The organism is Solibacillus isronensis, assembly GCF_900168685.1.
Taxonomy (GTDB): domain Bacteria; phylum Bacillota; class Bacilli; order Bacillales_A; family Planococcaceae; genus Solibacillus; species Solibacillus isronensis_A.
The window spans coordinates 2,249,192-2,306,862 of record NZ_FVZN01000014.1 but is presented as its reverse complement, the minus strand read 5'-3'; the positions used below and the strand labels follow the sequence as shown (position 1 = coordinate 2,306,862).

The following is a 57,671-nucleotide window of genomic DNA, read 5'->3' as shown; positions in this document are numbered from 1 at the left end:
CATTTAGTATCAACATATGAAGGGGAGCTGGAAGTAGCTCCAGGCTTAAAAATGATCCATACGGGCGGCCATAGTGAAGGACATGCGATTGTTCGCCTTGAGCAAAATGGTGAAGTGGCGCTACATATGGCGGATATTATGCCGACACATGCTCACCAAAATCCGCTTTGGGTATTGGCATATGATGATTACCCGATGACAAGCGTATTTGCGAAGGAAAAGCTAATGAAAGAAGCGCTGTCAAATGGCTACCGCTTTATCTTCTACCATGATGCGTATTACCGCATGATTCAGTGGGATGCAACAGGCAAGGAAGTAAGAGACAGCCTGGAACGTTCGAAACCGGCATTAATTAAGTAAACACGAAAGCACCTGCATGATTTTCGATGCAGGTGCTTTTATTATCGGTTGAGTACTTTTAGCTTATAAAAAATACGATGACTAAAATTACGTCATCGCATCCTTTACATTATATTTGTTTAATATCTACAATGGCACCGGAACGGGCATCTGCTGCGAACTCGTAATTTTCAAGCTCGCCGTTGATTGTACGTGAAATACCTCCACGGTAGACCGGAGTTTCTGTAAAGCCATTACTGAAGTTTTCAGTTTTCATGTAAATCCAAGAACCATCAATTGGTGCATGTTTTTTAAATTCATCTTTGATGTTAGCTAAAATATGATCTGGATTCGCAAATGGTGCGACACGATTGCTCATTTCTTTAACAATGACAGCAGCTGCCATCCCTGTTACAACCCCTATTGTAAAGTCTTTTAAATTCATTTCAAAATACCTCCTCAAAATAGTGACTACATTTACTTTATCATATTCTGAAAATAGAGTAAAAATAATAGAAGGTTCGAAAGTCGAAATATTGCTTGCAATTTGTGGTATAATGAAGGCAAATCTACATTTAGAGGTGTTGCAGAATGAATCAAGATACACTTGCTCTTTTTAAAACATTAACAGAACTTCCTGGTGCACCAGGGAATGAGCGTGCAGTCCGCAATTTTATGCGCTCGGAATTAGCGAAATATTCTGATGAAGTGATCCAGGATAATTTAGGCGGCGTATTCGGTGTGCGTAAAGCAAAAGATGAACAAGCGCCAAAAATATTAGTCGCTGGCCATATGGATGAAGTCGCTTTTATGGTTACTTCCATTACTGAAAACGGCATGATCCGTTTCCAAACACTTGGCGGCTGGTGGAATCAGGTTATGCTGGCACAACGCGTTACGGTTTATACAAAAGACCGTGAAATTCCGGGTGTTATTGCATCAATTCCACCGCACTTATTAACAGATGCGGAACGTTCAAAACCGATGGAAATTAAAAATATGCTGATCGATATCGGAGCAGATTCCAAAGAAAATGCGATGAATTTAGGTGTACGTCCAGGGCAATCGATTATTCCTGTATGTCCATTCACACCGATGGCCAATCCGAAAAAAATTATGGCAAAAGCTTGGGATAACCGCTACGGATGTGGTTTAGCAATCGAACTATTAAAAGAGATTCACGGTCAAGAAGTGAAGAGCCATATTTATTCTGGAGCGAATGTTATGGAAGAAGTCGGTTTACGCGGTGCAGCGGTTTCATCAAATATGATTAAACCTGATCTGTTTTTTGCATTGGATGCATCACCGGCGAATGATACATCTGGCGATAAAAATGAATTCGGTCAACTAGGGAAAGGTACATTACTCCGAATTTTAGACCGTTCAATGGTTACACACCGTGGTATGCGTGAATTCGTGCTGGATACAGCAGAATCAAACAATATACCATACCAATATTTCGTCTCTCAAGGTGGTACAGACGCAGGACGTGTACACACTCAAAATGACGGCATTCCTTCAGCTGTAATCGGGGTTTGCTCACGTTATATTCACACATCTGCTTCGATTATTCATGTAGATGACTATGCAGCTGCTAAAGAACTTTTAGTAAAATTAATTCAAACTGCCGACCGTTCTACAATCGAATCTATTCGCGCAAACGTATAAAAAAATTCGAGATTATATTATAATACAAGGATGCGAATTTATCGCATTCTTGTTTTTTAGTTGCGGACAATAGGTCTAACGTGACTTACATAAAAATCGGTAAACCAATTTTTTAGGTATAGACCGTTTAAAAACGAATAGCTTGGAGATGAAATAATGAGAGTAGCAGTCGGATCGAAAAATAAGGCGAAATTAGGTGCTGTTGAAGCAATTGTCAACCAGTATTTCCCTAAAGCCACAATCGAAAATATGGAAGTACCTTCAGATGTATCGATTCAGCCCTTCTCAAATGAAGAAACGAGACAAGGTGCGATCAACCGTGCACGTCACACAATGATGCTTACAAACGCGGATATAACATTTGGACTTGAAGGTGGCGTCGATGAAATCGAAGGAACAATGTATTGCTGTAACTGGGGGGCAGCTGTTTTAAAAGATGGGACAGTCATTGCCAGCTCAGGAGCTCAATTTGCCTTACCGGAAGAAATTGCACAGGAGCTTCGTATGGGCAAGGAACTTGGACCGGTGATGGACGTCTATACAGATAGTGAAAATATTCGTCATCATCAAGGAGCAATTGGTATTTTCTCAAATAATTTAATCGACCGAAAAGAAATGTTTGAACATATTGTTAAGTTATTAGTCGGTCAAATCTTGTTTAAAATAAATAAAGAGCAATAGGACAGGATGTAGAGCACATTCGTTGCATTACGGCTCGGAAAATTATTATGATACTGATGGAACGTTTGAAAGAGAGGGAAAACAATGAGTCGTAAATGGATACATGCGTTTTTGCTTACTTCAATTGTTGTTATATTATCAGCATGCAGTCAAACAGTCGAAGAACAGGCACAAGCAGGGATGCAAAATGCTGAAACAATGTTTAGCAGCGAACCGAACGAAGCAAACAAAACGATTGGACATATAGAGCTGTACTTACCAAAAGGTTATAGTATTGAAAAAGGAATCGATGAACTGAATTATACGATTCTGAACGGTAAAGATTCCTATATATTATTCGTCAATCAAAATGAACCGGAAGACAGTCGGTTACAGTATGACTTGTTAAAGCAGGAAAACAAAAATGAAATTGTTGAAGAGAAAACATTCGAATCGGATGGCCAATTCGGATTTTCTGCTGTCACTAAATTTCCTGAAGAGAAATATGAGCTGATCGTTAATTTAGGCGGCGTTAAGCTGTCAACTATTTCCGAGGATAAAAAAATTGACGATAAAATCCAGGAAATGATGGAAATTGTGAAAACTGTGAAAGTGGTTAACTAGTTGAGGCGTTGAGTAAAGTAATCACATAGCTTTTTTGTTACAATAGATGAAGTAAATGGAACGGTTCACATTTGTGAGCCGTTTTTGATTAGATAAAGGAGTGGTTGAATGGAATCGAAACAGTTAGTAGCTGAACTGAAGACTAAATTAGGTGAGGCAAACTTTACATTCACATTCGATGAAAAGCATGATAAATTGCGTCTTGAACATAAAAAAATTGGACGAGGGATGGATATCTCTTTACCCGAAATTTTAACGAAGTACGAAAAGAAAAAACAGCAGGCAATTGATGAAGTGATTTATACGATTGAGCAAACATTTTTAGCGATGCAACGGGAAGAAGAACAGGGCTTTGCCGGTCTTGCTTCTGTTTATCCGATTATCCGCTCAACATCTTTCCCTAAAAAGTCGAATGATGGCCATGCATTTGTCATGACAGATCATACAGCAGAAACACGTATTTATTATGCACTCGATTTAGGTACAACTTATCGTTTAATTGATGAATCAATGTTGCCGAAATTAAATGTAACAGAGGAGCATATACGCGAAGCAGCCCGCTTTTCTGTAAAAAAATTGCCGACTTCTGTTAAACGTGATGAAGTTTCAGGCAATGTTTATTATTTTTTAAATCAGAATGACGGTTATGATGCAAGCCGTATTTTAAACGAAAGCTTTTTAAAGGAAATGGAAAGTCAAATTGAAGGCGAAATGACGGTATCTGTCCCACATCAGGATGTATTAATTATTGGTGATATTCGGAATGAAGTAGGGTATGATGTATTAGCGCAGATGACGATGCATTTCTTTACAGTTGGCGCGGTTCCGATTACGAGCTTGTCATTTGTATATGAAAACGGTCATTTAGAACCAATATTTATTTTAGCGAAAAACAAAGTAAAAAAGGAGCAAGAAGAAAAATGAAAGTAGCATACAACAAAGCACATGTAGGAGATGTCCTATTAGTTCAATTATCAATGGAGCCAATCGTAAAAACAGCGATGGATCGCGCTGGCGATGTAGCCATTTTAAAAGAAGAGACAACTGGTGAAGTAAAAGCATTTAACCTTTTTAATGCCAGCAAGTACGTAGAGCTGGATGTTGCAGGGAATGTGGAAGTAACACCGGAACTAGTAGAGAAAATAGAAACGGCTCTAAAAGCAAACGGGGCAGAAATTTCTCTAGATGTAGACTTCTCACCAAAATTTGTAGTTGGCTATGTTGAAACAAAAGAAAAGCATCCAAATGCAGATAAACTAAGTGTTTGTAAAGTAAACATCGGGGATGAAACATTACAGATTGTATGTGGAGCACCGAATGTAGACGCTGGCCAAAAAGTAGTTGTAGCTAAAGTTGGCGCTGTTATGCCTTCTGGTTTATTGATCAAAGAAGGAAACTTGCGTGGTGAAGATTCATTCGGTATGCTTTGCTCAGCTCGTGAACTAGCAATTCCAGGCGCACCTGAAGTGAAAGGTATTTTAGTACTGGATGATTCTGCAGAAGTAGGAAGCCCATTCGAGGTTACAACTCGTTAATAAGTACGAAAAGTTAGTATGTTGAGCTGAGTCTCTCATACTAACTTTTTTTTATCCTTAAAAATATCAGCGACAAAGCGCATTTACCCGGCAAATATGATATGCTTTTGAGGTGTATATTATTTATACACAGCAATTTAAATAAGAATAAAGACCGTTGCAAATAGTGGAATTTGTACGGCAATGTTTTTAAGGAAAGAAGTGGTATTTATGAGTTGGATTAAAAATAAATTTAATAAACTATTTAATATGGATTCAGAGGAAGAATATGATGAGTATGAAGAATCTCCAAAGTCAGATGAAATAGATCAAACAAAACAATCACAAGCGCAACAAAATTATTATGAAGAACCTGATGCGCCGAAAAAAGCATTCCGATTTCCTCTAATAGAAGATGATTATGAGGAAACAGCTAAGCAAGATAATGAGCAGCGACAAACGACGCGCTTTTATGATGATGAGAAGGAAAAACTGACATTACCAAATTATTTGCAAAAGCATACAGCCAAGGAAGTATATGATGTCGAAGTTTCCGGTATACGAGATTTACTGGAGCGTCGCCGTAAAGGGAAAGGCCACACTAATATCGTGCATACAAGAGATCCTGTTCGCCGCTTACCGAATTTAAAAGAAGAACGTGAAGCGATACGCCACAACAAGCCAGTACGCGGTGAAAGAACTGAAAATAAACAAATTTTAAAACCGATCGAAATTAGGAAGCGTTTTATTCCTACAGATGTTCCGTCGCCTGTGCATGGTTTTAAAAAGCCGTCATCAATTGAAAAATTAATTGAAAAGCAGCAGGATGAAAAGTTTAAAAAAGAAGAGCACGAACATACATCAATAATTGAACCACAACATAATGAAACGGCAGAACGGCCGACTGAACCGGTTGTTGTACAAACAAATGAGGAAGAAGAACAAGCTGTAACAAATTATGAACAAGAAATACATGAGCCTGAATTTTCAGTAGAAATTGCACAAACTGAACCACTGGATTCAGAAGTAGAAGTTGCACAAACTGAACCACTTGAAACAGAATTTGAACCTGTGCAAGAAGAATTGATTTCAGGCGAAAACAGCGAATCTGTTGAAGAAGACAAGCAGCCGATGGAAGAAGAGGTACTTGAACAACGGACAGAAGCAGTTATTGAAATAGAAGATGAAGAGGAAGCGGAAGAACCTGTAAAAGAAGAATCTTCCGTTGCAGAAACAATCAATGATGTACAAGTAAAGCATGTAACGATTGAAAATTCGACGATACACATCGGTCAATTAAATGTGGAGCAAATGCCTCCATCTGAAGAAGCTGTTGTAATTGAAGAGAAGAAGAAAGAAACGGATTCAGTACAGCCAATCAGTACGAGAAGCCGTGTTCCTTTTAATGTGGTGATGCTGAAGTCAGACAAGCAAAAACTGATGACGAAGCAATTTGTTGAACAGCAGTTAAGCATGCAAAGTAAAAAAAATAAACTAGACGAAGTAAAGCAAGAAGATATTATTAAACCGGTTGAAGAGTCTATTGAAATTCATACTGAACAAGAGGATTTAGTGCAACATGATAAGAATGATGATGTAGAAACTGTTAAACAAGAGATTCAGTTATCTCAGAATGAAGTACGACAAGTACAGGAAAATACTGAAATCATTACGTTTAACGAGCAAGTTGTGAAGCATGAGCCGACTAATCAGTATGAAGAGAAAACGATGAGGACAACGACTTCTACATCAGTTGGCTTGCTGGAACGTGATTCCGATATACCTGAAAAAGTAGAAGAGTTATTAGAAGTCGCCGCAACTACGGAAGCTGTAGTAGAAGAAGTACCGGAAACGTTGAACGTTCAAGAAGTACCGGAAATCCAAGAGGTGACAGAACTTCCGTCAGTTAAAGAAGTTGAAGAGCCAATTGTTGAAGAAACGGTAAACATAAAGGCACATTCTACTCAAGAAGTGATAGCAGAGGAAGCTGAGACCGTAATAGAAGCACCTCCAGTTAAAAGAATACCTTATGTAAAACCACCTCTTGAATACTTAGTACCGCCGGAGGAAATGGTGGAAGACCGTGACTGGATGGATGAACAAGGCGAAAATTTAGTGGAAGCACTATCGCATTTCCAAGTTCAGGCGCAAATTGAATCGATTGTTCAAGGACCGGCTGTTACACAATTTGAAATTACAGTTGGGCACGGGACGAAGGTAAGCAAAGTCCGCAATTTAACGGATGATATTAAATTGGCATTAGCTGCAAAGGATATTCGAATTGATGCGCCAATTCCGGGAAAACGATCTATCGGTATTGAGATTCCAAATCGGATTTCCCGTTCGGTTCGTCTTTCAGAAGTTACAGAATCAGCTTCGTTTAAAGATTCGGATTCACCATTGGAGGCAGCACTTGGTTTGGATTTAACAGGGAAGCCGGTCACAATCGACCTACGGAAAATGCCGCATGGTCTGATCGCCGGTGCGACAGGATCGGGTAAATCGGTATGTATTAACTCGATTTTAGTCAGCCTGCTGTATAAAGCAAATCCGAATGAATTAAAGCTTATGCTGATTGATCCAAAAATGGTAGAACTTGCGCCATTTAACCATATTCCGCATTTAGTCAGCCCTGTTATTACAGATGTTAAAGCGGCGACTGCAGCGTTAAAATGGGCAGTAGAGGAAATGGAAAGACGTTATGAGTTATTTATGCACAGCGGTGCACGTAAAATAGAAGCATATAATAAAATGTGTGATGCAAATGGTATGTATGCACAGAAGCTTCCATACTTATTAATTGTCATCGATGAGTTGGCTGATTTAATGATGATGTCCCCACAAGATGTGGAAGACAGCATTGTACGAATTACGCAAAAGGCCCGTGCTGCAGGAATACACTTAATTGTTGCTACACAGCGCCCATCCGTAGATGTTATCACTGGTCTGATAAAGTCCAATATTCCAACGCGTATCGCCTTTTCCGTATCTTCACAAATCGACTCACGCACAATTTTGGATTCACAGGGTGCAGAACGATTGCTGGGACGCGGAGATATGCTATATTTAGGAAATGGAATGTCGGCTCCAACCCGTATTCAAGGTACATTTGTAACGGATGATGAAATCGAAGAAATTATCGAGTATGTACGTGAACAAGGCGAGCCACAATATATTTTTAAACAGGAAGAATTATTAAAACGCTCAGAAACAATAGAGGAACAAGATGAGTTGTTTGAAGAGGTATGCCGATTTGTGTATGAACAAGGCTCAGCATCGACATCACTTTTACAACGCCGTTATCATATTGGCTATAATCGAGCAGCTAGATTAATCGATATGTTAGAGAGACATGGTTATGTTTCAGAACCAAAAGGAAGCAAACCGAGAGATGTATATATTACAGAGGAAGAGCTGTTTGAGCAATTCGGAGGCTAAAGCACAAGCAAGTTGAACAATTAAAAAAATTAGAATTGTCGTTCAATTATCGTAACGTGTATTTAGTGCTATAATGTAGGCATACTTTGAAACAATAAATTGATAATTCAATGGGGTCTTCGTATCCTAGGAGGGTTTTATAAATAATGACACGCTATCATTTTACAGGTATTAAAGGTTCAGGCATGAGTTCCCTGGCACAAATTCTATTTGATGCAGGAGAGCAAGTTCAAGGTTCTGACTATGAAACATACTATTTTACGGAGCAGCCATTACGTGACCGCGGAATAGAAATTTTAAATTTTGATGAAAACAATATTAAAGAAGGTTTAACAGTTATTGCAGGGAATGCATTTAATGATGATCATCCGGAATTAGTGCGTGCACGCGAATTAGGTGTTGAGGTCATTCGCTACCATAAGTTTTTAGGTGAATACAGCAACCGCTATACTTCTATTGCCATTACAGGTGCACATGGTAAAACGTCTACGACTGGTTTAATGAGCCATGTTGTAGGCGGTTATATGCCGACATCGTATTTAATCGGTGACGGTACTGGTTCAGGTAAAAAAGATGCTTCATATTTTGTTATGGAAGCATGTGAATACCGTCGTCACTTTTTAGCGTATCATCCGGATTATGCAATCATGACGAATATCGATTTTGATCATCCGGATTATTTCTCGAGCATTGACGATGTATACGATGCTTTCCAACAGCTGGCTTTACAAGTGAATAAAGCAATCATTGCTTGCGGAGATGATGAACAGCTTCAGAAGATTCAAGCAAATGTACCAGTTGTCTACTATGGTTTTGATCCTGCTAATGATTTTTCAGCGCGTAATATTGTAAAAACATCGGAAGGTACGGAATTTGATGTTTATGTACGTAATGAGTTTTACAGTAAATTCTTTATCCCGCTATTCGGTGACCATACGATTTTAAACTCGTTGGCGGTAATTTCACTGTGTCATTATGAAGGGGTTCCAGCAAAACTGATCCAAGAACGCCTTAATACTTATGGCGGTGTAAAACGTCGCTTTACTGAAACAAAAGTGGGCAATGCGATTTTAGTGGATGATTATGCACACCATCCAACAGAAATTGCGGCAACTTTGCAATCAGCGCGACAAAAATATCCTGATCGTGAAGTTGTAGCGGTATTCCAGCCGCATACCTTTACTCGAACTAAAGCATTTTTACAAAACTTTGCGGATAGTTTGAGCGGTGCCGACGCAACCTACTTATGTGATATTTTTGGTTCAGCACGCGAAAAAAAGGGAGAGCTTTCGATTCATGATTTAGCAAACTTAATCGATGGCTGTACTGTTTTAACAATCGAAACAGTTGATCAACTTAAAAAACATGAAAATGCCGTATTCCTGTTTATGGGAGCGGGAGATGTTCATAAATATCAAGATGCCTTTGAAGCAATTTTGAACTAATTGAAAAACAGCTTAACCTAGTAGTTAAAGGATAAGCTGTTTTTCCATACATAAAGTGAAACATCAATTAGAGGTTTCTTCATCCCTTACTGAATAGAAGATTAACAAACCCTAAAATTACCAACATCGTGTTGACTCAAACCAATCGGGCTTTCAGTTAATGCGGGATAAATATAGAACTTCTATTCATAAAGGGTTTTATTCATCAAGAGATTGGGGAATATGAAAGCATGGACAAAATGGCCATTCACCTTTAGTGAATAAATAAATAACAAATTTTCAATATTCACGTTGGAAAAGCTTCTATTTCGTAAGGGTTTTGCTGAAAAAATGCTTTTCTAGTAAAAGGATTGTCGCAATTTTTGTCGAATGTAATAAATGGAACTAGATAGAGGAGGTTTTATTTGATGGAAGTATTACTTTATATTGCGGCATTAGTGGCTGCAATCGGATTTTTAGTCTTATGTATAAGTATTGGTATGACTTTGTTTTCTGTTAAGAATACATTAAATTCAATTGCGGGAACGGTTGCTGGTATTGAAGGACAAATGGAAGGCATTACACGTGAGACGACAAGCCTGCTTACAAAAACAAATGCATTGGCAGATGATATTTCAGATAAATCGGAGAAGTTAAATTCAGTAATGCATGCTGTAAAAGGTGTTGGGGATTCTGTAAATAATTTGAATTCATCAGTTCAACGTATTACAACATCGATTTCAACAGAAGTGCATAAAAATGAAGACAAGATTGCGCAAGTCGTTCAATGGAGTAATGTAGCGATGGGGATTGCAGATCAATGGCGTCAGCGCAAGCCGATTAATGAAGAAGATATTATTTATACGAGTACTAAAACAAATGAAACACCACCAAATTTAGGCCAGAAGTCAAAGTTTGGTTTCTTAAAACGCAAGTAAAAGGGAAATGACATTCAATAACAAGGGGGAGTTTTTAAAATGGAAGAAAAACGCGTAAACTATGATTATAACCGATTAAATGATTCGATTTATGATGATGAAAAAATTCACGTTAAGGATTTTGTTATCGGCGCATTGGTAGGCGGTATTGTTGGTGTAGCGACAGCTTTATTACTTACACCGAAGACAGGCAGTGAAATGCGTAATGATGTTGCGGTACAAGCTGTCACATTAAAGGATAAGAGCATTGAGCTTTCTGGCACGGCAAAGGAGAAGACAGCACAGCTTTCAACTCAATTAAAAGAGCAATCTTCTTCAATTGTTGAAAAAGTAAAAGCGAAAACAGCGAAACAACCACCAGTTATGGATGATGGAACCGCTTCATCAGAAGGTGAGGAACCATTGCCATTAGATAAAATGGTAGATGAAGAAGTATTAGCTGCTGAAGATCCGGATCCGGATAGCGTAAATACAGACCCGGATATCGCACCAAACTCAACACGCCATACAGATGTACAATAATAAAAACGGCTCCCAAAAATTAATTGGGAGCCGTTTTTTATTATTCTAAAACCGGTTGGTCGGTAAGCTGAATTTCAAGTTGGTCGCCACCGAATATTTCAGCATCAAATGAAGAAGGCGCACCATTACGTAAAATCGTAAATGACCCTTTAAATGATGCAGGAAGCTGCCAGTTGGAAAATCGAAAGACATCCTGATAAATCCATTTGCTTGTATCTTTTTCGATAATATTAATTGCCGCTCCATTCGGAACTATTGCTTCACGTTGTACAACTTGACCGTTTACTGAAAACTCGCGGGCAATCTTTACAAGCTCGACTTGTTCATGCTGAAACGTTACAATCGCTTTTTCTTCCAACAGGAAATTTAAATGTGCCGCGATTTGTTCAGCTGTCGGTAATTGACGCTGTTCAAATGTAATGCTATCTCCATTTTGTATAGGGTAATGTAATTTTCCCGGCTTTCCGTTAATGGAAAGCTGTGATGAAAAATTAGGGAACGATACAGGTTTTCCCTCAATATGGACAAAATATGATTGGAACTGCTGTATATGCATTAATTGGTTTAATGATTTTAAGACATCTTCCACTGTTTCGATTGTTTCGACGACAATTACGTCCCGGTCCTGTAAAGGAGTATCCAGTTTAACAATTTTACCGTTTACAAATACTTTCGGTTCAACATTGTATTGCTTTTCTTGAATTGTCACAGTCTTTACGGAAGCATGATCAATAATGTCCCCTACAGTAACAGATGCGGCTGTCCCATCTTTTCCCGGTATCAGCTCTATTTGATCTCCATTTTTAATAAGGGATTTAATCGAGGCATTTTCACCATTCAATATGATTTGTGCCGGCTGTCCATGTTCACCTGGGACAAAAACATTTTGCCCGTTCACTGTAATCGACAAACCGTGTCCGGGTTTGCCGTATAATTGTTTTGCTCTGACGTTTGCAGCCAAAAATGCATCACCGACTGTCATTTCCTTCAACTCAAATAGTCGTACAATTTGCTCGTTAACTTGAATTGACATGTAATGAATCGGTGATTTTTGTGCGGCGATGGCTATTCCAATCGGTGTCACAAGCTCAGGTGTTGCGGCAATATGTTGTGCGCGTGTTAAATTCTGAATGGCATTCACATCACGTACCGCTACTCGGTTAGACGGCAAATTTAAAGTTTTGCCGATTTCTTCCGGCAAGTGAGGTGTTAAACTCCCGCCGCCAACTAACATGACCGCTTTTGGAGGGGTGTTATTGTTTAACCGTAGTATTTCCTCGCCAATCGACTTTGCCAAATTTTCAATTGCAGGATAGATTGCTTGGATGACTTCTTCACGTGGAAAATATTCGTCAAATCCTAAAATATCCTGAATGAGAATTTCCTCGCTCGTATGTAATTGGCGCTTTGCCATTTCAGCGACCGGAAAGTCCAGTAAATAATAGTCACTTAAACTTTCAGTAATTTCATCACCAGCAGTTGGCACCATACCGTATGCTACAACCGTACTTTTGTCTGTAATGGCAATATCTGAAGTACCGGCACCAATATCAACAAGTGCCACATTCAAGCGGCGCATTGAAGGAGGAATAAGTACATTGATCGCAGCAATCGGTTCTAACGTAAGGGCTTCCATTTCCAAATTGGCACGTTTTAATGCCGCAAGCAATGATTCCACGACAACACGCGGCAGGAAAGTGGCAATTACTTCAACGGATGCTTCATCACCTTGCTGATCAAGGAGACTCCCAATCTCTTCTCCATCCAAACGGAAATATAAAACGGAATAGCCGACACAATAATAATGGTTATTTTTTGTATCTTCTTTATGAAGCAATAATTGCTGCTGAGCCTGTTGTACGGCTTGCAGTTCCAGGCGGTTAATATCTTCATCAGTAAAGATCGGTCGGTTTTTAATAGAAATGGAAACGCTGGCCTGTTCGGTTTTTAATGCACGTCCGGCTGCTGCTACACTCACTTTCTCCAAAGGACCGTGAGTTTCTTCCAATTCAGTCTTAATCTCCTGTATAAGCTCCGCTACATACAGGACGTTATGTATTTGGCCATCAACCATTGCACGTTCTTTATGTTCTTTTACTAAAATATCGGCGACATGATAAGTATCTTCATGCTGCTCTAAAATAATGCCGACAACGGAGCGTGTTCCGATATCAAGTGCGAACAATTTATTTGCCATTTGAAAACGCTTCCTTTCTATTATTATCACAATATACTTTAGCGAGTTGAAGCGCTAAATTAAAAATGCGTGACATTCTACAATAGTTTGATTATAATAAGATTATTACTTAAAAATGTATCATACTTTTTATTTAACTGAAAGTGCCGGATACGCAAAGAAGAGGGGTAGAGGAATATGCATCAACAAGATTTAGAAAGCTTACGTAGCCAGATTGACAGCTTGAACTTAGAAATTTTACGTTTAATTAATGAACGTGCATCAGTAGTAGAAGAAATTGGCAAGATTAAAGAGAAACAAGGTGTCAATCGCTATGATCCGCTACGCGAGCGTCATATGCTTGACTTAATTAAAGAAAACAATAACGGTCCGTTAAATCAAATGACGGTTGATTATATTTTTAAACAAATCTTCAAAACAGCGCTTAAACAATTAGAAGCAGAAAAGAAAAAAGAATTACTCGTTTCACGTAAAGAAAAGTCAGAAGATACTGTCATTAATGTAAATGGTGAATTAATCGGTACAGGTGCTCCTTCTTTCGTATTTGGACCATGTGCAGTTGAGTCTTATGAACAAGTTGCTGCAGTAGCTGCAACAATCCAGGAAAAAGGATTAAAATTAATTCGCGGTGGTGCATACAAACCACGTACATCTCCGTATGATTTCCAAGGCTTAGGTCTGGACGGGCTAAAGATTTTGAAAGATGTTTCTAAAGAATACGGTTTAGGTGTCATCACTGAAATCGTAACACCTGCTGATTTAGACCATGCATTGGATTACATCGATGTGATTCAAATCGGTGCCCGTAACATGCAAAACTTTGAACTTTTAAAAGCGGCTGGAGCAACGAATAAGCCTGTCTTATTAAAACGAGGTTTAGCAGCGACAATTGATGAGTTCATCCATGCAGCAGAATACATCATGTCAAAAGGTAATGAAAACATTATTTTATGTGAACGCGGTATTCGCACATACGAAAAAGCAACTCGTAACACATTGGATATTTCGGCAGTTCCGATTTTAAAACAAGAAACACATTTACCGGTAATGGTAGACGTGACACACTCTACAGGTCGTCGTGATTTATTATTACCATGTTCAAAAGCGGCAATCGCTATTGGAGCAGACGGTGTAATGGCAGAAGTGCATCCAGATCCATCAATCGCATTATCGGATCAGCAACAGCAAATGGATATCCCGACATTCAATGCTTACTACGATGAACTTTTAAAATTCATGAAACAATACGAAGTGTCAAAATAATTATTAATAAGCCCATGTTGAGTAATTTCAACATGGGCCTTTATGTATTTCTGCAAGTTTTAATTTGACGAATAGCGGTAGGGTAAATTACAATTTTTTCTAAATACCTTATAAAAGAGGGAATGATATTGTGCAAAAAATTGCGTTAATTACAGGTGCTGCACAAGGAATCGGTTTTGAAATTGCTAAAGAACTTTCAAATAGTGGGATGACAGTTATTATTTCAGATAAAAATGAAGAAAGACTAAAAGAAGCCATCACAGAACGACCGGATTTAAAGTATTTACTTTGTGATGTCAGCAATGAAGACCAAATTAAAGAAACAATCGATTCAGTTATTTCGCAGTTTGGTGCACTACATGTCATGATCAACAATGCAGGATTCCAACATGTATCCATGATTGAGGAATTTGATACGGAAATTTTTGAATTGATGCAGAAAGTAATGGTTGTAGGGCCTTTTATTTTTATGAAGTATGCGTTACCTATTATGAAACAGCAAAACTTTGGCAGAATAATTAATATCGCGTCCATCAATGGTTTGGTCGGTTTTGCAGGAAAAGCCGGCTATAATACCGCTAAACACGGTGTTATCGGTTTAACTAAAGTAGCTGCACTTGAAACGGCTGCAATCGGAATTACAGTAAATGCAATTTGTCCCGGCTATGTCGATACGGAATTAGTTAGAAATCAATTTCAGGATTTAGCGAAAACACGGAATATAGCGGTTGAAGATGTATTGGAGCAAGTACTCTATCCTTTAGTGCCGCAAAAGCGCTTAATTGATGTTTCCGAAATTGCAGCGTTAGTCATCTATTTATGCAGTGATGCAGCAAAAGGGATGACGGGACAGGCGGTAGTATTGGATGGAGGATACACCGTTCAATAAAAAATAGCGAATTTAAACAAGTGCTATCGTATTGATAGCACACTTTTTGAATATTTTAAGACAATTGCTGAAAAAACCAGGTATTCACTAGGTTTTAGATTGAAAATAGAAATGAAAATATTATATGATGAAGCTATACATAACAATTAGTTCAACTAGTCGTTTATAAAAACTTGTATCACTAAGATAAAAAGGGGGAGAAACTTTTGACTGTCACAATTTATGATGTTGCACGTGAGGCGAATGTATCAATGGCAACCGTATCTCGCGTAGTAAATGGAAATCAAAATGTTAAGCCTGCGACAAGAAAAAAAGTGTTGGAAGTGATTGAGCGTCTCGAATATCGTCCAAATGCAGTAGCACGTGGCTTAGCTAGTAAAAAAACAACATCAGTAGGAGTCATCATCCCTGATATTTCGAATAATTTAAATGCCGAGCTTGCACGAGGCATTGAAGATATTGCGACAATGTACCGCTATAATATTATTTTAGCAAATTCAGATCAAAATGAAGAAAAAGAGCTGTCTTTACTTGATACGATGCTAGGAAAGCAAGTTGACGGTATTGTGATGATGAGTGAAGAGGTAACTGAAAATATTCAACGCGCAGTTGAAGCTTGCCCAGTACCGATAGTATTGGCAGGATCTATCAGTTCCACTGAAAAAGTAGCTTCTGTAAACATTGACTACTACAATGCGGCATTGGAAGCTGTAGAAACACTTATTAATAATGGACATAGGAGAATTGCATTTGTCTCAGGTCCGTTACAGTATACAGTGAATGGTCAGCATAAACTTGCAGCCTATAAAGACGCTCTTGAAAAAGCAAACATTGAACTAGATGATGCTTTAATTGTTGCCGGAGATGGCTCTTATGATGACGGATTGGAAAGCTGGGAGAATTTAAGTGAACTACAGCAACCGCCTACAGCCATTTTTGTCGGGAATGATGAGCTTGCAATTGGACTAGTACATGGCATTCAAGATAGCGGAAAAAATGTACCAGATGATGTTGAAATCATCAGCTTCGAAAATTCAAAACTAGCGCGTATGGTACGACCAAGACTTACAAGTGTTGTATTGCCTTTATACGATATTGGAGCAGTCGCAATGCGCCTATTAACAAAGTATATGAATAAAGAGGAAGTTGAACAGCAACATGTCATCTTACCTCACCGCATAGAAAAGCGTGGTTCGAGTAAATAACAAAAGCGCCTGTCAATCAGCTGACAGGCGCTTTGTTTTATTATAGTAATTTTGTTCGGTTCTATAATATTTGTTGGGGTATTCAAACAATTTCACAACTAAAAAAAGCACAAAATCACACTTTTTTATATACTTGAATTGTCGAGAAACAAGCAATAGAAAGGTGATTTGTGCTGTATGAATTTTAACATGAATATCCCAGGATTAAAAGATGTAGAAATTACAAAAATTGAAGAGTTAGAGATGGGTATGGCAATTTCGATTGAACTTCCCCGTCAGGCACATCAATGCCCAGCCTGCCAACAATGGACTACGAAAGTACATGATTACCGGATTCAAAAAATTAAGCACTTAAAATGGTTTGAGCGAATGACCGTAATCTTTTATAAGCGCCGTCGTTATGCATGCGGTTGTGGAAAGCGCTTCGCTGAAAAAGCATCCTTTATTGAGCGGTATCAGCGTTTTACAAAAGAAGCGAATCAAGCGTTAAGCATTCGCGCAATTAAAGCGAAGACATTTAAAGAAGCAGCGGAGGTTACGGGTACCTCTAGCACAACCGTAATTCGTCGCTTTAAGAAAATGGTGCATAAAGAAATGGTCCAAGGTGTTCAATTGCCGAAAGCGATTGCGATTGATGAATATAAAGGCGATACCGACGCAGGAAAATATCAATTAATTATAGCGAATGCCGAAACCAAAGAACCGATCGATATTTTGCCAAACCGCCGAAAAGAAACGATTAAAGATTATTTGAAGCGTTACGGAAGTGAAGTGGAAATCGTGGTGATGGATATGAGCCCTTCCTTTAAATCAGCGGTCCGCCAGTCTTTAGGTAGACCGGTCATTGTGGCAGATCGCTTTCATTACTGTCGTTATATTTATTGGGCACTAGATTCGGTTCGTCGAGAAGTTCAAAAGGACTGGCACGAATACGACCGGAAAAAGTGTAAAAGAATGCGGCATGTGCTCTATAAACGTCCAGAAAAGCTGAAAGAAACGGATCAATTTTATTTAACCCGCTATACAGAGATGTCTCCTATTTTAAAAGCAGCGTATCATCTAAAACAAAGCTACTGTGAATGGTTTGATCAGGCAAAAAAAGAAACCGATGTATCAAAGATTAAAGAGGGACTATTTCAGTTCTACAAACAAGTTGAAGAATCAGGGATTCCTGCATTTAAACGTGCGATTCAGACATTTAAAAATTGGCAGACAGAAATCTTAAATAGCTTTACATTTGGTTATTCAAATGGCTTCTTAGAAGGCATTAATAATAAAACAAAAGTGATGAAACGGAATGCATATGGATTCAGACGTTTCGATCACTTTAAGGCAAAGATTTTATTAAATTTGAAGTATAAAAATTTGGGTGGTCATGTGGGATGAAATCTGTTTAGAATAATTTCACCCCAACATTTGATTTAGAACCTTTTGTTCGAACTTTGTAGCAATCGTTACGAACGGTTTTTTTCTGTACGAATAATATGTAGTGCTTTTTCAAGCATTCGTGCATTTTTTTCTTCAATTTCTGCTTTACGCGGAATAGGATCATATAAAGGTGTTGGATCATCCCAAGTCGGGATTAGCGGAACAGGTGATTCCGATTGCCATTTATCAAGCCATTGCTGCGGTAACAGTCCAGTCGGAGCAGGCTGATCGGTCATCTCTGTCCAAATATGTGACCATGCCCGCGGTACAACCCGCCAAATATCATAGCCTCCGCCACCAACTGCAATCCAGCGACCTTCACAATATTCATGTGCCAATTTATGCGCAAGCTTTGGTATTTCTTTATATATGTTCATCGTCCCGTATAAATGTGTTAGAGGGTCAAAATAATGTGCATCTGCACCATTTTGTGTCAAGACAACATCCGGTTTGAAGAATTCAAAAACTTCCCGCATTGACTGTTCATATATTTCCAAGAAGCTCTCATCTTCCGTAAACGCATCAATAGGGAAGTTAAAAGAAGTCCCGTACCCTTCACCATTCCCGCGTTCTGTTATATTGCCTGTACCCGGAAACAAATAGCGTCCTGTCTCATGAATGGATAATGTACATACATTCGGGTCATCATAAAAAGTCCATTGAACACCATCGCCGTGATGTGCGTCAGTATCTACATATAAAACACGCAGCCCGTACTTTTTCTGAATATATTTAATAGCTACGCTGCTATCGTTATAAATGCAAAAACCGGAAGCTCTTCCACGGAAACCGTGATGAAGACCGCCGCCCAAGTTTAATGCGTGCTGAGATTTACCTTGCAGTACTTGGTCGACCGCCTGTAAAGTCCCGCCGACTAATAGTGCGCTTGCTTCGTGCATATTTTTGAAAATCGGTGTATCCTCTGTACCAATACCATATGGTTCCCCTTGCTGAGCTGTTAACTCGCCATGACCTGCTTTTTTTACAATTTCAATATACTGCAAGTCGTGAGCCAGCGCAATTTCTTCATCTGTTGCAATACGAGCAGGGACGATATCCTCATCTTGGAGTGCACCGATACTTTTCAGTAAATCAATCGTTAAGTGTAATCGCTTATGGTTAAACGGGTGTGTGTCCGAAAATTTGTAAGTGAGTTGTTCTGGTGAATAAATAAATACAGCTTTTTTCATAAAGTGACGCCAGGCAAGTTTGGCCACAATACATCGTATCCTTGCTTTCGCAATTCTTCAATAATATGCAGCGGATTGATTACTTGTAAACGAACACTTACAATTCGGGATTTCACATTTTCACCATCTGGATATACGAGAACACTTAATACATTTGCCTTGTTTTCATGGAATACTTTCGTTATCTCAAAAAGCATGCCGGGTTTGTCATTTACCCGAATATCAATTTTAGAACCAGGCTTATGTGCGCCTGTTAATTCGATATAAGTATATAGTAAATCAGTCGTCGTTACGATGCCGACAAGTTTTCCGGCAGTAACAATAGGTAAACAGCTGATTTTAGCATCATAAAACGTCATGGCCACTTCTTCAACGAAGTCTAGCGGATGACCGACTATCGGATTTTTAACCATGATTTTCTCGATTGGGGCATCATAAATCGTAGAGTCCGGTTCTTCGCGCAAACGAGATGGCAAAGCATTTTTCAAGTCATGGTCTGTAATGATTCCTACAACAAGTTTCTCTTTGTTAACAATTGGCACATGACGGATATTTTTATCTCGCATAAGACGCACAGCATCACGTACTGTGTTTTCAGGCAGGAGTGTATGTATCTCTCTTTGCATAATTTCTTCGACAATCATTGTTCATTCCCCTTTGTGATAAGAATTAATACATGAAACGATTTCTAAAGCGAAGTCTGTCAAATCTCTCCAATGTCTCATTTTCAACACGTGCCCCTACACGCGCCATTAGACAGTTGGCAGGATGGGATGTAATTTCAGGATCATCTGTTGCATAATATTCGAAATTGACAGAAGTCATCATTCTCTCCATCATATTCCTATATTCCCAAACAGATAAACCTGTTCCTTTTAAATCCCAATGCCAGTAATATTCAGTTGTAATCACTAAATAATCTTCCATTGCATCATCCATAAATGATACTTCCAATAATTTTTTGCCTGCACCGGATCCTCTAAAAGCAGGAATGACTTCAATGGCGCCAAGCTCAATCATATTTTGAATCCGATCTTCAGACCAGCGTTCCAACGGATCTGGATAGAGATACGTAACATAGCCGACGATAATGTTATCCTGTCGAATGACAATAATGCGCCCTTCTTCCAGCTTAGCAATCCCGACAAGGGCTTCATGCTGCTGATGGGAAGGTCTAAAAGCTTTTAAATCTTCATGTAATGTGTAGGTAGCTAGTTTTTCGGAAGAAACAGGTCCTTCTACTAAAACATTACCATTCTTCGTTTTGAATTCAAGACGATAATAATTTTTCACATGAATCATAATCACACCACCTGCTTTTAATACATCTATTATACTCTATTTCATGCGAAAATACGCTTAAATTCGCGAGATGTAATTAAATTGATTGAAAGTTTTAAATATTTTGCCTATTATAGTATTTTTATTGTAAAATGATTGTAGTTTTTAATGAAAGGGGATTTTTCATGGGGATGAAAACAATGGAAAAGCTTGCAGTTATTCCGGGGGAACATAATCTAAAAAATTATGAGGAAACAGCTGCGAATCATGATTGGCAACATAGTGAAACAGCATTTTCTTGGTTTGAAACGGGGAAGGTCAATATTGCATATGAAGCAATAGACCGGCACGCAACATCACACCGCAAAAACAAAGTCGCTCTTTATTATAATGATGGGAACAGAAAAGAAGCCTATTCTTTTTATGATATGAAACGTCATACGAATAAAGCTGCGAATGTGTTGAAGGAAAAGGCGGACTTAAAAAAAGGGGAACGTATTTTTATTTTTATGCCACGCACGCCGGAGCTTTATTTCAGCTTAATTGGTGCATTGAAAATTGGCGCAATTGTTGGGCCATTATTTGAAGCATTTATGGAAGGTGCGGTATATGACCGTTTAATGGATAGTGAGGCGACAGCAATCATTACAACGCCTGCACTGTTGAACAGAGTACCGCTAGAAAAGCTGCCGCATTTAAAAACGGTTTTTGTAGTCGGGGAAAATATAGAAGAAACTGATAAGATATTAGATTTTAATAAATACTTTGCAGAGGCATCTCAGGATTTTGACATTGAATGGGTCGATAAGGAAGATGGCTCCCTTTTGCATTATACTTCCGGCTCAACAGGTGCTCCAAAAGGGGTATTGCAGGTCCATTATGCAATGGTTCAGCAATATCAGACAGCACAGTGGGTACTGGATTTGAAGGAAGATGATATTTACTGGTGCACAGCCGATCCTGGTTGGGTGACTGGGACAGCTTACGGAATATTTGGTCCATGGTTAAATGGTGTGACGAATGTAGTTATCGGGGGGCGTTTCAGTCCACAATCTTGGTATGGAGCAATTGAGGAATATGGAGTCACGGTATGGTATAGTGCGCCAACCGCATTTCGAATGTTGATGGGTGCAGGTCCGAATATTATCGGTAAATATAATCTTTCTACACTTCGTCACGTTTTATCGGTTGGTGAACCATTAAACCCGGAAGTAGTGAAATGGGGTATGGAGATTTTAAATCATCGTATTCACGACACATGGTGGATGACGGAAACAGGGGGTCATATGATCTGCAACTACCCATCGATGGATATTAAGCCGGGCTCAATGGGCAAACCTGTGCCGGGAATTTATGCAACGATTGTAGATGATCAAGGCAATGAAGTACCGCCTTATACGATGGGGAATTTGGCTATCAAAAAAGGGTGGCCGGCGATGATGCGGCAAATTTGGGGGAATCCCGAACGCTATGAATCTTATTTCTTAAAAGGAGAATGGTATGTTTCAGGAGATTCTGCATTTAAGGATGAGGAAGGATATTTCTGGTTCCAAGGTCGAGTAGACGATGTTATTATGACGGCTGGAGAACGAGTTGGACCATTTGAAGTGGAAAGTAAACTGCTTGAACATCCTGATGTAGTGGAAGCAGGTGTAATTGGTAAACCAGACCCGGTGCGCGGTGAAATTATAAAGGCATTTATTTCATTACGCGAAGGGGTAGAGCCTAGTGAAGCGCTTGAAACGAATATTCGGGACTTTGTAAAAACAGGATTATCTGCCCATTCAGCACCACGAGAAATTGAATTCAGAGATAAGTTGCCGAAAACTCGAAGCGGTAAAATTATGCGCCGCGTGTTAAAGGCGTGGGAACTCGATTTACCGGCAGGCGACTTATCAACAATGGAAGATTAACTTTATATGCCAGTACTTCTGAAATCGGGGCGCTTACATATGTAGGCGCCTTTTGCATTATTATTTAATGATAATTTAGAATAATCTACAATTATATAAAAATACAGTTGACTAAATAAATATACATACTTATACTTATTTTTATCATTTAGAATTCGTAAAAATTTTTTCGGCTACATAAAAATGACGAGGTGACAACATGAAAGCAGGTATTATTGGTGCAACAGGGTACGGCGGACTAGAACTACTACGGTTTTTGCATAATCATAAAGAAGTAGAAGAAATTGGATTATTTACATCCTCTGATGAAGGAACTCAATTTTCGGATAAATTTCCACATTTAACGGATATTTATAATCAGCCATTACTTAAATTGGACGATGATGCATTGGCGGAATACGATGTTGTATTTGCAAGTACACCGTCTGGAGTATCAAGTACGATTTTCCCTTCTTTAGTTGAACGGGGACCAAAATTAATCGATTTATCCGGGGACTTCCGGCTGAAAAATTTAGCAAACTATGAAACATGGTATAAAAAAAATCCGGCTCCACAGGAAGTAGTGGACCGAAGTGTATACGGATTAACGGAGTGGAATGAGCCGGCTATTGAAAAAGCCCATTTAATTGCCAACCCGGGCTGTTATCCAACGGCTGTTTTATTATCCATCTTGCCTCTTATAAAACATCGGTTAATTGATCCGAGCTACTTGGTCATCGATGCGAAGAGCGGAATTTCAGGAGCAGGTAACAAACCTTCACAAGCAACACATTTCAGTGAAGCAAATGAAAGCTTCTCGATTTATAAAATTAATGAACACCAGCACATTCCCGAAATCGAACAAGCGATTTCAATGTTTACCGATATCGACACAAAAATAACATTTAATACTCATCTAGTCCCGATGACACGCGGTATTTTAGCAACTTCCTATGCACAAGTAACGGAAGGAGTAACACAAAAACAATTAGTGGACTGTTTAACAGAAACGTATAAGGATCATCCATTTGTCCGTGTCATTCAACAGGCTTCAGCAGTAGGTACAAACCGCGTTAAAGGTTCAAACTATTGCGACATATATGTGCAACTTGATGAAAGGACAAATCGGGCAACGATTATCGGGGTGATCGATAATTTAGTTAAAGGAGCGGCCGGCCAGGCAATTCAGAACATGAATGTCCAATTCGGTATTCCGCAGCAAACAGGCTTACAACTCGTTCCGTATTTTATTTAATTTAAGGGAGGGTCATTAGATGACTTCAACAATAGAAATGAAAAAATTATCAAGCAAAAATATCGTATCACCAAAAGGGTTTACTGCAGCAGGTGTTCATTGCGGACTTAAACATAAGAAAAAAGATTTAGCGATTCTAGTAAGCGAAGTACCAGCAAGCGTTGCCGGTGTTTTTACAACAAATGCAGTCCAGGCAGCACCATTAAAAGTAACAAAAGAAGTTGTATATGAAACGGAAAAAATGCAGGCGATTATCGTAAATTCAGGAAATGCCAATGCATGCACAGGCAAACAAGGTTTATTGGACGCATATGAAATGCAACTGCTTGCCGCGCAAAAACTTGGCATTGCATCTAATTTGGTAGGGGTAGCCTCTACGGGTGTCATAGGGGAAATTATGAAGATGGAGCCAGTTAAAAAAGGTGTGGAGCTATTAAATCCGGATTCAAAGCTAGAGAGCGGTATTGATTTTTCACAGGCAATTTTAACGACAGATACAGTAATGAAAAATACAACTTATGCAACGATCATTGATGGCAAGGAAGTAATTGTTTCAGGAACAGCTAAAGGCTCTGGAATGATTGAACCGAATATGGCGACAATGCTCGGCTTTATTACAACTGATGCCAATATTGCATCAGAAGAGCTGCAAAAAGCATTATCGAGTGTAACGGATTGCACATTCAACTCGATCACGGTTGATGGAGATACATCAACGAACGATACAGTTATTGTAATGGCAAATGGCTTAGCAGGAAATGAGCCGCTATCTCCTGCACATCCAGACTGGGAAAACTTCTACACAGCACTACGTCTCGTATCAGAAGATTTAGCAAAGTCAATTGCACGTGACGGGGAAGGTGCGACAAAGCTGATTGAAGTAGAAGTGGATGGAGCAGTTTCAGATGAAGAAGCACGTAAAATCGCGAAGACAGTTGTAGGTTCACCACTAGTAAAAACAGCAGTATTTGGCTGTGATGCAAACTGGGGACGTATTATTGCAGCAGTTGGCTATTCCGGAGCTGTAATCGATCCTGATAAAATCACAATTAAAATTGGTGGAGCAACAATGGTGGAAAATGGCGAACCAATTAAGTTTTCCGAAGAAGAGCTCATCGAAATTTTAAAACAGCATGAAGTAAAAATATATGTGTCACTTGAAGTCGGTAAAGGGCACGGATTTGCATGGGGGTGTGATTTGACTTATGACTACGTTCAAATCAACGCATCATACCGCTCGTAAAATGGTCATCAAGCTTGGTGGCAGCACATTAGAAGGTCTTAACGAGACCTTCTTTCGCAATTTTAAAGCATTGCAGGAACAAGGTATCCAACTCATTATTACCCATGGTGGAGGACCTGCGATCAACCGCGAATTAGCTGCTGCCGGAATCGAGTCCCATACAGTAAATGGACTGCGTGTAACGAGTGAAGAAATGATCGATATTGTACAGTCAACTTTAATCGGAAAAGTAAATCCTTCACTCGTCCATGAGCTCCATTCAGCAAGTATTTCTGCCATTGGACTGAATGGGTTTGATGGCGGGTTGCTAGAGAGTGAATTTTTAGATTATGAAACTTACGCATATGTAGGAGAAGTGAAGCATGTTAATATTAATATGTTAAACTCTTTGACGGAAGCTGGAATTGTACCTGTTATTGCTTGTATCGGTGCAACGAAGGATGGGCAGGCGCTGAATATCAATGGCGATACAGTGGCAAGTGAAATTGCATTGGCTGTCGAGGCAGATTGTCTCCTGCTTGTGACGGATGTCGCCGGTATTCGCATACAGGATGAATACCAGACGGAAGTGACACCAGGCTTAATCGAACAATGGATTGGCGAAGGGCATATATACGGAGGGATGATTCCGAAAGTACAAGGCGCCCTTAATTGTTTGAAGGCAGGCATTCCTTCTGTACAAATTGTTAATGAAACTTTAACCGGGACGACTATTTTAAGTGAGGAGCTAGTGAAATGAGTGCATTATTCCAAAATTACGCAAGAAGACCTTTTGCTATTGTCGAAGGAAAAGGAACAGAAGTATTTGATACGACAGGGAAAAGATATTTAGATTTTACGAGCGGCATTGCCGTTTGTAGTTTAGGGCATGCACATCCATTAATCGTTGATGCGATTCAAAAACAAAGTCAAAAGTTGTGGCATATTAGTAACTTATTTGAAAGTCCAGGACAGGAAAAACTTGCTGCATCATTAGTGGAAGATTTGCATTTATCGTATGCATTCTTCTGTAATAGTGGTGCAGAGGCGAACGAAGCGGCTATTAAATTAGCACGTAAGCATACAGGGAAACATAAAATCATTGTGTTTGAACAGAGCTTTCACGGGCGTACATTTGGTGCGATGAGCGCAACTGGACAAGATAAAGTACGTAAAGGCTTCGGTCCTTTAGTAAGCGAGTTTATTACATTGCCGTTTAATGATGTAGAAGCATTAAAAGCTGCAGTTGATGCGGATACTGCTGCGATTATGCTTGAAATGATTCAAGGTGAAGGCGGAGTAAATCCTGCAACGGATGAATTCGCGAAAGCCATTCATGAAATTCAGCAATCATCGGATATTTTAGTTATTGTTGATGAAGTACAAACAGGTATCGGACGTACAGGAACACGTTTTGCATATGAGCAGACAGCTATTAAACCGGATATTGTGTCAATGGCAAAAGGTCTTGGTGGCGGTTTCCCAATTGGGGGGATCCTCGGGACAGAAAAGCTGTTTAATACATTTAATGCCGGTACACACGGTACGACATTCGGCGGAAATCCATTAGGTGTTGCCGTTGCACAAACAGTTATCGATCAAATATTCAATGATGCCTTTTTGGAGAATGTTAAACAAAAATCGGCGTATTTTATTAATAAGCTGGAAGAAGCTTTTCCGGAAGATAAATATTCGGTTCAAGGAAAAGGTTTAATGCTTGGTCTAAGCCTTGGTGGCGAAGATGTGGCACCGTATGTTGCAGCATTGGATAAAGCTGGTCTATTAACGGTTGCAGCCGGCCCGAAAGTGATTCGATTATTACCTCCTTTAACAGTTAGCGAACAAGAAATTGATGAAGCAGTCAATTTACTAAAAGATGTATTAAAAGCGGAACAAGTATCAATTTAATTTAATTGCATAAAAAAATCTCACCAACTTTACTATGAGTTGGTGAGATTTTTTTGCTTTTATTCTCCTGATGGTTCTGGTTCGACCGGATCAACGTCAACTTCAATCTCGTCCAGGTCTTCAATTATTTCCCCAGGTACAACATTTTCTTCATCTTCTTCTGTTTCCGGTGGTTCAGGTGGAGCAGTTTCCACCACTTCTCCGACTTCATTCGAATAACCGGATTCCAATCCTGTAATATCGACTGCTACAACGATGTAGCGAACGCCTGGTGAAACAGACACGCGGTATCCTTCATAAGATTTTAATGAACGTACAAGCGATCTACCTTGATCGGTAACACTATATACGCGATAGCCAACAACATCATTTGATGGAGAGGCTGTCCATGAAAGTGAACCATTTGCCAATGTAGCAAAAACAGGTTGCGGTGGCGCACTGTCTGCCGAGAATGGAGCACCGGTTACAACACCCTTACCTGAACTGAATGACAATAATTTTGAAGCGTCTCCACCTAGTTTGCCTAACATGCGGTCAACAAAGGCCTGATTTAATCCGAAACCGCTCATTTGAACAAACTCAGTAGGTGTATTCGGTAATGCAGCATATGTGTTGCCGTTAATTACAACTGATGTGGAAGATACAAAGCTATCATCCGGCTGTGACGGTAAAAATACATTTTTATTAAATAGATCGGAAGTGACTAAACCGGCATTGGCACATGAAGTAGAAGGTGCCAGACCTGAAATACCACAAAATGATCTTGTCACAACGCCTTCAGGTTTTTTAAATGTTTCTTTCGTACCGATTAATTCCGGGTCAATGTCATAAAGTGTATTTAGGTACTTTGCCCATAAACGGTTTACACGCTGACTTGGATGCTGGTAACGGTTATTAAATGCATAAAGTGTCCGCAGTTTTTCGTAACCCATCCAGACACCTATCGATATATTCGGGTTATATCCAACAAACCAAACATCGTTATGGTCCTGTGTTGTACCAGACTTGGCAGCGAAGTCAGATGAGAATTTCAACTGGCTTTTTGCCAATGTTCCTGTTCCGCCTTGCTTCAGCACATCACGCAGCATATCTGTCATCATATACGCTGTTTCAGGCGCAAACACTTTCACAGGCTCAACTTTATGTTCATAAATAATATTGCCATCCAAATCTTCAATGCGATCAATCATGTAGGCATCGATAAATTGGCCGTTATTGGCAAATGTCGCATAGGCATTGGTATTTTCTTCAACTGAAGCACCAATTTCCAAAGCTCCAAGAACTGTAGAAAGGTTTACATAGTCCTTTCTGTCTAGCTTGGAGAAGCCCATTTTTTCCAAATAGGTTGCCGGACTGCGATCTAAAATTGAATCATATAATCTTAGGACGGCTAAGTTTTGGGATGAAGCAACCGCCTGACGTGCTGGTATAATTCCTAATTCCTGATTCGGGTTATAGTTTACAGGAGCATAGCCGTCAGATGGACGTTTAAATTTCACATCGACAACAGGGCTTCCTGCTCCGATGACACCGTAATCAAGCGCTGGTGCGTAGGCAAGCAACGGCTTCATTGTTGAACCGTTTGATCGGAATGCATTTGTTGCGTGATTTACTTGTGTAATATTATGGTCCCGTCCGCCAACGAAACTTAAAATGCGGCCGGTACTATTTTCAATAACAATACTTCCTGTTTGTACAGGCACATCCACTTCGATTTCTTCGCCTGTTTCAGGATCTTTTTCTTTCTTCTTGTATGTTTGTCCGTATAAAGTGAATTCCTCCGTCACTTTTTTCATGGAATCATACATATCTTTATTGATCGTTGAGTAAATACGGTAACCGCCGGAACGTATTGTACGGTCGGCCATTATTGTATACTTTTCATTTAAGTTCTCTTCCTCTTTTAAACGATCCGGATCAATGCCGTCTTTTTCCGCGAGTATTTTCGCAAAGATTTCTTTTGAACGGAGCTCAAGCTCAGCCGTTAACCAAGGATATTTTTCTTCCGGACGGATTTCATATCCTTTAAAGTCTTTCGGAATATCATACGCAATTGCTTCGTTATATTCTTTCTCTGTAATATAGCCCGCTTCCAGCATACGATAAAGAACAGTTTTCATACGGTCAATACCTGGTTGTATCCCTTCCGCGCTTTTTTGCTCACCTTTATTTGTAAAAGGTGTGTAGGTGAAAGGTGCCTGAGGGATACCGGCAATATAGGCAGCCTGAGGTAAATTTAATTTAGATGCGGACACACCAAAAATACCTTGTGCAGCCGTCTCGATACCAGCAATATTACGACCTGAAGAATTTCGGCCGTACGGGATAATATTTAAATAGGCTTCTAGTATTTCTTCTTTTGTCATAAAATGTTCCAAACGATAGGCAAGTAATATTTCCTTTGCTTTACGTTCATAGGAAACTTCATTCGTTAAGATTTGGTTCTTTATTAATTGCTGTGTAAGGGTAGAGCCACCTGTCTGTGTTGACGAGTTGGATACGTCTTGCAGTAATCCCCGTAATACTGCTTTCGGCACTATGCCGGTATGCTCCCTGAAATATTCATCCTCTGTAGCAAGTACAGCATTAATCAAGGATGGGGATATATTAGCTAGCGATGTTTCACGTCGATCTAAATCAGTTCGGATCTTTCCTATGTAAATATCGTTCGCAAAATAAAGTTCACTTGTTTCTTCATAGCTGAAAATTTGTTCGCGCATTTCTTCTTTCGATCGCAAAGGTTCATCCTTTGTTAATGATGCGAAGTAACCTGCGCCTACACCTCCGACAAACAACAGTGTCGCAGCTATAAAAATAATCGCCAGCAATGTTAAATTCCAGAATACACCGCCTCCAATTCGGACGTAGCGCATTCGTTCTGAAGAAGCAAGGATATCGATTTTTTTATTTAATTTTTCGAGCCATTCTCTCACATCATCGACCTCCTAAAATCTTGTTTATTATAGCATATTTGATATATAAACGAATATAAATATTGACATCAACTATTTTCTAGGTAGAATAGAAAATATAAATTTCAGGCAGCGAAGAGTTTGCAGTAATAAATGTGTTCCCTGCATAGAGAGCTAGCGGTTGGTGAAAGCTAGACATAGCGCATTTATGAATTACGTACTTGGAGCCTGAACGGATCGTCACGTTATAGACGCTTAAAGTGGAAGAAAGAGACTGATATTTCTTCAAGCCGGGTGGTACCGCGTTAAATTAAAATTTGACGTCCCTGCATGCATTTGCGTGTAGGGACGTTTTTTATTTTCCTTACAAGTAAATGACGCATCATGTAAAAGGAGAGAAAACAAATGACAAACGAATTACTGCAAGACTTGGAATGGCGCGGATTGTTATACCAACAAACTGACGCGGAAGGTATGGAAAAGCTTTTAAACGAGGAGAAGGTTTCCCTGTACGTAGGTGTTGACCCGACAGCGGACTCGATGCATATCGGTCATATCGTGCCATTGCTTACATTACGCCGTTTCCAAAAAGCAGGTCATACACCGATTTTATTAGTTGGTGGAGCGACAGGTACGGTAGGGGATCCATCTGGCCGTTCAGAAGAGCGCCAATTACAGACGATGGACCAAATCGAAAAAAATGTGCAAGGTCTTAAAAAGCAAATGGAGCGCCTATTCGACTTTTCATCGGGTGCGGCAAACAGTGCTGTTCTTGTAAACAATAATGACTGGGTTGGTCCAATGTCATTAATTGATTTCCTTCGTGATTACGGGAAACTGATCAATGTAAACTACATCTTAAATAAAGATACGGTTGCATCACGCCTTGATTCAGGTATTTCATTCACTGAATTTGCATACACATTGATCCAAGGTATCGACTTCAACCACTTGTATGATCATCACAACGTTCGAATTCAAGTAGGTGGTTCGGATCAGTGGGGCAATATTACAACGGGCTTGGAAATGATTCGTAAAACACATGATGAAAATGCGAAAGCGTTCGGTATTACAATTCCGCTTGTAACAAAAGCGGACGGTACAAAATTCGGTAAAACAGCGGGTGGCGCGGTATGGCTGGATGCTGCTAAAACATCTCCATACGAGTTCTACCAGTTCTGGATCAATACAGCGGATGCCGATGTCGTGAAATACCTGAAAATCTTCACATTCCTGACACGTGAAGAGATTGAAGGTCTTGCAGTAAGTGTTGAAGAAGAGCCGCATTTACGTAAAGCTCAAAAAGCGCTGGCTGAAGAAATGACACGTCTGATTCACGGTGAAGCAGGTCTGGAAGCAGCAGAGCGTATTACAAAAGCATTATTCTCTGGTGATTTAAAAGCATTATCAGTAGAAGAAATGAAAGTAGCCTTCTCTGGTGTACCTTCTGTAGAAGTGGCAAAAGAGGATAAAAATATCGTGGAATTAATCGTAGAAGCAGGGATTTCTTCATCAAAACGTCAAGCACGTGAAGATGTTACGAACGGTGCAATTAGTGTGAACGGTGAAAAAATTACCGATCTTGAATATGTAATCGATTCAAAAGACCGTTTGGAAGATGCTTTTGCAATTATCCGTCGCGGTAAGAAAAAATACCATATGGTGAAATTTGCTTAATTAATTTAAACGTCTTGGAAAGCAGTTTTCCAAGACGTTTTTTAAAAGGAATTTCATGTTTCATAAAGAACGTATAGGTTAGGGGTGATAGTAATGGAAAATAAATCGTATTTAGGGAAAATTGTTATTTCGATTTTTGTCCTACTGACTGTTTGCTTTTTTACTTTCATATTGTTATTTTTAGTAGCGTTTAGCGGCAATATTCATTATATACCGTTAGTAATTTCCGCTGCGGTCATTTTATACATTGGTTATGTGCTTGTGATTTTTGATGTATTTTATAAAAATAGTAAACGTGTAAAAATCTTTTGGATAATCGCCGGAATTGTTTTAGTCGCCTGTTCGGTCCAACCTGTTTATAAATGGTTCGATAATCGGGTACCGACTGTTGATGCAGAAGTGGATATTTATCAATATGAGCCGTTTACAGATAAAAATAAATTAGTTCAGTTGGAGAAGAAGCCAACGTTAATGCTAGAGGAACCTTTACCGAAAATGGACGGGGCAACTGCATTATATCCATTGTATGCCGCCATTACAGAGCATATATATCCGAAAAAAGAATACAATCCTTATAAGAGTGAAGTTATGGTCAACCAGACACATGAAGCCTATACGAATCTGATTTTCGGAAATACAGACATGATTTTTGCAGCTGGCCCTTCCGATGCGCAAATTAATCAAGCCAAACAAAGGGGGATTAAACTTCATTTGACGCCGATCGGAAAAGAAGCGTTTGTCTTTTTCGTCAATAGTAAAAATAACGTCAATCGTTTATCGCTCGATCAAATTAAAGGAATTTATGCTGGGGAAATTACAAACTGGTCAGAAGTGGGCGGAAAAGATGCTGCAATCCGGGCGTTCCAAAGACCTCAGGACAGCGGATCGCAAACGGCACTGCAACGGCTAATGGGGGATACCCCATTAATGGAAGCACCATCGGAAGATATAGCGACAGGTATGGGCGGAATTATCAATGAAGTGTCCCAATATAAAAATTACAAAAATGCAATCGGCTATACTTTCCGCTACTATTCCAATGAGATGGTTAAAAATAAAGAAATCAAACTTTTGGAAATCGATGGAGTGGCACCGACAAGAGAAACAATTCGCAACAATACGTACCCGATCGCTTCCGAATTTTATATTGTGACAGCAGGCGAGCCAACAGGAAATGTTAAGAAACTGATTGATTGGGTGCTGTCGGAAGAAGGGCAGGCATTAGTGGAAAAGGCTGGTTATGTATCTCTTAAATCTGCCGAATAGTAAAAGATTGGTATGCTACTAAAGGAGCAATAACTTTGTATCACCTTAAAGATATCAGTATAATAGAATGTATACATATTTTTAGGGGGATGTTATTTTGAGTGAGCAATTAACAGGTACAGTCGATGATCGACATGCCATATTAAGCATTGCTGTTAAACCCCGAGATACTATTCGTTATGTGTTAACAACTAAAAAGTTATCTTATTTCATTTTCGTTGGTATTATCGGAGTGTTTGCTAGCAATTTAGTCAGCTTTATCGGTAGTGAATTTACAGGACAATATACACTAGGGGATATCGTTTATTCAACATTTCTATTTAGTTTAATACTGTATTTTCTTTCTACAGTTTTATCAGCGGGCATATTAACATTATCAGCAAAAGCGTTCGGTGGTATAGGGAAGTTTAAAGAAATGTTCCGCATGATTAGTGTGACAATGATTCCTTATATTTGGATATTGCCGGTTCTGCTGTTCTGGATGCAATTCGCGCCACAGTCATTTTTCGCGATTTCCTATATGGAGACGTCACTAGGTGATTTGATTCTGCAATTTGTTTGCGGAACACTAATTATTATTAGTAGTATTTGGACATATGTCATCACAGTTATTGGAATCTCAGAAGTTCACCGCATTTCTAAGTGGAAAGCATTTTTTGCTTCGTTTATAGTAATTGCCGTACTAGGAGCAAGTTACTTTGTATTTTAAAATATATTGTTAAAATTGTGACGTATTCTAATTATACGTTTAAATTAAAAGATGCTGTCGCTATATAAGCGTACAGCATCTTTTTTATTGTTAGCGGGTTGTATTGTCTGAGTGTGCAGGAAAAAGCCAAGTATACTGTCACTGAATATAAAATTAAAAGGGTCACTGGGGGAAGTGACCCTAATGGCGTGAAATGCAGTAATAAGTAGTTGGAATTATTCCTGGCTAGCTAAAAATTTTTTGTGAATCGATGCTATTAGTAAGCAAAAGTAGCGCCGACAATAATTAAAAGAATGAATAGAACAACGATCAGAACGAAAGTTGAGCTATTACCGCCGCTGTTACCACCGCCACCACAGCCGTAACCGCCGTAACCACCGTAGTTTCCTTGATTTTGATATCCTTCATATCCGTAACCCATTAAATTCACCCCCCTTCCTCGTTATCCTATTCAACGAAGAAAGGTTGATCGGGGCGATTGAACAAATTTAAAAAAAGTTTTGCCGAAATTAATAAAAAAACCACCAAGCACCTGATGAACAGGGCTTGATGGTTCGATCGAATATATCTGAAGCTCGAAAGATTAACGAGAGTAGAACTCTACGATGAATTGTTCGTTGATTTCAGAAGATAATTCAGAGCGCTCTGGTAAACGTACGAAAGTACCTACTTTAGAGTCTGCATCGAATGATAAATATTCTGGTACGAAGCTGTTTACTTCGATTGATTCAGCAACAACTGAAAGGTTAGCTGATTTCTCACGTAAAGAGATCGTTTGACCTGGTTTTACTGAGTAAGATGGGATGTCAACGCGGTTACCATCAACTAAGATGTGACCGTGGTTAACTAATTGACGAGCTGCACGACGAGTGCGAGCTAAACCTAAACGGTAAACTAAGTTGTCAAGGCGAGTTTCAAGTAAGATCATGAAGTTTTCACCGTGTACACCTTGTAATTTACCTGCACGTAGGTAAGTGTTTTTGAATTGACGTTCAGTCATACCATACATATGACGTAATTTTTGCTTTTCAGTTAATTGTAGACCGTACTCTGATTTTTTACCACGAGAGTTCGGGCCGTGTTGACCTGGTGCGTAAGGGCGTTTAGCGATTTCTTTACCTGTGCCGCTTAATGAAATACCAAGACGACGAGAAAGTTTCCAAGATGGACCTGTATAACGAGACATAATTGTGTCTCCTCCTTAAAATTGGTTTTTGTTGTAAAAGAAAAAACCAGTTGTACCCGACATTAAACGGTATTCTATTTTCATGTATCTTCGCCCATGCAGCCGAAAGGGTTACACAATACACCATTCTGTTTAAACAGAAGGAATAAAATACTGCATTTAAGTTATACAACTACTGCATTCATTTTACACAAAGGCTATTGTATCTTTTTTTTATCTATTCGTCAACAAAGGTGTGTTACTTTTTGAATAGACTATGAGGAAAGAAAAATAAAAATAAATTATCATTTATATGGGTATTTAATCATAAAAGTGGGTAGTAGATAAGAACGGGAAAATACTTGAATCTTCGAAAAACAATTCAAATTGGGGTGTTTATTAGAAAAATATAACAAAATTAAATAGTCAATAAGACATGAAATGTGTATACTTTAGGTTAAGTGAAAAGAACCGACATCGCAATAGTAAAAGAAAAGGTGATTTAATGGTGGAAAATCAACACAAGATTGATCAATTTAAATCGGATATCTTAAGCCTTTGTATGAATACAAAATTACAACGAAGTAAATTTTATGATTACTTTTGCCTATTAAATGAAAATCTAATTAAACATTTTAATATGGAACATTGTTTTTTATTTCATGTAAGCGAAAATAAATTGAAACCGATCGACAACTTAGAAATACTGAATGTTGATGTAACATTAGATTTAATACAACCCTATTTTAATGGTAATAAAGTTGTGAAGTTACCCGGGTTTTTTAGAGAACAGCCGTATTTTGAAAATCATACGGATGTTATGCCACTTATAATAAATGATAAAATAGAAGCTATTATTATATTTAAATATAATCCTGGAAACGCACCTGTACAAGCAGTGCTGACAGAGGAAATTGTAGGGGCGATATCCGCTTCCTATTCATTTTTAACTAAAAAATATGAAGTTTATTCGAACGAACAAAAGTACCGTAAATTATACGGGATGACAGACCTTTTCCATTCTACGATGGATATAGATGTAATTTTGGAAAATGTGCTTATAACAATAGAAGAAAATTTTCCGGGTCTTGAAGTTGAACTGATCTTATCTAATGACCAAGACCGTCAAACGAGAGTGAAAATAAAGCCTTTCGACTATTTGTCGGAACGTCCTGCCACAATCGAATCTTTCGTATCGGGAGAATTGAAAGAGGATATAGCCGTTGAGCAAAACCGTCGATTATTAAATGTGCCTATAAAAGGTAGACAAGCAATCTATGGAATTTTACAGGTGAAAGCACCCGTTAATTACTCATTTACAAGTCCAGAAAAAGAATTTATCCGGATGCTTGCCCAAGCTTCAGGAAATGCTTTGGAAAACGCGAAACTCTATCATCAATCACATCGTCTCATCACGGATTTACAGTTAATTAATGAAACTTCTCATCGTTTAAATATGAAATTGACGATCAGCGAAATGCTTTTATTTTTACAAAAGCAAATGCTGAAATCTTTTCAGCCTATGGAAATTGGCTTCCTGTTTAAAGAAGATGAAAAGTATATCATGACTGAAGCGTGTACAGAGCTGTTCAATCATATAGCATGTAACGTATATATTCAGCATGTGGAAAAACATTTTCAGTCGACACAAGACCCGTTATTTATTGCCGATTTCAGCCGTCTTATTTCAGGAGCCATTGAGTATAAGTCGATAATGGCCATTCCAATGATTGTAGAAGAAGATATTATCGGGTTTAGCATTGTATTGCATAAAGAGCCGTATTTTTTCTCCTTTGATAGCTTCAAATTAATGCAATCGCTTATTCACCATTCGTCATTAGCCATTTCCAATTCGGTATTACGTGAACAGCTTCAGGAGATGGTGGATCGAGATCATTTAACGAAGCTTTATGCAAGAAGTTATTCCGATTCATACGTGGAGAAGGCTATTCAAAAGGACGATTCAGGAATGTTCCTGTTAATTGATATTGATAACTTTAAAAAGGTTAATGACACATACGGCCATCAAGTCGGGGATGATGTCATTGTACAAATTGCTAGACGACTGCAAAATGAAATAGGGAAAAGAGGCATTTGCTCACGCTGGGGCGGTGAAGAACTCGCCATCTATATTCCGAATATTTCCGACAGAGAAGCAATTGAAATCTCAGATGCAATTGTACAAATGGTACCAAATGTAACAAATCCTTCAGTTACGGTTTCTGCGGGAATGATTACGTGGCATAAGAGCAGCCGCCCGGATTTTAAAAATATGTTCTTGCAAGCGGATATTGCACTTTACCATGCAAAGCGAAACGGAAAAAATCGTCTATGTATATATGAAAAACCTATGGAACTACAATATTAAAGGGAGTACCCGGAATCATTTTTCGGGCACTCCCTTTTTAGCGATTAAATATGTTTTAACAGTACATCCACAAATTTTTCCAAACCATCTTTATCTTCAGAAGTAAAACGAGCTTCAATCGGGCTATCGATATCTAAAACGCCTAAAACGACACCATTTTTGATTAAAGGAATAACGATTTCTGATTTTGATGCAGCGTCACAAGCGATATGACCAGGGAAAGCGTGAACATCGTCTACAACCATTGTTTGCTCCTTCGCAACCGTTGTACCGCAAACACCGCGCCCGACAGGAATTCGTACACAAGCCGGTAAACCTTGGAATGGTCCAAGCACCAATTCGCCTTCATTCATTAAATAAAATCCAACCCAGTTAATTTCTTTTAAAAAAGTATTTAATAAGGCTGAAGCGTTACTTAAGTTAGCGATTAAGTTATTTTCCCCTTCCAGCAATGCATCCAGCTGTTTTGATAGCTGATTGTACTGTTCTGTCAGTGTCCCGTTATAAGTAATATTTCCAAACATAGAATCCTCCGATTAAAAAGTTATTTTTTTCTGTAGTAATTCATAATGCTGATGTAAATCCGCTGCCGTATGGGCATCCGAGCCGAAAACAATCGGAATTTGTAAATCAATTGCCTGTTTCACAAATGGATAAGGCGGGTATGGCTCCTTACAATACGGTTTACTTAGACCAGCACTATTAAAATCAAGCTCATAATGACCGGCCTGCATCATCTTCATTAATTCATTGATGTCAGCTGCATCATCGATCTGTTCGTTGTGGGCAAGCTGAAATTTATGAATTAATGTTGGATGTCCTATACGTTTAGGTTTGTATAAGCCTAAATCTGCTATAATCGACTTTTTCACAGTTTCGTAGTATAGCTTATACATAGGAAGAATACCGCCAACCTTATTGGCAAATTGTAAATATACTTCTTGTGAAAAGTCAATACATACATACTCGTCTTGGAAATTCAAAAAGTGTACGGATAATATCGCATCATCCATTAATGGGCCGACTTCATTCAGGAATTGTTTTGTTTCCTGTTCAAAGCCGACAATATAGTCGACCTCTAAGCCAATATTGATTTTAATTTGCGATTGATACTGTTCTTTTGCGCGCTGCAGTTGTTTAAAGTAATCCATCAAATAAGCAGGGTTCATTCCGCTATCCTTGTCAGGTGTTGGATCGACAAAGTTTTCAGGTAAAGGCGCATGCTCCGTAAAGGTGATTTCATTAAATCCGCTTGCTATCGCTTTTTCGACATATTCTTCTATCGAATCTGTAGAACCATGGGGACAAAAAGGTGTATGTATATGACCGTCTCGTTTCAATTGAATGACCTTCCTTCAAAAATATGGTATTTAAAAGTAAAAAAAGCTGGAAATAGTTAAACAAATATAAAAAAACATGTTATTATAAATAGTACGTATATAGCTAAAATATTGATTTTATTTGGGATTAGGGGGCTTACAATGATAAAGTATATCATCATTGTTGTCGTCGTACTATTAGCATTATTAATGGCAGGCTTAGTAGTAAGACGCAAGCATAATGCAGAAATAGGACGATTAGATAAGGAAAAACTACAAATACAACATTACCCGATTTTTGAGGAGCTCGCAAAAGTAAAAGCCCTTAATATGAACGGTCAAACAGAAGAGCTGTTTGAAAACTGGCGAAATCGTTGGTTGGATGTTGTCGATAAGCAAATTCCGAAAATTGACGAATTGTTGTTTGATGCGGAAGAATTTGTCGACCGATTTAAATTTAACAAAGCAACACATACAGAACGAGATATCGAACAGGAACTTGCAAAATGTGAGCAGGTACGTGTGCAGATCATTACTGAGCTGGATGAATTAATTGGCAGTGAAGAGAAAAACCGTATTGAAATCGAACAGCTGAAAGAATATTACCGTTCTGCACGCAAGACGATTTTGGCACACCAGCATTCATTTGGTCCCGCTTTGGAAGCATTGGAAAAGAAGCTGGAGCAATTTACGCCGAAATTTGAAGAGTTCGATGAGTTAACGAAAGACGGCAACTATTTGCAGGCACGTGAAATTGTCCTACAGCTAAACAGTGAAGCACAGGAGATTTTTAGTTTGTTAAATGATGTGCCGACACTGCTGACGGAAATTCAAACTAAAATCCCAACTGCAATTCATGAACTTCGTAACGGACAGCGTGAAATGGAAGAGCAAAAGTATTATTTACGCCATTTAGAACTGACTGAATATTTGAATGGACTTGAGAGCGAACTGGAAATGTTAAAAGCAGAAATTGCTGAACTAAACTTGCCGGCTGTTTCACCACGAATTCAAACAATTAATGATGAAATCGACCATTTTTATAATTTGCTAGAAAAAGAAGTTATGGCAAGAAAATATGTTGAACGAAACTGTTCAGGCATGTACAGCGTGATCAACGATGTTATGCGTCTTACAAAGGACATTAATGATGAAGTCGCTTATGTGCAGCATAGCTACCGTTTACAGGACAAAGAAGCGGAAATTCCAAAAGTGGGCTTAAAGCATTTGGAAGTATTACAAAGACGCTATGAATTGTTATCAACACGTGTTCAAGAAGAAAAATCTGCATACTCAAGCTTACAGGAAGAGCTAAAAGAAATTACTGATGAGATAGAGCAAATTGCTGAAGAACAGGAAAATTTCTCGAACAAACTAAAGAATCTCCGTATTGATGAAAATAAAGCAAGAGCTGAATTGGAAGCTTTAAAGCGTTTATTGCAAGATACTGAGCGCCTGCTTGGACGTGCCAATATTCCTGGGATTCCGGAAGAAATGGATGCGAGATTAGAAGAGGCGGCAGAACAGATTTTTGTAGTTGTTCAAAGTTTACAGGAAGTACCGTTAAATATTATCCAGGTGAACCAACATTTACTAAATGCAAAGCAATCGATTGAAGAAACACATGAAAAAGCACAGGAAATGATTGAGAATGTATTAATTATTGAGCGTCTTATTCAGTTCGGTAACCGCTACCGTGCAACAAATCGACAAGTACATGAAAATCTACTTGAAGCTGAAGACGCATTCAAGAAATTCCGCTACATAAAAGCACTGGAAGATGCAGCAAAAGCGGTTGAAATTATCGATCCTAATGCAATCAAACGGATTGAGGAGCTCGTTCAGGAGCAGCTGCTTACAAAATAATAAGCATAACGGTTACATGTTGATCCATTTAGCGTTATAATAAATAAGCACATTTATGAGGTTGTGTTAGTAGTCAGTTTGACTATTAACACAACCTCTCTCTTTGATAAGTGATGAAAAAAGCAGGGCACCGTAATGGTAATAAAATTACGGGAAATTAGTTTTAAAAAGAAGGTTGAGTATAAATGATATATTTAGATAATAGTGCGACAACAAAACCGCACAAAGATGTCTTGGCAACATTTATGTTAGTGAATGAACAATATTATGCCAACCCTGCATCGATTCACCGTGCAGGTGTCGAGTCAAATGCTTTATTAACAAAAGCTCGTGAGCAATTGGCGAATATTCTTCATACAGAAGAAAAGAACATTTTATTTACTTCCGGAGGTACGGAATCGAATAATGCAGCGCTTTTTGGTCTTGCTAAATCTAGCAATTTCAGAGGCAAGCATATTATTACGACAGAAATAGAACATCCTTCGATTTTGGAAGCGGTCAAGCGTTTGGAAGAAGAAGGTTATGAAATTGACTACCTGAAAGTAAATAAATCTGGGGCTATTTCTTTAGAGGAATTACAGCAAAAACTTCGCAAAGATACAATTATTGTGAGTATTATGCATGTTAATAACGAAATCGGAGCTGTGCAGCCAATTAAGGAAGCGGCTCAAATCATTCATCGTACATGTCAGGCGATGTTCCATGTTGATGCGATTCAAAGTTTCGGAAAGCTGCCGGTCATTTTTGATGGAGACAATGGTCCTGATGTCATTTCCATTTCAGGTCATAAAATTCAGGGCTTAAAAGGAAGCGGCTTATTAGCATTCCGTAAAAAACCACAACTGAAGGCATTTATCGTAGGTGGTGGTCAAGAGTTTGGATTAAGAAGTGGTACAGTTGCAGTGCCGCAAGCTGTTTCATTGGCAAAAGCGGCCCGTTTAGCTGTTGAGGGCATGCCGGAGAATGTTGAGAAATTTAAAAAGTGGTCTGCAGATCTCCATCATTTCTTTGAGCAATTTGGTCAGGAAGTATATGTCCTGTCGCCGAAAGACGGTGCCCCGCATATTTTATCGTTCAGTGTTAAAGGACTAAAAGGTGAAATACTAATAAACGCGTTACAAAAACGTGATATTATCGTTTCAACATCAAGTGCCTGCTCGTCAAAACAGACGAAAACAAGCCATGTTGTGGAAGCATTAAATATCGATAGCCGCTATAAAAACGGTGTACTCCGTTTAAGCTTAGGCGCAATCAATACAGACGAAGATATTGCTTCATTCAAAAAGCAATTCACAATCGTAATGAAAGAATTAAAAGGAGATATTACGCAATGATTTTTAAAGAAATTTTAGTTCGCTATGGTGAATTATCAACAAAAGGTCGAAATAAAAAAGATTTTATCAGCCGCTTACGCGATAATGTACGTTATTCATTTAACGATATTGCACCACTGAAAATTCGTGCAGAGCGTGACCGTATGTTTATTGAAGTTGAAAATAAAGAAAAATTTGATGTGCTAATGGATCGTTTACCACATGTTTTCGGTATTCAATCAATCAGCCCTGTTGCATCTTGTGAAAAAGATCTGGATGTGATGAAAGCTTTAGCCTTTGAAATTTTAGAAGACTATCGTGATAAAGGCGATTTAACGTTTAAAGTTGAAGTACATCGTACAGATAAAACGTTCCCGTTGAACACGCATGAGTTACAGCGTGAAATGGGAGCTACAATTTTACCGAATTTCCCGAACTTTAAAGTACAGGTGAAAAATCCGGATTTCGCACTTCGAATTGAAGTTCGCGAAGATGCGATCTATATGATGGCTCAAGTTATCCAAGGTGCTGGAGGTATGCCGATTGGTTCAAACGGACGTTCGCTGCTAATGCTTTCAGGCGGTATTGATAGCCCTGTTGCCGGTTACTTAATGATGAAACGCGGCGTTCGACTGGATGCCATTCATTTCTTCAGTCCTCCGTATACAAGCGATAATGCACTACAAAAAGTTAAAGAACTTGCAAATGAATTAACAAAATTCGGTGCAAATATTCGCCTACATGTTATTCCGTTTACAGAACTGCAAGTAGCAGTAAAAGACGCGGTGCCAGATAATATGTCAATGACTTCAACACGCCGTATGATGATGAAAGTGGCCGATAAAGTGCGTGAAGATATCGGCGCATTAGGTATTGTAACAGGTGAAAGCTTAGGGCAAGTCGCTTCACAAACATTGGAAAGCTTAACGGCAATTAATGATGTGACAAATACACCAATTTTACGTCCGTTAATTTCTGCAGATAAAAACGATATCATTAAAATTGCAAAAGATATTGGCACATACGAAACATCAATTCAGCCATTTGAGGATTGCTGTACAATATTTACACCATCTAGTCCGAAAACAAAACCGAAATTAGAAAAAGTTCAGCGTTTTGAAAGCTTTACGGAATTCGATGATTTAATTGATCGTGCCGTTAAAAACCGCGAAGTATATCAGTTCCCTCAGAAGGAAGTAAAAGAAGATAAATTCGCTGATTTACTGTAATTTTTAGGAACTGATAATGATTTCCTAATCGAGCTATAATTTACCTGTGTTTTTTATGTATTAATCTCTCCTCCCGGCACATTCTAATGTCACAAGGAGGTGAGAGACAGATGGCAAACAACAACAGCTCAAACAAATTACGTGTACCTGGTGCACAACAAGCTTTAGATCAAATGAAATATGAAATTGCACAAGAATTTGGTGTACAATTAGGTCCAGACGCATCATCTCGTGCAAACGGTTCTGTAGGTGGCGAAATTACGAAACGCCTAGTACAGATGGCTGAGCAGCAATTACGCGGCAACCAAAACCAATAATCCTTTAAAAAAGGAACGCTACTTTTAAAGTAGCGTTTCTTTTTATTTTGTTAATAAATTATTTTTGTTATGCAATAAAAAGTGGCGGAATATTTTGATATTAATGAAAAGGATTATTATACTTAATATGTAAGACTCATTTTTTTTAAACAAAGGGGAGTTCCAAAAATGAATGAAAATCAATTAGTTGCACCGGAAATTTATAACATTGTAAATGAATTTGAAAAGCATGAAAATAAAAGCTCAAAAACAGCATTAGTATTTCAGGAAGAAAACGGACACCAAGAGCAATATACATACGAAGAGTTACTGCAAAGAGCAAATCAGGTCGCAAATGCCTTTTATGCACAAGGATTAAAAAAAGGTGATGTTATTTTAATTATGCTGCCGCGCTGTTTAGAAGCATATGTTTCTTATATTGGAGCATTAAAAGCAGGATTGGTTATTATTCCAAGTTCGGAATTGCTTCGAGCTAAAGATATTGATTATCGTCTAAACCATTCAGAAGCTAAGGCGATAATCGTGATGGAACAATTCGTAAATGAATTTGAACAAGTAGAAAATTTAGCGAATGTAGAATGCTTTATCGTCGGGAATGAAAAAGAAGGATGGACTTCATTAATGGCGCTTGCAGAGCAGCAATCAATCGAGTTCGATTCCGTTGAGACGACAGCAAATGATTTGGCATTTTTAGCTTATACGTCAGGTACGACAGGAAATCCAAAAGCTGTAATGCACTCACATGGTTGGGGATATGCACATTTACGTACAACAGCAGCTGAGTGGCTTGGAGTACGTGATGGCGATACGGTCTGGGCAACTGCAGCCCCAGGATGGCAAAAGTGGATCTGGAGCCCGTTTCTTGCTGTATTAGGAAGTGGTGCAACAGGATTTGTATACAAAGGGAAGTTTGATCCAACACAGTTTTTACATTTAATCGAGCAGCAACAAATCAATGTACTATGCTGTACGCCGACAGAATATCGTATGATGGCAAAATTAGATCAGTTAAATTCATTTAATTTATCTTCATTGCGCAGCGCTGTTTCAGCTGGTGAGCCTTTAAACCGTGAAGTGATCGAAACTTTTGAACGTGAGCATCAATTAACTGTCCGTGATGGCTATGGGCAAACAGAAAATACATTGTTAATCGGAACATTATTAAATATGGAATTGCGCCCTGGCTCGATGGGGAAACCTACTCCTGGAAATATCATTGATTTAATCAATGAAGATGGTGACCTTGTACCGGCCGGTGAAGTCGGTGATATTGCAGTACACAAATCGACTCCTGCATTATTTAAAGGATATTATAAAGATCCTGAACGTACAGCGATTCAATATCGTGGAGATTGGTATGTAACAGGCGACCGCGCAATAAAAGATGAAGACGGCTATTTCTGGTTTGAAGGCCGAAATGATGACATTATTATTTCATCAGGTTATACAATCGGACCATTTGAAGTAGAAGATGCATTAACGAAGCATCCTGCTGTACAGGAATGTGCTGTTGTTGCAAGTCCAGACGAAATACGAGGAAATGTTGTAAAAGCATTTGTCGTTTTAAAAGATGTTACATTAAAAGATAGTCCTACAATTGTAGAAGACCTGCAAAATCATGTGAAACAACTTACTGCACCATACAAATACCCACGAATTATCGAGTTTTTAGACGAATTACCTAAAACAATTTCGGGGAAAATCCGTCGTGTTGAATTGCGTGTAAAGTAGGGGAAATAACATTGCTCGACAATTATTTCCCGGGTAATTAAAAAAGGTGGCGAAATTTGCCGCCTTTTTTTCACTTTATTCTGCAAATATTCATGTTTAAACAAGTTGAATTACAGAAGTTATGCTCCACCATTTGAAAACAGCTAAAGCTTGGTTGATTGTTAAAATGGTAATATGTCAAAATCACTGTAGGAAATGGTTTTTGATGAAACTTTTTGTAAAATAGTTTCGTACATATATTGAGGAGGCGTGAAAATGAATACAAAACGAGTTGTGGCACTCATTATTGCTGCCGTATTATTATTTTTCTCTATTGGGATCAATACGATTATTTCGATTTTCAAGACTGATTTCTTTACCAGTTTTGATAATTTGATGGGGACGGAATCACTCACATACGAAAACGTCGTGGAAACAGGAGATTTAACGAGTCGAATTGCGCATTTAACGGTAGATGGTGTAATCCAGGATGTAGGGGAGCCGAGTATTTGGGAAACGGTCGATTACAACCACCAGCTGTTTATGGAGCAATTGGATGCTGTACTGGAAGACGATACAGTTAAAGGTGTTGTATTATCTGTAAACACTCCAGGTGGCGGTGTCATTGAATCAGAAGAAATTTACCAAAAGTTATTGAAAATTAAAGAAGAAAAACAAATTCCGATTTATGTCTCAATGGGATCAATGGCTGCTTCCGGCGGTTATTATATTTCAGCACCGGCAGATAAGATTTTTGCTCAGCGCGAGACGATTACCGGTTCAATCGGTGTTATTATGCAATCGATTAATTATGGGAAATTAGCCGAAAATTTCGGGGTCGAGTTTGAAACAATCAAATCAGGCGAACATAAAGACATGTTTGGCGGTGTACGACCTTCTACAAAAGAGGAACTTGCGATGCTGCAGGAAATGATTGATGAATCATATGAGCATTTCGTTGATATTATCGAAGCTGGACGTAATATGTCTGAAGCTCAAGTGAAGAAAGTAGCGGATGGCCGTGTATTAGGCGGTACTCAGGCATTGCGTGCTGGGCTTGTTGATGAAATAGGAAATGAAGAAGCGACGATTAATGCATTACGCGCGGATTTTGGATTGGAAGATGCAGCGTTGTTTGAATATACAATGGATACATCAAGCTGGGGTTCTTTATTAGGTGTAAAACTGGGCTCTATGCTCCGACCATCTGCTGAGTCTGAAGTATTGTCCAAAATTATTTCAACGACAAATTCGCCTCGCATGATGTATTTATATGGTGACTATTAATAGGAGGGATTACGATGACTGACATAATCGAAGTAGTGGATGAAGCATCTGTCGTAAAGCCGCCTTCTATTAAACAAAAAACAGCCGGCTTCTGGATGCGTTTCTGGGCATTCCTGTTGGATTCAATTGTCATTAGTGCGATTATCGGCGTCTCGATTAAGCCGGTATTTGCATTGATGAATTGGAGTGTTGCCAGCGATGTTTGGTATGCACCGATGACAATTATTTCGGGAATTATTTTTTACGCTTATTTTGTGCTCATGACAAAATTTTTCAAGCAAACATTAGGGAAAATGACGTTTGGAATAAAAGTTGAAAAAGATGACGGGGAAGCGCTTGATTGGATGACTGTGCTATTTCGTGAAGGGGTAGGACGATTTATCAATGGTACATTATTATACTTACCGTATTTAATTGTCGCCTTTTCACCAAACAATAAAAGCATTGCCGATTATTTTGCCGATACGGTCGTTGTTCATGAAAATATTTTTACAAAAGATGTTTAAAAAAGAAAAGAAGGGGAAATAATTTACTATCGACACCTTCTAAGCAAGAGAAGAGCTGTTTTGTAAGATACGTCTTATAAAACAGCTCTTTTCTTTTTGTTTTCTTTATTTAAATGAATATAAGCTCAGTTAGTTGCAATTGCTAAATCTTTTTTAGTAATATTAGGGAATATAAAGGAGGCGTTTAATATGGCACAAGTAACATTTAAAAACAGTCCAGTAACACTAATCGGTAATGAGGTAAAAGTTGGTGATCAAGCACCGGACTTTACAGTAGTTGCAAATGATTTATCAGAAGTAACTTTAAAAGATTCTGAAGGTAAAATTCGCTTATTTTCGGTTGTTCCATCATTGGAAACAGGTGTTTGTGATAAGCAAACTCGTACATTTAACGAAGCTGCGGCTAACTTAGGTGACAATGTTGTAATTTACACAGTATCAATGGATTTACCATTTGCTCAAAAACGTTGGTGTGGAGCTGCGGGTATCGATAATGTTGTAACAGTATCAGACCACCGCGATGCATCATTCGGTGAAGCATATGGCGTACATATGAAAGAATTACGCCTTTTAGCACGCTCAATTTTCGTTGTTGATGAAACAGGCAAAGTTGCTTATGTGGAATATGTTCCAGAAGGTACAGACCACCCGAACTACGATGCTGCAATCGAAGCAGTAAAAGCTCTTGCAAAATAATTTCGATTTAAACGATTTTATTGTAAAGTAATTACATGTATAATTAACACCCACTCAATAATCATTGAGTGGGTTGTTCATTTAGTGGATATGACGCAATTCGGCGAGAAATCCAAATAAATGGAATGAGGGAGTTAGTTTAATGGAAAAGTTTGAACAAATTTTCAAATATATTAATGACAATGCGGAAAATATCGCAGCGCAGCAAGAGCAGGATTATTTGGAAGCGTTACTGCAAACATTGGAAGATACACTGGACGGGAAGTTTGAGTGGCAAGTAGAAGGTGCAACGAAGGAAGATATGCGTAAAGCAATCCAAATTGCGATTTTAAAAGGGATGCGTAAAAGTGCGCAGCCGAACCACCAAATGACACCAGATACACTTGGGCTTATTGTCAGCCATTTTGTAGAGCAATGCTTTGACCAGGAATTAACGGAACGGACGATCTCTATTGTTGACCCGGCACTCGGTACAGGGAATTTACTCTTTACAGTGATGAATGCGCTGGAAGGGAAAGTAGTTGCTTCAGGAGTGGAAGTCGATGATTTATTAATTCGGTTGGCAGCAGCGACAGGTGACCTTATCGAACAACCTGTAACACTATTCCGTCAAGATGCATTGGAAAAACTGTTAGTCGATCCGGTTGATGCAGTAGTTTGCGACTTGCCTGTAGGATATTATCCGAATGAAGAAGTAGCACTTGACTACGAATTATGCGCGGCAGAGGGAATGAGCTACGCACACCACTTGTTTATCGAGCAATCTTTTAATTATACAAAAGAAGGCGGCTTTGGATTTTTCCTGATACCGGCAAATTTATTCGAATCAGATCAGGCAAAACAGCTGCATCAGTATATTAAAGGAAATGCATGGATTCAGGCGGTCATCCAATTGCCGGAAAACCTGTTCTCATCAAAAGCGCATGAGAAAAGTATTTTAATTTTACAAAAGCAAAGTGAACAGTTAAAAGCACCTCGTGAGGTTTTATTGGCAAAAGTACCGAATATGTCAAACCGTGATGCTTTGGCGATGTTCTTCGAAAAAGTAAGCATGTGGAAAGAAAGCAATAACCAGAAACGATAAAGTCTAGAGGCGGAAGTATTATCTCTGCCGCTACGTTAATGCATAATAAATAATAAATGCCATCGACTCAATTTGAGAAGATGGCATTTATTATTTTATTTAATTAAATCACTCTGGTGTACGGATAACTAATACGTCACATGTAGCTGAACGTACGATTGCTTCTGATACAGAACCGATCAGGAATCGTTCAACAGCATTTAAACCAGTTGCACCACAGATAATTAAATCTGCTTCTACAACATTTGAAAGTTCTTTTGTAATAATATTTTTAGGAGAGCCATATTCAATAATCAGGTTAACGTTTTCAACGCCTTCTGCTTCAGCTTGCTGCTTGTAGCCGTTTAACAATTCCTCAGAATGTTGTTGAGCACGCTCAGCAATTGAACGGTCATAAGCTTCTATAGCTGCGAAAGAACGTGTGTCGATAACGTTTACTAGGTTGATTGTTGCACCTTCATTGCGTTTTGCAACATCGATTGATTTACGGAATGCATATTCTGCTTCTTTCGAGCCGTCTACTGCTACTACAATGCTTTTATAATGGTTTGCCATTTTCCATACCTCCTAATTATCTATAACTATATTATACCAAATAATTTTCCAAAGGACATAATACCTGCGCTGAAATATAGGGGAAATACAATAAATTCCATGAAATAGTCACAAATTTATCGTGTTGGGTATAATAGTTTTTACTATTATAAAATATTTTTATCAGCAAAATAATAGCAGTTTCTCAACAATAGCAAGATATGATTGACGATTCACTTTTCAGAATAGAATTTACATTCAAAATCCTCTACTAATTTGCTGGTAAAATTGGTAAAATGGATTTGATTTATGTTAAACATATTTCTAAGTGATTGTTAAAGGGAGGAATTACGTTGAAAATAGGGGTACCGAAAGAAATAAAGAACAATGAAAATCGAGTTGCGATGACACCAGCAGGAGTATTGTCATTAATCGCAAATGGTCATGAAGTATATATTGAAACAGGTGCAGGATTAGGTTCTGCATTTACGGATCAGGACTATATTGAAGCTGGTGCCCATATTGTACAAACAGCAGCTGAAGCATGGGCGGGAGAAATGGTTTTAAAAGTAAAAGAACCTGTGCAAAGTGAATACAAGTATTTCCGTGAAGGATTAATATTATTTACGTACTTACATTTAGCACCGGAACCTGAATTGACTAAAGCTTTACTTGAAAATCGAGTAATCGGTATCGCCTATGAAACAGTGCAGTTACCAAACGGTTCTTTACCATTATTAACACCGATGAGTGAAGTAGCAGGTAAAATGGCAACACAAATCGGCGCACATTATTTAGAAAAACTGCCGGGCGGTAAGGGGATCTTGCTTGGTGGAGTATCAGGTGTTCCTCGCAGTAAAGTAACGGTAATTGGCGGGGGTATTGCGGGAACAAATGCAGCTAAAGTAGCGGTCGGCATGGGAGCGGATGTTACGATTATCGATTTGAATCCTGAAAGATTACGTCAGCTTGATGATTTATTCGGACGTGATGTTCAAACGCTAATTTCAAATCCTTATAATATTGCAGATGCTGTTCGTTCTGCTGATTTAGTAGTAGGCTCAGTGCTTATTCCAGGAGCGAAGGCACCAAAATTAGTTACTGAAGAAATGATCCAATCGATGTCACCAGGATCTGTTGTTGTTGATATTGCGATTGACCAAGGCGGTTGTTTTGCAACATCTGAAAAAGTAACAACACATGACAATCCTACATTTGATAAACATGGTGTTGTGCACTATACGGTAGCAAATATGCCAGGTGCGGTTCCACGTACATCGACAATCGCGTTAACAAACAATACGGTTCCTTATGCATTACAAATTGCAAATAAAGGCTTCTTACGTGCATGTCTGGACAATCTTGCATTAAAGCGCGGCGTTAATACATTGGACGGTAAAGTTGTATACCGTGCAGTAGCGGACGCACAAGGACTTGAATTTGCAGAAGTAGAAGATGTATTAGGTGCACTGACAGGATTAAATTAATAAATATTAAATATTTTACAGCAAAATCCGCTCCGATTGGCAAAACCAAACGTAGCGGATTTTTTTATTCGGTCATTCTATTTAACCGAGATTAATTCAGTTGTAATATTACCTTCAAAATCAGTAATACGGATAATCCCGTGATCTTTTGCCAGGTAGATTTTCGAACCGTTTGGATATCCTAAAACTACTACATTACGGAATGTTCCTGCTTTAGTTTTAACTGTTGCACTTGTACTTTCAACGTAAACGGGAGTTGTTTCCGTAGTACCGTCATATAAATAATCCGTATCGGTAATTGTTGTCTTTTCTTTCATCGGGTAGCTTAATGAGAAGAAAAATATATCTGAATAGGCAACACCTAATGCAAGCTGCTGCTGATCTTCAATATACGTATAGCCGATAAAGTCATCTTCCAACAATTCTACCGAGTTTTCGATCGATTTATTTTTAGAAGCGGTATATGTTTTTGGGCCGGCATCTTCGAATGATGGTTTATACGTATAACTGCGATTTACTTTTGGCATAAAGCCTGTATTTGAGACAGGAGCTTTTTCCTTTACCGCTTTATTCGGTGATGCACTTTTAGAAATGACTTCATTATTTACCTTGCTTGTTTGACTTGCTTCGGCTTCCGTATTCCATTCAATTTGACTTATTGGCAATAGTGTAAGCACAATTATTAGTAGCGTTGTAAATGACCATCTTTTCATAATGCACCACTTCCTTTCGGTTATTTTCAAGTAATTAATAGTCTATTCCTCATTTTTGCTTTTAGAAAACAAGTTAAAAATTGTAAAGTTGATAATTGATTAAAAATATTAAAAAGCGAGCAATCCTCTGAAAAAGGACTGCTCGCTTAGTTTATGCAAATTTAATAGTTTCTATACAATCAAATGAACTAATATATTATAAAATTACAAGTTCTTTTGTGAATGATGTAAGTACTTCCACACCATCTTTTGTAACGACTACATCGTCCTCGATACGAACGCCTGCAGCATCTGTTTTATAAATGCCAGGCTCGATTGTAAATACTGTACCTTCATTTAGGACGAATTCGTTAGCGCCGTTAATTGATGGGAATTCATGAACAGAAATACCAAGACCGTGACCTAAACGGTGTGTGAAGTATTGGCCATAGCCTGCATCTGTAATAACATCACGGGCAATTTTATCCAAGTCCATTGCGCGGACGCCTGGTTTAACTGCTTCAATTGCTGATTCGTTAGCGCGGCGAACAGCATTATAAATTTCGATTTGCTCGTCATTTGGCTGACCGAATGCTACTGTTCGGGTAATATCTGAACAATACCCTTCGTAAATAACACCTAGGTCAAATAAGATTAAGTCACCTTTTTTAATTTTGCGGTTACCAGGTGTTCCGTGAGGAGAAGCCGCTTTTTCTCCAGCCAATACCATCGTATCAAAGCTCATTGCATAGCCCTTAGCCTTAATAGCTGATTCGATTGTATTTAAAATTTCCATTTCTGTTACGCCTTCTGTAATTGCATCGCAACCAACTTGAATTGCGTAGTCCGCTAATTCGGCAGCTTTACGCAATTTTTCAAGTTCTACTTCATCTTTTGAAATACGAAGTGCGTTAATTTTGTCATCAATACCTGCAAATTTCAATTGCTCATAACGTTCTTGAATCGCTTCTAAACGCTCAACCGTTAAATGAGATTTCTCAATAGCCAATGTGTCGAATGCAACGTTGCGAGCCGCTACAGTTTTTGCAACGACATCCCAGGCATTTTCAGTATCTTCATGTCCGACAACGTCGAAAGCCCATCCTGCAGCTACTGCATCAGGCATTTCCATTTTCGGGCAAATTAAAAACGGTTCTGCATCCTTAAATACCATAACTCCAAGTAAGCGTTCATGCGGCTCACTTCTAAAACCGGAAAAGTAAAAGACATTGTCAGGTGTTGTAATAAAAGCAGCATCCCAACCATTTTCAAATAAATGATTTTGTAATTGTTTCAATTTCGACATTGTATAAACTCCTTTGTTATTCAATTAATGAATTCGCGGTATAAGCATATCAAAAAAAGGAGAATTGTGCATAAATATCGAATGATACAGGGAAGGTTATTTTAGGAGGTATATAATATGCAGATTTCATTTCACGGACATTCCGTCGTAAAAATTGTGACAAATGGGACTACGATTTTAATTGATCCTTTCATTAATGGAAATGGACAAACAGATTTAAAGGTAGAAAATGAAAAACCGGATGTTATTTTATTGACGCATGGACATAATGATCATGTTGGAGATACTGTGGAATTAGCAAAAACACATGATGCACTCGTTGTTGCGCCAAATGAACTTGCAGACTATTTAGGCTGGCAAGGTTGCAAAGTCCACAATATGCATATTGGTGGTGCACGCCAGTTTGAATTCGGAAAAGTAAAATTTACACAAGCGTTCCACGGCTCGTCATATGTAACGGAAAACAACGAAATTATCTATATGGGAATGCCGGCAGGAATTTTATTTACGGCAGAAGGTAAAACAATTTACCATGCTGGTGATACGGCATTATTCGGAGATATGGAGTTAATCGGAAAGCGTCATCCAATTGACATTGCCTTTTTACCGATTGGCGACAACTTTACAATGGGACCTGAAGATGCAGCTTATGCAGTTTCGTTATTGAAGCCGAAAATTGTTGTACCGGTCCACTACAACACATTCCCGCCAATCGAACAAGATCCGGCAGACTTTGCAAAACTTGTTGAAGGCGCAGAAGTACAAGTATTGCAGCCAGGGGAATTTGTTAAATTCTAATTTACTATTGAACGTACATCTATTAGATATTATTATTTCTTAAGGTTGAAACAAATTAATAACACTATTTAAGAAACGGATATTTTAATCGTAGCAAAAAAATACCATTTTTCTCAAAAGAGAAAAATGGTATTTTTGGTTATGGACAGGCTGACTTTGACTTATTAATTTCTTGAGCTTTTTCTTACATTTATAAGCAATTATACGGGTATATGTATTGAAAATAGTATAATTGCGCCGTTTAAATATGGTACACTAAAGACATAAATGAATGATGAGAAATAGGTGATGTAATTGTCAACAAAACACGAGAAGATTTTACAATACATTGAATCACTACCAGTTGGCGATAAAATTTCGGTTCGTCAAATTGCAAAGGAAATGCAAGTGAGTGAAGGGACAGCTTACCGTGCGATTAAAGAAGCTGAAAACCGACGTCTTGTAAGCTCAATCGAACGTGTAGGTACGATTCGAATTGAAAAGAAAAAGAAGGAAAACATTGAACGCTTAACATTTGCTGAAATTGTAAATATTATAGATGGTCAAGTTTTAGGAGGGAAAACAGGTCTCCATAAAACACTGACGAAATTTGTAATTGGTGCGATGAAGCTTGATGATATGATGCGCTATACAGATGCAGGGAGCCTGCTCATTGTCGGTAACCGTACACAGGCACATGAATACGCATTGAAAACAGGAGCTGCTGTATTAATTACAGGCGGATTTGATACAACCGAATCCAATAAAGAGCTGGCAGACGATTTGGATCTGCCGATTATTTCAACTACGTATGATACGTTTACAGTGGCGACAATGATCAACCGTGCCATCTATGACCAGCTGATTAAAAAAGATATATTACTGATTGAAGATATATATGTCCCGATGGAAGATACGGCGGTCTTAAAAAATAATGATACGATCGCAGATTTTCATAGACAGAACCGTCGTACGACACATGGAGCTTTTCCTGTTGTAACAGGTCAAAACAGGCTTGTCGGAATGATTACGAGTAAAGACGTGATCGGGAAAGAAGAGTCAGAGCCGGTTGATAAAGTGATGACAAAGAACCCGATCGCTGCTTCAATGAAAACAAGTGTCGCTTCAGCAGGACACCGAATGATCTGGGAAGGAATTGACTTGCTTCCTGTCATTGATGAAGAAGGGGTATTAAAAGGTGTTATCAGTCGTCAGGATGTATTAAAGGCGATACAGTTGGCACAACGTCAGCCTCAGCATGGCGAGACGATCGATGATTTAGTGAAAAATGAAATGCGTGTTATGGGTGAAGAGGATATTGAAGTGGAATTTACTGTTACACCCCAAATGACAAACCAGTTTGGTGCAATTTCATATGGTGCTTTTACAATTCTGCTATCCGAAGTCGGTGCTTTTGCATTGAAGCGTCGTAAGCGCGGAGAAGCGGTTGTTGAAAACATGAATATATATTTTATCAAGCCAGTTCAGATGGAAAGTGTATTAACTGTCCGTCCTAGAATTTTAGACATGTCACGTAAATTCGTGAAAATGGATTTTGAAGTATACAGCGCGACAGTTCTTGTAGGAAAAGCGATGATGACATACCAGTTATTAGAACGATAAAAAAGGGTCATGCTGAAAGTAAATCGCTTTCAGCTGACCCCGTTCTTTTACCTGTTTAGTTCGTATTCTTCTTTTATGTATCGGCCTTCATGCTGGATGCGTTTATAGTTATTAACACCTAAACCTGCACCAATGATTAAGAAAACAGCTGCAACGGCAAACCCGAGAATATCCGGATACAGAATCGTTGCATTCAGACCAAAGAAGATGAGGAATGCGGCAAGCGCAACTCCGGCTTTCGCAGTGTACCATTTACGACGAATAGGCAGTGTCGAACGGAACTGCTTCGTTTTGAAATAAAAATAAAATACTAGTGACGCTATAATACAGGCAACAAACAGAAAATTTAAATAGACCATATTGAACCTCCTAATAGCCAAACTACTAAATATTGTAACGATTTTTAGTGGAAAATGATATAGGTATTCAATATGGACGAGGAGGAAATGTATTGAAACGTCAAATTATTGACAAAATTAAACAATATGAAACAATTGTACTGCATCGCCATGTACGACCGGACCCGGATGCGTACGGTTCACAAATCGGGCTCGCTGAGTTAATTCGGGCCAATTATCCGGAGAAAGCGGTATACACGGTCGGTGAGCATGACGATTCATTATCTTTTATGGCATCTCCTCAGCAGATTGAAGATGCACAGTTTAAAAATGCACTGGTCATTGTGACAGATACTGCGAATACTGAACGTATTGATGATCAGCGCTATGTAAACGGCGATTTTCTTATTAAAATCGACCACCATCCGAATGACGATGCTTATGGTGATTTATTATGGGTGGATACGGATGCTAGTTCATGCAGTGAAATGATTTATGAGCTTTATGAAGAAGGCAAAACGTATGCGGATTGGGATATGTCCGATGAAGCGGCACGTCTGTTATTTGCGGGGATTGTCGGCGATACTGGGCGTTTCTTATATCCGAGTGCAAGCCCGAAAACATTTGAAACAGCAGGACAACTTGTACAGTATAATTTCGACCGAAATGAAGTATTTGATGGCATGTACGAAATGGAACGCAAACTATTAAATCTTCAAGGTTATATATACCAGCATTTCGAAATGGATGAAAACGGTGCGGCTTCAATTAAATTGCCTGCAACTATTTTACAGCAATTTGATGCTACCCCTTCCGAAACATCCCTATTAGTCAGTTCATTGGGCAATGTAAAGAATATCCAGGCATGGGTGATGTTCATTGAAGACAATGATACAATTCGCGTTCGCATCCGTTCGAAAGGTCCGGTTATCAATGGCCTGGCGAAAAAGTATAAAGGTGGCGGACATCCACTGGCATCTGGTGCTACAGCATATTCTTGGGAAGAGGCAGATCAAGTAATTGAAGATTTGAAAGTCATTTGCAGTGAATATAAATAATATGATGGAGGGATGACGGGTGACTGTATATCCGCAAGTACGGACAAGTGCCGATTTATTGAAAAGTACAATTCGTATCGAAGAGCTCATCCCTTTTTTACATCAGCAAAAGGCAAAAAGCTGTGCAATTGTTAATACGAAATTGTACGGACTTTTGCCTTTTTGGTTTGAAATGAAAAGGGCCGGTATTCATCCTGTAGTAGGCTTGACGATTCAGCTCGAATTGACTGAAGATCAATCATTGCCGCTTGTTTTATATGCAAAAACAAACGAAGGTTATCGTAATTTGTTGAAAATCTCCAGCAGCATTTCCATTCGACCGGAGCAGACGATTCCATTACGATGGCTGCTCGCATATGGAAAGGGAATTGCTTTTATGATTCCCGCGCTTGAACAGCAGGCTATATGGTTGCAACAGGTAGCGGAGCCACTATTGAAAGAAATTATTAAGACCTATCCGGATGAAGTATATATCGGGATTTCCCGTTTATCAGACATAGCAAGTTCGGAAAGTTCGGCAGTGCAGCTCGCTGAAAAAAATGCTCTCCCGATTGTTGCAACACATGAAAGTCTGTTTTTTAATAACGAGGACTTTTTTGCCTATGAAGTGGCACAAGCCATCCATACTGGTGTAAAACTGAATGATGCTGTAGAAAGCAATAAGCAGGAAAATCATTTACTGACAGCAGAACAATGGCAGCAGAAGTTTCATGATCAGCAACAATGGCTCGTACAAATGGAAAATTTATTACTGAGCTGTCAAATTGAAATAAACACAAATAATGTTTATATGCCGAAGTTTCCGGTTGGTGAAGGAGAAACGGCTGAAAATTTACTGCAGCAGCAAGTGTTGACTGGTATACAGCGACGTTTAAATATGCACACATTGCCAACGCAATATGTTGAACGGATGAACTATGAGCTCCATGTTATTCAGTCGATGGGCTATTCGGATTATTTTCTGATTGTTGCCGACTTTATGCAGTTTGCACGTGAAGCACAAATATTAACTGGACCGGGCCGTGGTTCTTCCGCGTCTTCTCTTGTCGCATTTGCACTCGAGATTACACAGGTGGATCCATTGCAATACGATTTACTGTTTGAACGTTTTTTAAATCCTGAGCGTATTACACTGCCGGATATCGATATCGACTTTTTAGATACGAGAAGGCATGAAGTAATTCAGTATGTTGCGAAAAAATACGGCAAACAATATGTCGCACAAATAATTACGTTCGGTACACTATCCGCCAAGGCGGTTGCCCGTGATGTTGCCCGTATGTTTAATTTCGAAAGTGAAGCATTGGAAATGATTTCTAAGCTAATACCGAATAAGCCCGGTATTACACTGAAGGAAGCATATGCAATGTCGGAAAACTTAAGGGCATGGGTTACGGCAGAGCCTATCCGCCAAAAGTGGTTTCAAACATCTCTTCGGTTGGAAGGACTTCCAAGGAATGCGTCGACACATGCTGCAGGGGTCGTATTGAGTCCTGTTCCATTAGTCGATGTCGTACCAATAGAAGAAGGACATGACGGGATATTTTTAACACAGTGGCCGATGCAAGAAGTGGA

General features: G+C 38.8%; 51 protein-coding genes and 1 other annotated feature (2 of these 52 running past the window's edge). Of the genes, 37 read left to right on the top strand and 14 right to left on the bottom strand.

The annotated features are described in order from the left end of the window. A protein-coding gene (locus tag B5473_RS20150; protein ID WP_079528545.1) for a YtnP family quorum-quenching lactonase crosses the window boundary here: on the top strand, positions 1–360 show its 3' end. It extends 501 nt beyond the left edge of the window; only the last 360 of its 861 coding nucleotides appear in the window; the start codon falls outside the window, past its left edge; its stop codon occupies positions 358–360. Positions 361–469: 109 nt separating this feature from the next. Here B5473_RS20150 and B5473_RS20145 read toward each other — a convergent pair whose 3' ends face one another. Then, positions 470–784 carry a peptidase M4 gene (locus B5473_RS20145; RefSeq protein ID WP_079528542.1) on the bottom strand — a complete coding sequence of 105 codons (315 nt, stop codon included), beginning with the start codon at positions 782–784 and terminating at the stop codon, positions 470–472. Positions 785–930: 146 nt separating this feature from the next. Here B5473_RS20145 and B5473_RS20140 point away from each other — a divergent pair, with 146 nt between their 5' ends. The 9 genes from B5473_RS20140 (at position 931) to B5473_RS20100 (ending at position 11,127) form a co-directional block, all read left to right on the top strand. Then, positions 931–2,007: a M42 family metallopeptidase gene (locus tag B5473_RS20140; protein WP_079528540.1), complete on the top strand. Its 1,077-nt coding sequence runs from the start codon at positions 931–933 to the stop codon at positions 2,005–2,007. 156 nt (positions 2,008–2,163) lie between these two features. Then, positions 2,164–2,688, top strand: coding sequence for a DUF84 family protein (locus B5473_RS20135; protein WP_176142109.1), 525 nt, complete (start codon positions 2,164–2,166; stop codon positions 2,686–2,688). Between the two features lie 84 nt (positions 2,689–2,772). Further along, the gene (locus B5473_RS20130; RefSeq protein ID WP_079528537.1) at positions 2,773–3,291 is read left to right on the top strand and encodes a hypothetical protein; all 519 of its coding nucleotides are present in this window, start codon (positions 2,773–2,775) and stop codon (positions 3,289–3,291) included. A gap of 108 nt (positions 3,292–3,399) precedes the next feature. Continuing rightward, positions 3,400–4,215, top strand: coding sequence for a DUF1444 domain-containing protein (locus tag B5473_RS20125; RefSeq protein ID WP_079528535.1), 816 nt, complete (start codon positions 3,400–3,402; stop codon positions 4,213–4,215). Beyond that, a complete protein-coding gene (gene ytpR / locus B5473_RS20120) occupies positions 4,212–4,826 on the top strand; it encodes a YtpR family tRNA-binding protein (protein ID WP_079528533.1) in 615 nt (204 codons plus the stop codon). The genes B5473_RS20125 and ytpR overlap by 4 nt, the downstream gene beginning before the upstream one ends. A 210-nt stretch (positions 4,827–5,036) precedes the next feature. Beyond that, positions 5,037–8,243 carry a DNA translocase FtsK gene (locus tag B5473_RS20115; RefSeq protein WP_079528531.1) on the top strand — a complete coding sequence of 1,069 codons (3,207 nt, stop codon included), beginning with the start codon at positions 5,037–5,039 and terminating at the stop codon, positions 8,241–8,243. A gap of 146 nt (positions 8,244–8,389) precedes the next feature. After that, positions 8,390–9,688, top strand: a complete 1,299-nt coding sequence (murC, locus tag B5473_RS20110) for a UDP-N-acetylmuramate--L-alanine ligase (protein ID WP_079528529.1) — start codon at positions 8,390–8,392, stop codon at positions 9,686–9,688. A gap of 407 nt (positions 9,689–10,095) precedes the next feature. Further along, on the top strand, positions 10,096–10,605 hold the full coding sequence (locus B5473_RS20105) for a DUF948 domain-containing protein (protein WP_079528527.1): 510 nt from the start codon (positions 10,096–10,098) through the stop codon (positions 10,603–10,605). A gap of 39 nt (positions 10,606–10,644) precedes the next feature. Continuing rightward, complete coding sequence (locus tag B5473_RS20100; protein WP_079528524.1) at positions 10,645–11,127, top strand: YtxH domain-containing protein; 483 nt, start codon at positions 10,645–10,647, stop codon at positions 11,125–11,127. Positions 11,128–11,167: 40 nt separating this feature from the next. Here B5473_RS20100 and pilM read toward each other — a convergent pair whose 3' ends face one another. Further along, complete coding sequence (gene pilM / locus B5473_RS20095; RefSeq protein WP_079528522.1) at positions 11,168–13,324, bottom strand: pilus assembly protein PilM; 2,157 nt, start codon at positions 13,322–13,324, stop codon at positions 11,168–11,170. 177 nt (positions 13,325–13,501) lie between these two features. Here pilM and B5473_RS20090 point away from each other — a divergent pair, with 177 nt between their 5' ends. The 4 genes from B5473_RS20090 (at position 13,502) to B5473_RS20075 (ending at position 18,067) form a co-directional block, all read left to right on the top strand. After that, on the top strand, positions 13,502–14,587 hold the full coding sequence (locus B5473_RS20090; protein ID WP_079528519.1) for a bifunctional 3-deoxy-7-phosphoheptulonate synthase/chorismate mutase: 1,086 nt from the start codon (positions 13,502–13,504) through the stop codon (positions 14,585–14,587). Between the two features lie 127 nt (positions 14,588–14,714). Next, positions 14,715–15,476, top strand: a complete 762-nt coding sequence (locus B5473_RS20085; protein WP_079528517.1) for a 3-hydroxybutyrate dehydrogenase — start codon at positions 14,715–14,717, stop codon at positions 15,474–15,476. 206 nt (positions 15,477–15,682) lie between these two features. Continuing rightward, positions 15,683–16,681 (top strand): catabolite control protein A, encoded by a 999-nt coding sequence (gene ccpA / locus B5473_RS20080; protein ID WP_079528514.1) that lies wholly within the window; start codon positions 15,683–15,685, stop codon positions 16,679–16,681. Positions 16,682–16,858: 177 nt separating this feature from the next. After that, positions 16,859–18,067 carry an ISL3 family transposase gene (locus B5473_RS20075; protein WP_079523641.1) on the top strand — a complete coding sequence of 403 codons (1,209 nt, stop codon included), beginning with the start codon at positions 16,859–16,861 and terminating at the stop codon, positions 18,065–18,067. A 68-nt stretch (positions 18,068–18,135) separates the two neighbouring features. Here B5473_RS20075 and B5473_RS20070 read toward each other — a convergent pair whose 3' ends face one another. The 3 genes from B5473_RS20070 to B5473_RS20060 are packed head-to-tail and all read right to left on the bottom strand — an operon-like array spanning position 18,136 to position 20,601. Continuing rightward, complete coding sequence (locus B5473_RS20070) at positions 18,136–19,299, bottom strand: acetoin utilization protein AcuC (protein WP_079528512.1); 1,164 nt, start codon at positions 19,297–19,299, stop codon at positions 18,136–18,138. After that, the gene (locus B5473_RS20065; protein WP_079528510.1) at positions 19,296–19,943 is read right to left on the bottom strand and encodes an acetoin utilization AcuB family protein; all 648 of its coding nucleotides are present in this window, start codon (positions 19,941–19,943) and stop codon (positions 19,296–19,298) included. The genes B5473_RS20070 and B5473_RS20065 overlap by 4 nt, the downstream gene beginning before the upstream one ends. A gap of 25 nt (positions 19,944–19,968) precedes the next feature. Next, positions 19,969–20,601: a GNAT family N-acetyltransferase gene (locus B5473_RS20060; RefSeq protein ID WP_079528507.1), complete on the bottom strand. Its 633-nt coding sequence runs from the start codon at positions 20,599–20,601 to the stop codon at positions 19,969–19,971. Positions 20,602–20,765: 164 nt separating this feature from the next. Between B5473_RS20060 and acsA the strand changes: the two genes are divergently transcribed. The 5 genes from acsA (at position 20,766) to B5473_RS20035 (ending at position 26,857) form a co-directional block, all read left to right on the top strand. After that, a complete protein-coding gene (gene acsA / locus B5473_RS20055) occupies positions 20,766–22,493 on the top strand; it encodes an acetate--CoA ligase (protein WP_413078510.1) in 1,728 nt (575 codons plus the stop codon). 199 nt (positions 22,494–22,692) lie between these two features. Next, on the top strand, positions 22,693–23,727 hold the full coding sequence (gene argC, locus B5473_RS20050; RefSeq protein ID WP_079528505.1) for an N-acetyl-gamma-glutamyl-phosphate reductase: 1,035 nt from the start codon (positions 22,693–22,695) through the stop codon (positions 23,725–23,727). Positions 23,728–23,746: 19 nt separating this feature from the next. Further along, on the top strand, positions 23,747–24,970 hold the full coding sequence (argJ, locus tag B5473_RS20045) for a bifunctional glutamate N-acetyltransferase/amino-acid acetyltransferase ArgJ (protein WP_079528502.1): 1,224 nt from the start codon (positions 23,747–23,749) through the stop codon (positions 24,968–24,970). Next, positions 24,933–25,709: an acetylglutamate kinase gene (argB, locus tag B5473_RS20040; RefSeq protein ID WP_079528498.1), complete on the top strand. Its 777-nt coding sequence runs from the start codon at positions 24,933–24,935 to the stop codon at positions 25,707–25,709. The genes argJ and argB overlap by 38 nt, the downstream gene beginning before the upstream one ends. Then, the gene (locus B5473_RS20035; protein ID WP_079528496.1) at positions 25,706–26,857 is read left to right on the top strand and encodes an acetylornithine transaminase; all 1,152 of its coding nucleotides are present in this window, start codon (positions 25,706–25,708) and stop codon (positions 26,855–26,857) included. Before argB ends, B5473_RS20035 begins: the two co-directional genes overlap by 4 nt. 59 nt (positions 26,858–26,916) lie before the next feature. Here B5473_RS20035 and B5473_RS20030 read toward each other — a convergent pair whose 3' ends face one another. Beyond that, complete coding sequence (locus B5473_RS20030; RefSeq protein ID WP_079528493.1) at positions 26,917–29,790, bottom strand: transglycosylase domain-containing protein; 2,874 nt, start codon at positions 29,788–29,790, stop codon at positions 26,917–26,919. Between the two features lie 102 nt (positions 29,791–29,892). Continuing rightward, positions 29,893–30,100: a binding site (T-box leader), on the top strand. Between the two features lie 74 nt (positions 30,101–30,174). Between B5473_RS20030 and tyrS the strand changes: the two genes are divergently transcribed. The 3 genes from tyrS (at position 30,175) to B5473_RS20015 (ending at position 33,421) form a co-directional block, all read left to right on the top strand. Then, positions 30,175–31,446 carry a tyrosine--tRNA ligase gene (tyrS, locus tag B5473_RS20025; RefSeq protein ID WP_079528490.1) on the top strand — a complete coding sequence of 424 codons (1,272 nt, stop codon included), beginning with the start codon at positions 30,175–30,177 and terminating at the stop codon, positions 31,444–31,446. Positions 31,447–31,539: 93 nt separating this feature from the next. After that, complete coding sequence (locus B5473_RS20020; RefSeq protein ID WP_079528488.1) at positions 31,540–32,712, top strand: PstS family phosphate ABC transporter substrate-binding protein; 1,173 nt, start codon at positions 31,540–31,542, stop codon at positions 32,710–32,712. A 97-nt stretch (positions 32,713–32,809) separates the two neighbouring features. Then, a complete protein-coding gene (locus B5473_RS20015) occupies positions 32,810–33,421 on the top strand; it encodes a YIP1 family protein (RefSeq protein ID WP_079528485.1) in 612 nt (203 codons plus the stop codon). Positions 33,422–33,677: 256 nt separating this feature from the next. On the opposite strand, the gene B5473_RS20010 is transcribed toward B5473_RS20015, so the two are convergent. Both B5473_RS20010 and rpsD read right to left on the bottom strand, forming a co-directional pair. Then, a complete protein-coding gene (locus B5473_RS20010; protein ID WP_079528483.1) occupies positions 33,678–33,842 on the bottom strand; it encodes a YjcZ family sporulation protein in 165 nt (54 codons plus the stop codon). Between the two features lie 162 nt (positions 33,843–34,004). After that, a complete protein-coding gene (rpsD, locus tag B5473_RS20005; RefSeq protein WP_008407801.1) occupies positions 34,005–34,607 on the bottom strand; it encodes a 30S ribosomal protein S4 in 603 nt (200 codons plus the stop codon). 484 nt (positions 34,608–35,091) lie between these two features. Between rpsD and B5473_RS20000 the strand changes: the two genes are divergently transcribed. After that, positions 35,092–36,954, top strand: coding sequence for a sensor domain-containing diguanylate cyclase (locus tag B5473_RS20000; protein WP_079528481.1), 1,863 nt, complete (start codon positions 35,092–35,094; stop codon positions 36,952–36,954). 44 nt (positions 36,955–36,998) lie between these two features. Here the strand turns inward: B5473_RS20000 and B5473_RS19995 are convergent, their stop codons facing one another. Both B5473_RS19995 and hisJ read right to left on the bottom strand, forming a co-directional pair. Then, positions 36,999–37,478, bottom strand: a complete 480-nt coding sequence (locus B5473_RS19995) for a GAF domain-containing protein (protein WP_079528478.1) — start codon at positions 37,476–37,478, stop codon at positions 36,999–37,001. A 12-nt stretch (positions 37,479–37,490) separates the two neighbouring features. Further along, a complete protein-coding gene (gene hisJ / locus B5473_RS19990; RefSeq protein ID WP_079528476.1) occupies positions 37,491–38,294 on the bottom strand; it encodes a histidinol-phosphatase HisJ in 804 nt (267 codons plus the stop codon). Between the two features lie 141 nt (positions 38,295–38,435). Between hisJ and ezrA the strand changes: the two genes are divergently transcribed. The 9 genes from ezrA (at position 38,436) to B5473_RS19945 (ending at position 48,281) form a co-directional block, all read left to right on the top strand. After that, positions 38,436–40,139, top strand: a complete 1,704-nt coding sequence (ezrA, locus tag B5473_RS19985) for a septation ring formation regulator EzrA (RefSeq protein ID WP_079528474.1) — start codon at positions 38,436–38,438, stop codon at positions 40,137–40,139. Positions 40,140–40,324: 185 nt separating this feature from the next. Next, entirely contained in the window at positions 40,325–41,473 is a 1,149-nt protein-coding gene (locus B5473_RS19980; protein WP_079528472.1) for a cysteine desulfurase family protein, read from the top strand. After that, on the top strand, positions 41,470–42,681 hold the full coding sequence (thiI, locus tag B5473_RS19975) for a tRNA uracil 4-sulfurtransferase ThiI (protein WP_079528470.1): 1,212 nt from the start codon (positions 41,470–41,472) through the stop codon (positions 42,679–42,681). Before B5473_RS19980 ends, thiI begins: the two co-directional genes overlap by 4 nt. A gap of 110 nt (positions 42,682–42,791) precedes the next feature. Beyond that, a complete protein-coding gene (locus tag B5473_RS19970; protein WP_008407794.1) occupies positions 42,792–42,998 on the top strand; it encodes an alpha/beta-type small acid-soluble spore protein in 207 nt (68 codons plus the stop codon). 168 nt (positions 42,999–43,166) lie between these two features. Then, positions 43,167–44,729: an acyl-CoA synthetase MbcS gene (gene mbcS, locus B5473_RS19965; RefSeq protein ID WP_079528467.1), complete on the top strand. Its 1,563-nt coding sequence runs from the start codon at positions 43,167–43,169 to the stop codon at positions 44,727–44,729. 255 nt (positions 44,730–44,984) lie between these two features. Further along, the gene (gene sppA / locus B5473_RS19960; RefSeq protein ID WP_079528465.1) at positions 44,985–45,995 is read left to right on the top strand and encodes a signal peptide peptidase SppA; all 1,011 of its coding nucleotides are present in this window, start codon (positions 44,985–44,987) and stop codon (positions 45,993–45,995) included. Positions 45,996–46,009: 14 nt separating this feature from the next. Continuing rightward, a complete protein-coding gene (locus tag B5473_RS19955; protein ID WP_079528463.1) occupies positions 46,010–46,501 on the top strand; it encodes an RDD family protein in 492 nt (163 codons plus the stop codon). A 189-nt stretch (positions 46,502–46,690) separates the two neighbouring features. Then, positions 46,691–47,197 carry a thiol peroxidase gene (gene tpx / locus B5473_RS19950; protein ID WP_014823107.1) on the top strand — a complete coding sequence of 169 codons (507 nt, stop codon included), beginning with the start codon at positions 46,691–46,693 and terminating at the stop codon, positions 47,195–47,197. Between the two features lie 142 nt (positions 47,198–47,339). After that, the gene (locus B5473_RS19945) at positions 47,340–48,281 is read left to right on the top strand and encodes a class I SAM-dependent methyltransferase (protein ID WP_079528461.1); all 942 of its coding nucleotides are present in this window, start codon (positions 47,340–47,342) and stop codon (positions 48,279–48,281) included. 108 nt (positions 48,282–48,389) lie between these two features. Here B5473_RS19945 and B5473_RS19940 read toward each other — a convergent pair whose 3' ends face one another. Beyond that, on the bottom strand, positions 48,390–48,836 hold the full coding sequence (locus tag B5473_RS19940; RefSeq protein WP_079528458.1) for a universal stress protein: 447 nt from the start codon (positions 48,834–48,836) through the stop codon (positions 48,390–48,392). A 332-nt stretch (positions 48,837–49,168) separates the two neighbouring features. Here B5473_RS19940 and ald point away from each other — a divergent pair, with 332 nt between their 5' ends. Next, positions 49,169–50,302, top strand: coding sequence for an alanine dehydrogenase (gene ald / locus B5473_RS19935; protein ID WP_079528456.1), 1,134 nt, complete (start codon positions 49,169–49,171; stop codon positions 50,300–50,302). 77 nt (positions 50,303–50,379) lie between these two features. Here ald and B5473_RS19930 read toward each other — a convergent pair whose 3' ends face one another. After that, positions 50,380–51,015 carry a 5,10-methylene tetrahydromethanopterin reductase gene (locus B5473_RS19930; protein WP_079528454.1) on the bottom strand — a complete coding sequence of 212 codons (636 nt, stop codon included), beginning with the start codon at positions 51,013–51,015 and terminating at the stop codon, positions 50,380–50,382. Positions 51,016–51,211: 196 nt separating this feature from the next. Next, complete coding sequence (locus tag B5473_RS19925; protein ID WP_079528452.1) at positions 51,212–52,300, bottom strand: M24 family metallopeptidase; 1,089 nt, start codon at positions 52,298–52,300, stop codon at positions 51,212–51,214. 117 nt (positions 52,301–52,417) lie between these two features. Between B5473_RS19925 and B5473_RS19920 the strand changes: the two genes are divergently transcribed. Beyond that, positions 52,418–53,098: a metal-dependent hydrolase gene (locus tag B5473_RS19920; protein ID WP_079528445.1), complete on the top strand. Its 681-nt coding sequence runs from the start codon at positions 52,418–52,420 to the stop codon at positions 53,096–53,098. A gap of 294 nt (positions 53,099–53,392) precedes the next feature. Continuing rightward, entirely contained in the window at positions 53,393–54,700 is a 1,308-nt protein-coding gene (locus B5473_RS19915) for a DRTGG domain-containing protein (protein WP_079528437.1), read from the top strand. Between the two features lie 47 nt (positions 54,701–54,747). On the opposite strand, the gene B5473_RS19910 is transcribed toward B5473_RS19915, so the two are convergent. Further along, positions 54,748–55,059 (bottom strand): YtpI family protein, encoded by a 312-nt coding sequence (locus B5473_RS19910; protein ID WP_079528435.1) that lies wholly within the window; start codon positions 55,057–55,059, stop codon positions 54,748–54,750. Between the two features lie 92 nt (positions 55,060–55,151). Here B5473_RS19910 and B5473_RS19905 point away from each other — a divergent pair, with 92 nt between their 5' ends. Together B5473_RS19905 and dnaE are read left to right on the top strand one after the other, a co-directional pair. After that, a complete protein-coding gene (locus tag B5473_RS19905) occupies positions 55,152–56,096 on the top strand; it encodes a DHH family phosphoesterase (protein WP_079528432.1) in 945 nt (314 codons plus the stop codon). Between the two features lie 19 nt (positions 56,097–56,115). After that, on the top strand, positions 56,116–57,671 hold the 5' portion of the coding sequence (gene dnaE, locus B5473_RS19900; protein WP_079528430.1) for a DNA polymerase III subunit alpha. 1,519 nt of this gene lie beyond the right edge of the window; only the first 1,556 of its 3,075 coding nucleotides appear in the window; it begins with the start codon at positions 56,116–56,118; its stop codon lies off the right edge, out of view.

What these genes read in the sequence shown, in the direction of transcription:
- B5473_RS20145 (WP_079528542.1), bottom strand. Translation starts at nt 784, where the DNA reads ATGAATTTAAAAGACTTTACAATAGGGGTTGTAACAGGGATGGCAGCT.
- B5473_RS20140 (WP_079528540.1), top strand. Translation starts at nt 931, where the DNA reads ATGAATCAAGATACACTTGCTCTTTTTAAAACATTAACAGAACTTCCT.
- B5473_RS20135 (WP_176142109.1), top strand. Translation starts at nt 2,164, where the DNA reads ATGAGAGTAGCAGTCGGATCGAAAAATAAGGCGAAATTAGGTGCTGTT.
- B5473_RS20130 (WP_079528537.1), top strand. Translation starts at nt 2,773, where the DNA reads ATGAGTCGTAAATGGATACATGCGTTTTTGCTTACTTCAATTGTTGTT.
- B5473_RS20125 (WP_079528535.1), top strand. Translation starts at nt 3,400, where the DNA reads ATGGAATCGAAACAGTTAGTAGCTGAACTGAAGACTAAATTAGGTGAG.
- ytpR (WP_079528533.1), top strand. Translation starts at nt 4,212, where the DNA reads ATGAAAGTAGCATACAACAAAGCACATGTAGGAGATGTCCTATTAGTT.
- B5473_RS20115 (WP_079528531.1), top strand. Translation starts at nt 5,037, where the DNA reads ATGAGTTGGATTAAAAATAAATTTAATAAACTATTTAATATGGATTCA.
- murC (WP_079528529.1), top strand. Translation starts at nt 8,390, where the DNA reads ATGACACGCTATCATTTTACAGGTATTAAAGGTTCAGGCATGAGTTCC.
- B5473_RS20105 (WP_079528527.1), top strand. Translation starts at nt 10,096, where the DNA reads ATGGAAGTATTACTTTATATTGCGGCATTAGTGGCTGCAATCGGATTT.
- B5473_RS20100 (WP_079528524.1), top strand. Translation starts at nt 10,645, where the DNA reads ATGGAAGAAAAACGCGTAAACTATGATTATAACCGATTAAATGATTCG.
- pilM (WP_079528522.1), bottom strand. Translation starts at nt 13,324, where the DNA reads ATGGCAAATAAATTGTTCGCACTTGATATCGGAACACGCTCCGTTGTC.
- B5473_RS20090 (WP_079528519.1), top strand. Translation starts at nt 13,502, where the DNA reads ATGCATCAACAAGATTTAGAAAGCTTACGTAGCCAGATTGACAGCTTG.
- B5473_RS20075 (WP_079523641.1), top strand. Translation starts at nt 16,859, where the DNA reads ATGAATTTTAACATGAATATCCCAGGATTAAAAGATGTAGAAATTACA.
- B5473_RS20070 (WP_079528512.1), bottom strand. Translation starts at nt 19,299, where the DNA reads ATGAAAAAAGCTGTATTTATTTATTCACCAGAACAACTCACTTACAAA.
- B5473_RS20065 (WP_079528510.1), bottom strand. Translation starts at nt 19,943, where the DNA reads ATGATTGTCGAAGAAATTATGCAAAGAGAGATACATACACTCCTGCCT.
- B5473_RS20060 (WP_079528507.1), bottom strand. Translation starts at nt 20,601, where the DNA reads ATGATTCATGTGAAAAATTATTATCGTCTTGAATTCAAAACGAAGAAT.
- acsA (WP_413078510.1), top strand. Translation starts at nt 20,766, where the DNA reads ATGGGGATGAAAACAATGGAAAAGCTTGCAGTTATTCCGGGGGAACAT.
- argC (WP_079528505.1), top strand. Translation starts at nt 22,693, where the DNA reads ATGAAAGCAGGTATTATTGGTGCAACAGGGTACGGCGGACTAGAACTA.
- argJ (WP_079528502.1), top strand. Translation starts at nt 23,747, where the DNA reads ATGACTTCAACAATAGAAATGAAAAAATTATCAAGCAAAAATATCGTA.
- argB (WP_079528498.1), top strand. Translation starts at nt 24,933, where the DNA reads ATGACTACGTTCAAATCAACGCATCATACCGCTCGTAAAATGGTCATC.
- B5473_RS20035 (WP_079528496.1), top strand. Translation starts at nt 25,706, where the DNA reads ATGAGTGCATTATTCCAAAATTACGCAAGAAGACCTTTTGCTATTGTC.
- tyrS (WP_079528490.1), top strand. Translation starts at nt 30,175, where the DNA reads ATGACAAACGAATTACTGCAAGACTTGGAATGGCGCGGATTGTTATAC.
- B5473_RS20020 (WP_079528488.1), top strand. Translation starts at nt 31,540, where the DNA reads ATGGAAAATAAATCGTATTTAGGGAAAATTGTTATTTCGATTTTTGTC.
- B5473_RS20010 (WP_079528483.1), bottom strand. Translation starts at nt 33,842, where the DNA reads ATGGGTTACGGATATGAAGGATATCAAAATCAAGGAAACTACGGTGGT.
- rpsD (WP_008407801.1), bottom strand. Translation starts at nt 34,607, where the DNA reads ATGTCTCGTTATACAGGTCCATCTTGGAAACTTTCTCGTCGTCTTGGT.
- B5473_RS20000 (WP_079528481.1), top strand. Translation starts at nt 35,092, where the DNA reads ATGGTGGAAAATCAACACAAGATTGATCAATTTAAATCGGATATCTTA.
- B5473_RS19995 (WP_079528478.1), bottom strand. Translation starts at nt 37,478, where the DNA reads ATGTTTGGAAATATTACTTATAACGGGACACTGACAGAACAGTACAAT.
- ezrA (WP_079528474.1), top strand. Translation starts at nt 38,436, where the DNA reads ATGATAAAGTATATCATCATTGTTGTCGTCGTACTATTAGCATTATTA.
- B5473_RS19980 (WP_079528472.1), top strand. Translation starts at nt 40,325, where the DNA reads ATGATATATTTAGATAATAGTGCGACAACAAAACCGCACAAAGATGTC.
- thiI (WP_079528470.1), top strand. Translation starts at nt 41,470, where the DNA reads ATGATTTTTAAAGAAATTTTAGTTCGCTATGGTGAATTATCAACAAAA.
- B5473_RS19970 (WP_008407794.1), top strand. Translation starts at nt 42,792, where the DNA reads ATGGCAAACAACAACAGCTCAAACAAATTACGTGTACCTGGTGCACAA.
- mbcS (WP_079528467.1), top strand. Translation starts at nt 43,167, where the DNA reads ATGAATGAAAATCAATTAGTTGCACCGGAAATTTATAACATTGTAAAT.
- sppA (WP_079528465.1), top strand. Translation starts at nt 44,985, where the DNA reads ATGAATACAAAACGAGTTGTGGCACTCATTATTGCTGCCGTATTATTA.
- B5473_RS19955 (WP_079528463.1), top strand. Translation starts at nt 46,010, where the DNA reads ATGACTGACATAATCGAAGTAGTGGATGAAGCATCTGTCGTAAAGCCG.
- tpx (WP_014823107.1), top strand. Translation starts at nt 46,691, where the DNA reads ATGGCACAAGTAACATTTAAAAACAGTCCAGTAACACTAATCGGTAAT.
- B5473_RS19945 (WP_079528461.1), top strand. Translation starts at nt 47,340, where the DNA reads ATGGAAAAGTTTGAACAAATTTTCAAATATATTAATGACAATGCGGAA.
- B5473_RS19940 (WP_079528458.1), bottom strand. Translation starts at nt 48,836, where the DNA reads ATGGCAAACCATTATAAAAGCATTGTAGTAGCAGTAGACGGCTCGAAA.
- B5473_RS19930 (WP_079528454.1), bottom strand. Translation starts at nt 51,015, where the DNA reads ATGAAAAGATGGTCATTTACAACGCTACTAATAATTGTGCTTACACTA.
- B5473_RS19925 (WP_079528452.1), bottom strand. Translation starts at nt 52,300, where the DNA reads ATGTCGAAATTGAAACAATTACAAAATCATTTATTTGAAAATGGTTGG.
- B5473_RS19920 (WP_079528445.1), top strand. Translation starts at nt 52,418, where the DNA reads ATGCAGATTTCATTTCACGGACATTCCGTCGTAAAAATTGTGACAAAT.
- B5473_RS19910 (WP_079528435.1), bottom strand. Translation starts at nt 55,059, where the DNA reads ATGGTCTATTTAAATTTTCTGTTTGTTGCCTGTATTATAGCGTCACTA.